General features: G+C 71.7%; 36 protein-coding genes and 1 pseudogene. 25 read left to right on the top strand and 12 right to left on the bottom strand.

Annotated features, from left to right (window positions below):
- Positions 1-615: 615 nt before the first annotated feature.
- Positions 616-918, bottom strand: coding sequence for a hypothetical protein (locus L942_RS45640; RefSeq protein WP_051166398.1), 303 nt, complete (start codon positions 916-918; stop codon positions 616-618).
- A gap of 599 nt (positions 919-1,517) precedes the next feature.
- On the opposite strand from L942_RS45640, the gene L942_RS45635 reads away from it, so the two are divergent.
- Positions 1,518-2,081, top strand: a complete 564-nt coding sequence (locus L942_RS45635) for a cytochrome c oxidase assembly protein (RefSeq protein WP_051166397.1) — start codon at positions 1,518-1,520, stop codon at positions 2,079-2,081.
- A gap of 168 nt (positions 2,082-2,249) precedes the next feature.
- On the opposite strand, the gene L942_RS32160 is transcribed toward L942_RS45635, so the two are convergent.
- The gene (locus L942_RS32160; protein WP_200862995.1) at positions 2,250-2,483 is read right to left on the bottom strand and encodes a hypothetical protein; all 234 of its coding nucleotides are present in this window, start codon (positions 2,481-2,483) and stop codon (positions 2,250-2,252) included.
- A 188-nt stretch (positions 2,484-2,671) separates the two neighbouring features.
- Between L942_RS32160 and L942_RS32155 the strand changes: the two genes are divergently transcribed.
- From L942_RS32155 to L942_RS32090, 15 genes and pseudogenes are all read left to right on the top strand, one after another.
- Positions 2,672-4,906, top strand: a complete 2,235-nt coding sequence (locus L942_RS32155) for a heavy metal translocating P-type ATPase (protein ID WP_037367578.1) — start codon at positions 2,672-2,674, stop codon at positions 4,904-4,906.
- A gap of 78 nt (positions 4,907-4,984) precedes the next feature.
- Positions 4,985-5,143, top strand: a pseudogene (locus L942_RS46045) (SDR family NAD(P)-dependent oxidoreductase); the annotation flags it as partial.
- Positions 5,144-5,632: 489 nt separating this feature from the next.
- Positions 5,633-6,418, top strand: coding sequence for a 2,3-dihydro-2,3-dihydroxybenzoate dehydrogenase (locus tag L942_RS44590; protein WP_200862997.1), 786 nt, complete (start codon positions 5,633-5,635; stop codon positions 6,416-6,418).
- Between the two features lie 153 nt (positions 6,419-6,571).
- Entirely contained in the window at positions 6,572-8,044 is a 1,473-nt protein-coding gene (locus tag L942_RS32145) for an isochorismate synthase (protein WP_037367576.1), read from the top strand.
- Complete coding sequence (locus tag L942_RS32140; RefSeq protein ID WP_037367575.1) at positions 8,041-9,642, top strand: (2,3-dihydroxybenzoyl)adenylate synthase; 1,602 nt, start codon at positions 8,041-8,043, stop codon at positions 9,640-9,642. Before L942_RS32145 ends, L942_RS32140 begins: the two co-directional genes overlap by 4 nt.
- Positions 9,643-9,645: 3 nt before the next feature.
- Positions 9,646-10,308 carry an isochorismatase family protein gene (locus L942_RS32135; protein WP_037367574.1) on the top strand — a complete coding sequence of 221 codons (663 nt, stop codon included), beginning with the start codon at positions 9,646-9,648 and terminating at the stop codon, positions 10,306-10,308.
- Complete coding sequence (locus L942_RS32130) at positions 10,305-10,547, top strand: phosphopantetheine-binding protein (RefSeq protein ID WP_037367573.1); 243 nt, start codon at positions 10,305-10,307, stop codon at positions 10,545-10,547. The genes L942_RS32135 and L942_RS32130 overlap by 4 nt, the downstream gene beginning before the upstream one ends.
- The gene (locus tag L942_RS32125; protein WP_037367572.1) at positions 10,544-11,398 is read left to right on the top strand and encodes a siderophore-interacting protein; all 855 of its coding nucleotides are present in this window, start codon (positions 10,544-10,546) and stop codon (positions 11,396-11,398) included. Before L942_RS32130 ends, L942_RS32125 begins: the two co-directional genes overlap by 4 nt.
- 28 nt (positions 11,399-11,426) lie before the next feature.
- Entirely contained in the window at positions 11,427-12,425 is a 999-nt protein-coding gene (locus tag L942_RS32120; protein ID WP_037367571.1) for an ABC transporter substrate-binding protein, read from the top strand.
- Complete coding sequence (locus tag L942_RS32115) at positions 12,422-13,405, top strand: FecCD family ABC transporter permease (protein WP_037367570.1); 984 nt, start codon at positions 12,422-12,424, stop codon at positions 13,403-13,405. Before L942_RS32120 ends, L942_RS32115 begins: the two co-directional genes overlap by 4 nt.
- Positions 13,402-14,424: a FecCD family ABC transporter permease gene (locus L942_RS32110; protein WP_051166396.1), complete on the top strand. Its 1,023-nt coding sequence runs from the start codon at positions 13,402-13,404 to the stop codon at positions 14,422-14,424. Before L942_RS32115 ends, L942_RS32110 begins: the two co-directional genes overlap by 4 nt.
- Positions 14,421-15,197: an ABC transporter ATP-binding protein gene (locus tag L942_RS32105; protein ID WP_037367569.1), complete on the top strand. Its 777-nt coding sequence runs from the start codon at positions 14,421-14,423 to the stop codon at positions 15,195-15,197. Before L942_RS32110 ends, L942_RS32105 begins: the two co-directional genes overlap by 4 nt.
- Positions 15,198-15,213: 16 nt before the next feature.
- On the top strand, positions 15,214-25,047 hold the full coding sequence (locus L942_RS32100; protein WP_037367568.1) for a non-ribosomal peptide synthetase: 9,834 nt from the start codon (positions 15,214-15,216) through the stop codon (positions 25,045-25,047).
- Positions 25,048-25,088: 41 nt separating this feature from the next.
- Entirely contained in the window at positions 25,089-26,399 is a 1,311-nt protein-coding gene (locus L942_RS32095; protein WP_081655319.1) for a DHA2 family efflux MFS transporter permease subunit, read from the top strand.
- Complete coding sequence (locus L942_RS32090; protein ID WP_037367566.1) at positions 26,400-27,413, top strand: 3-deoxy-7-phosphoheptulonate synthase; 1,014 nt, start codon at positions 26,400-26,402, stop codon at positions 27,411-27,413.
- A gap of 27 nt (positions 27,414-27,440) precedes the next feature.
- Here L942_RS32090 and L942_RS32085 read toward each other — a convergent pair whose 3' ends face one another.
- Complete coding sequence (locus L942_RS32085; RefSeq protein WP_037367565.1) at positions 27,441-28,277, bottom strand: helix-turn-helix transcriptional regulator; 837 nt, start codon at positions 28,275-28,277, stop codon at positions 27,441-27,443.
- Positions 28,278-28,483: 206 nt separating this feature from the next.
- On the opposite strand from L942_RS32085, the gene L942_RS32080 reads away from it, so the two are divergent.
- The 4 genes from L942_RS32080 (at position 28,484) to L942_RS32065 (ending at position 36,789) form a co-directional block, all read left to right on the top strand.
- Entirely contained in the window at positions 28,484-30,112 is a 1,629-nt protein-coding gene (locus tag L942_RS32080) for an AMP-binding protein (protein ID WP_037367563.1), read from the top strand.
- 31 nt (positions 30,113-30,143) lie between these two features.
- Positions 30,144-31,028, top strand: coding sequence for an SDR family oxidoreductase (locus L942_RS32075; RefSeq protein WP_037367562.1), 885 nt, complete (start codon positions 30,144-30,146; stop codon positions 31,026-31,028).
- 173 nt (positions 31,029-31,201) lie between these two features.
- Positions 31,202-32,635: an LCP family protein gene (locus tag L942_RS32070; RefSeq protein ID WP_037367560.1), complete on the top strand. Its 1,434-nt coding sequence runs from the start codon at positions 31,202-31,204 to the stop codon at positions 32,633-32,635.
- Positions 32,636-32,904: 269 nt separating this feature from the next.
- Positions 32,905-36,789 (top strand): Pls/PosA family non-ribosomal peptide synthetase, encoded by a 3,885-nt coding sequence (locus L942_RS32065; RefSeq protein WP_037367558.1) that lies wholly within the window; start codon positions 32,905-32,907, stop codon positions 36,787-36,789.
- A 53-nt stretch (positions 36,790-36,842) separates the two neighbouring features.
- Here L942_RS32065 and L942_RS32060 read toward each other — a convergent pair whose 3' ends face one another.
- Positions 36,843-38,027, bottom strand: a complete 1,185-nt coding sequence (locus L942_RS32060; RefSeq protein ID WP_037367557.1) for a CaiB/BaiF CoA transferase family protein — start codon at positions 38,025-38,027, stop codon at positions 36,843-36,845.
- Positions 38,027-39,208, bottom strand: coding sequence for an acyl-CoA dehydrogenase family protein (locus L942_RS32055; protein WP_235079533.1), 1,182 nt, complete (start codon positions 39,206-39,208; stop codon positions 38,027-38,029). Before L942_RS32055 ends, L942_RS32060 begins: the two co-directional genes overlap by 1 nt.
- Positions 39,209-39,334: 126 nt before the next feature.
- On the opposite strand from L942_RS32055, the gene L942_RS32050 reads away from it, so the two are divergent.
- Both L942_RS32050 and L942_RS32045 read left to right on the top strand, forming a co-directional pair.
- Positions 39,335-40,075, top strand: a complete 741-nt coding sequence (locus L942_RS32050) for an IclR family transcriptional regulator (RefSeq protein ID WP_037367556.1) — start codon at positions 39,335-39,337, stop codon at positions 40,073-40,075.
- Positions 40,076-40,345: 270 nt separating this feature from the next.
- Positions 40,346-41,662 carry an MFS transporter gene (locus L942_RS32045; RefSeq protein ID WP_051166395.1) on the top strand — a complete coding sequence of 439 codons (1,317 nt, stop codon included), beginning with the start codon at positions 40,346-40,348 and terminating at the stop codon, positions 41,660-41,662.
- Here L942_RS32045 and L942_RS32040 read toward each other — a convergent pair.
- Both L942_RS32040 and L942_RS32035 read right to left on the bottom strand, forming a co-directional pair.
- Complete coding sequence (locus L942_RS32040) at positions 41,655-42,827, bottom strand: polysaccharide pyruvyl transferase family protein (protein ID WP_037367555.1); 1,173 nt, start codon at positions 42,825-42,827, stop codon at positions 41,655-41,657. The genes L942_RS32045 and L942_RS32040 overlap by 8 nt on opposite strands.
- Positions 42,824-43,405 (bottom strand): OmpA family protein, encoded by a 582-nt coding sequence (locus L942_RS32035; protein WP_037367554.1) that lies wholly within the window; start codon positions 43,403-43,405, stop codon positions 42,824-42,826. The genes L942_RS32040 and L942_RS32035 overlap by 4 nt, the downstream gene beginning before the upstream one ends.
- A 406-nt stretch (positions 43,406-43,811) precedes the next feature.
- Between L942_RS32035 and L942_RS32030 the strand changes: the two genes are divergently transcribed.
- Together L942_RS32030 and L942_RS32025 are read left to right on the top strand one after the other, a co-directional pair.
- Positions 43,812-44,429, top strand: coding sequence for a DUF998 domain-containing protein (locus L942_RS32030; protein WP_235079530.1), 618 nt, complete (start codon positions 43,812-43,814; stop codon positions 44,427-44,429).
- The gene (locus L942_RS32025) at positions 44,426-46,441 is read left to right on the top strand and encodes a glycosyltransferase (protein WP_037367550.1); all 2,016 of its coding nucleotides are present in this window, start codon (positions 44,426-44,428) and stop codon (positions 46,439-46,441) included. Before L942_RS32030 ends, L942_RS32025 begins: the two co-directional genes overlap by 4 nt.
- A 70-nt stretch (positions 46,442-46,511) precedes the next feature.
- On the opposite strand, the gene L942_RS32020 is transcribed toward L942_RS32025, so the two are convergent.
- The 4 genes from L942_RS32020 to L942_RS42245 form a co-directional block, all read right to left on the bottom strand.
- Positions 46,512-49,787 carry a GH92 family glycosyl hydrolase gene (locus tag L942_RS32020; RefSeq protein WP_037367548.1) on the bottom strand — a complete coding sequence of 1,092 codons (3,276 nt, stop codon included), beginning with the start codon at positions 49,785-49,787 and terminating at the stop codon, positions 46,512-46,514.
- Positions 49,788-50,077: 290 nt separating this feature from the next.
- Complete coding sequence (locus L942_RS32015; protein ID WP_037367545.1) at positions 50,078-51,268, bottom strand: sensor histidine kinase; 1,191 nt, start codon at positions 51,266-51,268, stop codon at positions 50,078-50,080.
- Positions 51,265-51,936, bottom strand: a complete 672-nt coding sequence (gene cseB / locus L942_RS32010) for a two-component system response regulator CseB (protein WP_037367544.1) — start codon at positions 51,934-51,936, stop codon at positions 51,265-51,267. Before cseB ends, L942_RS32015 begins: the two co-directional genes overlap by 4 nt.
- Positions 51,937-51,944: 8 nt before the next feature.
- A complete protein-coding gene (locus L942_RS42245) occupies positions 51,945-52,478 on the bottom strand; it encodes a hypothetical protein (RefSeq protein WP_158684568.1) in 534 nt (177 codons plus the stop codon).
- 154 nt (positions 52,479-52,632) lie between these two features.
- Between L942_RS42245 and L942_RS32000 the strand changes: the two genes are divergently transcribed.
- Positions 52,633-53,790: a DUF418 domain-containing protein gene (locus L942_RS32000; protein WP_037367542.1), complete on the top strand. Its 1,158-nt coding sequence runs from the start codon at positions 52,633-52,635 to the stop codon at positions 53,788-53,790.
- A 143-nt stretch (positions 53,791-53,933) separates the two neighbouring features.
- Here the strand turns inward: L942_RS32000 and L942_RS31995 are convergent, their stop codons facing one another.
- Entirely contained in the window at positions 53,934-55,277 is a 1,344-nt protein-coding gene (locus L942_RS31995) for an MFS transporter (protein ID WP_037367540.1), read from the bottom strand.
- Between the last annotated feature and the right edge of the window lie 217 nt (positions 55,278-55,494).

Raw genomic sequence — 55,494 nt, 5'->3', positions numbered from 1 at the left:
GCCGAAGCCGAAGCCGAAGCCGAAGCCGAAGCCGAAGCCGAAGCCGAAGCCGAAGCCGAAGCCAAAGCCAAAGCCAAAGCCAAAGCCAACCGAGTTCGGCGGAGTTCAGCCGAGCCGAGCTGCGCTGTGCTTAGCCGAGCTGAGCCGGGCCGGGCTGTGCTTAGCCGGGCCGGGCCGCGCCGAGCTGGGTTCGGCCGATCCGGGCTCGCTCGAATCGAGCCGAGTCGTGCGCAGCTGGGCCGAGCCAAGTTCAGCCGAGCTGGTCTCGGGTCGCAGGCTGTTGATGCCGAACGCTGGAGCGGAATCGTGCTCTCGTCGCGGGAACTCGCCGCCGTCTCCGTCCGACCACTCTTGTGTGCGCACAATTCCCGCTCCGAACCGACGGGGTTTGCTTGCCGCGGCTGGTGTTGCCGCGGCGGTCGTCGTGGCGGTGGTCGCCGCGGCGGGTGATGTTTATGCGGCGCTCGGCAACCCTGCTCCAGGTCTGTTGACGTCCTTGGGCACCTCCTTGCTCCGGATGGTCGCCGACGCGGCCGGGGTGGTGTGCGTCGGCGGGTTGGCGTTCGCGGCGTTCCTGAGTCCGCCGGGCGAAGCGGGGCGGCTTTCCCCGGACGGCTACGCGGCGACCCGCACCGCGGCGGGGGCCGCGGTCGTCTGGGCGCTCGCGGCTGCGGTGCTGGTGCCGTTCGACGCCGCTGATGCGTCCGGGCGGCCGGTCTCCGAGGCGATGCATCTGGCGAAGCTCGCCGTCCTCGTCGACGCCATGGAGGAACCCAAGGCGTGGCTCTGCGTCCTGACCGTGGCCGCCGTGGTGGCGATCGGCGTGTGGCGCACGTTGACCTGGCGCACCACGGTGCTGTGGCTCGTCCTCGCCCTCGTCGGCTTGCTGCCGAGGGCGATCGCAGGGCACGTTTCCATCGGCGCATGGCATGACCTGGCCACGAATGCCTTGGTCTGGCACGTGATCGCGGCGGCGTTGTGGACCGGCGCGCTGGTTGCGCTGCTGGTCCATCGCGGTTCAGACGCAGCCCGAAAGGTCACGCTCCGCCGGTACCGACGGTTGGCGACGTGCTGTCTCGTCGTGCTCGCCGCGTCCGGGATGGTCGATGGTCTCGCGCTGGCCCGTCCGGCTGGATTGTTTACTGGCTATGGCTTTCTCCTCTGGGTGAAGGTCGGGATCACGGTCGTGTTGGCGGTGCTGATCACCGTCGCACGCCGTCGTTGCGGCAGCGGCGCAGCGGCTCACGTGACCGAGGTCGTGGTGCTGGCAGCGGCAATGGGAGCCTCGGCAGGGCTCGCGCATCTGGTGCCGCCGGCGTTCGTGGACGATCCGGCGACTGCCGGCGAGACCGTGCTCGGCTACGACCTGCCGGATCCTCCGACGTTCGCTCGCCTGTTCCTCGACTGGCGGCCGGATCTCCTCCTCGGTGTCGTCGCGGTGCTCGCCGTCGTGGCCTACGCGGTCGGGGCACGGCGCCTCCGGGGGCAAGGGACCCGACGGTCCGCGCGAGTGGCTGGTGGCGCTGCTGCACTCGCGGTTCACGCGCCTGGTCGCGCACCCGCTGCCGGCGTCGGTGGTGTTCGTCGGCTCCTACTACGCGCTCTACTTCTCGGGCCTGTTCGGCGAGGCGATGCGCTACCACTGGGCGCACCAGCTGATGAACCTCCATTTCCTGGTGTCCGGCTACGTTTTCTTCTGGCTGGTGATCGGCGTCGACCGCCCGCCGCGTTCACTGCCGCATCTCGCGCGGCTCGGCATGATGTTCGCGGTGATGCCGTTCCACGCGTTCTTCGGCGTGATCCTGATGAACAAGCAGACGGTGCTCGCCGAGACGTTCTACCGCTACCTCTCCCTGCCGTGGATGTCCGATCTCCTTTCCGATCAACGCCTCGGCGGCGGCATCGCCTGGGCTACCGGGGAAATCCCGATGATCGTGGTCGTCGTGGCGCTGCTCGTGCAGTGGGGCCGCCACGACGACCTCGAAGCCGCCCGGCTGGACCGCCGCTTCGACCGAGGCGAGGACGACGATTTCGCCGCCTACAACGCGATGCTCGCCAACCTGGCGGCCAGAAGGCACTAGCCGCGGTCCCGATCTGCCGTCTGCCTGCCATTGCGGATCGCGTTCGGGCAACCGCGCATTCCGCACGACCGGCGTCGGCGCAACCGGCCGTTGCCTTGGGCCACCGCAGATCGCGAGCCCGCGCGCCACTCGCGACGGCGATCTCGGTACGCCGAGCCGATTTCGTCGCTAGACCACGGCAGCCACCACCTTGTCCAAAGCTCCGCCCTTGACGTCGTCGACGATAACTTTCAGCTGTGCCAGGCTCATCTGCACTCGCTGCCCGAAGTCGTCGGTGAGCACGACGCGACGCTCCGGCGGGGCGGCGTCGTCGAGGAACAGCTCCGGGCAGCCGCAGTCGCAATTGCCGCAGAACGTGGTCACGTGCTGGAGGTTTCCTGCTGCGCCAATGGTTTCCGTCATTTTCGCTCCTGTCTGATCGGGTCGGGTCGGGCACTGCCACCATCCGGATAGTCGTCAGGGGAGGCCGAAAGGTTCCCAAGTCACCCGAAGGAGTGGCGGAGGAAAACAGGCGTACGATGGAAATCGGTCCGCCTTTCCGGCGTCGGCACTGCCACCGACTTCGTGCCCGTCCTGGAAACCGGAGAACCATGTCCACGCAGACCGCCGCCCCCGCGGCGACCCCGACCCGTCAACTCGATCTCGCCGTCGGCGGGATGACTTGTGCCGCTTGTGCGGCGCGCGTCGAGCGTTCCCTTGGCAAGCTCGACGGCGTCCGCGCCACGGTGAACTACGCGACCGAACGCGCGACTGTCCACTATTCACCTGACGTTGACCCCGCATCGCTCGTCGCGACGATCGAGCGCGCGGGGTACACCGCGACTGTCCGCGGCGAAACGAGCCCGGAGAACCGCGATGCCCGGGTGCGTGATTTGCGCCGCCGGTTGCTCGTGGCCGCGGTGCTGGCGGTTCCGCTCGGCAACCTGTCGATCACGCTCGCGCTGGTGCCGTCGCTGCGATTCCCGTTGTGGGAGCTGGTGTGCCTGCTGCTCGCGACTCCGGTCGTGTTCTGGTCGGCGGCACCGTTCCATCGGGCCGCGCTGCGCAATCTGCGGCACCGATCGTCCAGTATGGACACGCTCGTTTCCTTGGGCGTGCTGGCGTCCTACCTGTGGTCGGCGGCTTCGGTGCTGAGCGGATCGGGCGGCGAGGCGGGGTACTGGATCGGGTTCGGCGCGACCGCGCCGGGCGCGGATTCGGTGTACCTCGACGTCGCGGCTGGGGTGACCACGTTTCTGCTCGCCGGCCGGTACTTCGAGGCGCGGTCGCGGCGAGGGGCGGCGGATCTGCTCGGCGCGCTGGACGCGCTGGCGGCGAAGGACGTGCGGATTCTGCGCGCGGACGGCGAAGCACTGGTCGGAATCGGCGAACTGGCGGTCGGCGACCGGTTCGTGGTGCGGCCGGGCGAGAAGATCGCCGCGGACGGAACTGTCGACAGCGGTCTGTCCACAGTGGATGTCAGCGCTATCACGGGAGAACCCGTTCCGGCGGAGATCGGGCCGGGAAACCGGGTGATCGGCGGGAGCATAAACCTCAACGGCCGGCTGGTGGTGCGTGCGGAGGCCGTCGGGGCGCGTTCGCAGCTGGCGCAGATGAGCGCGCTGGCCGAGCGCGCGCAGGAGCGGAAGGCGGCGGTGCAGCGGCTGGCCGACCGGGTATGCGCGGTGTTCGTCCCGGTGGTTTCGGTGTTGGCGGTGCTCACTCTGGCGGGATGGTTGCTGACCGGAAGCCCGGTTCGGGACGCGTTCGGTGCGGCGGTGTCGGTGCTGATCATCGCGTGCCCGTGCGCGTTGGGGCTGGCGACGCCGACCGCGCTGATGGTGGGCGTCGGGCGGGGCGCGCAGCTCGGGATCCTCGTGAAGGGACCGGACGCACTCGAGGCGAGTCGCACAGTCGACACCGTCGTGCTGGACAAGACCGGCACGGTGACTCAAGGCAGGATGACTCTCGCCGAGACTCGGGCATTCGGGTCGTTCTCGCCGACGGAAGTGCTTCGTCTCGCAGCCGCGGTGGAAGCGTCTTCGGAACATCCGATTGCCGCAGCGATTGTCGCTGGCGGGCCGGAGGCGGGTCCAGCTGCTGAGTTCGAGGCATTGCCCGGACTGGGGGCGCGCGGCGTGGTCGAGGGAACGACTGTGGTGGTCGGGCGGCCGAGGTTGCTTGCCGACGAAGGGATTTCGATCGGTCCGGAGGTCGAGGCCGCGGTGGCGTCGGCGGAAGCCGGCGGGGCGACCGTGGTGCTCGTGTCGGCAGCTGGCGAGGTCGCGGGCCTGCTCGTGGTGCGGGACGAGGTGAAGCCTTCGGCGCGCGCGGCGGTCGAGCAGTTGCATCGGCTGGGGTTGAAAACCGTGCTGCTGACCGGCGACAACGAGGCGACTGCCCGGGCGGTCGCCGCGGAGGTCGAGATTCCCGAGGTGCTCGCCGGGGTTTTGCCGAGCGAGAAGGCGACAGCCGTGTCCGCGTTGCAGGGCAAGGGACATCGGGTGGCGATGGTCGGCGACGGAGTGAACGACGCTCCGGCGCTGGCAACCGCTGACCTCGGGCTGGCCGTTGCCGAGGGGACGGACCTCGCCCTGAGGTCGGCCGACATCATCCTGGTCCGCGACGACCTGTCGGTGCTGCCGGACGCGATCTGTCTCGCGCAGCGGACCTTGCGCACCATTCGGGGGAATCTCGTCTGGGCGTTTGGGTACAACGTGGCCGCGCTGCCGCTCGCCGCGTGCGGACTGCTGAACCCGCTGATCGCCGGGGCCGCGATGTCGTTGTCGTCGGTGCTGGTGGTGGCCAACAGCTTGCGGTTGCGGAACTTCGCGCCCGGCGGCTGAGCCCCGGGGTGGGCGGGATCACCCTGGCCGACGCTCACTCGATTAGGTTAGGTTTGCCTAATCAGTCGGCGACGAAGGGTGAGGTGCGCGGTGACGCGGGACGCGGGAGCCGGGATCGAGGGGCGGATCGCGCTGGTGACCGGCGGTGCGCGCGGAATCGGGGCGGCCGTCGTGGAGGCGCTCGCCCGGGCCGGTGCCGTGGTGGCCGCGGTGGACATCGACGAGGAGGGATTGCGGGAGGTCGCCGCGCGGGACTACGGCGCGGGGCCGGCCAGGGCGGTCGCGGATGCTCCGGATGGGGGAACGGCGGCCGGCGTCGCGCTGGGGTGCGCCGCGGCGGGGACGCCTGACGCCTTGCCTGGGTCTGCTGCGGCGGGAGTGCCCCGAGGCTCGTGGGAGTCGGCTGCGGCGGGGACGGCTGAGACCGCGTCGGAGTTTGATGTGGCGGGGAAGCATGATGCTTCGTGGGGGTCTGCTGGGGCGGGGGCCCCGGATGCCTTGCCGGGGTCTGCCGGGGCGGAAGTGCCCGGTGGCTCACTGGGGTCCGCCGCCGGGACGGCTGAGGCCTCGTCGGAGTTTGCTGTGACGGGGAAGCATGTTGCCTCGTTGGAGTCGGCTGTGGCGGGGAGGCACGGGGCGGCGATGGAGCCGACCGTGGCGGGAGATCCCGGTGCCGCGCTGGGATCTGCTTCGGCGAGGGCAACTGGGACATGTCATGGCGAGCGATTGCCAGAGGCCTTCGCTGGCGGTGATATTGCCGGGAGGTCTGCCTCGGAGAGTGGTGACGGCGCACGAGGTTCGGTGAAGGCGCCAGAAGGGGGTGCAGCCGAGGAGACCGACGGAGCTGCTGCGGCGCGGGCTCGTGATGACGCTCAGCTCCCGGTCGGCGAGTGGCGGCGAGTGGTGCCATTCGTGGCGGATGTCGGGGATCCGGAGGCGGTCGCGCGGGTCGTGGCGGACGTCGAGCGGGAGCTGGGGCCGATCGGGATCGGGGTGTCGGTCGCGGGGGTGTTGCGGCCCGGGACGGTTGGCGAGACCAGTGATGAGGACTGGGCGGCGACCTTCGCGGTCAACTCGACCGGGGTTTTCACTGTGCTGCGCGAGATCTCGCGGCGGATGCAGCCGCGAGGGAGCGGAGTGCTGGTCACCGTCGGCTCGAACGCGGCTGGTGTCCCGCGGACCGGGATGGCGGCTTACGCGGCTTCGAAGGCGGCGGCGACCATGCTCACCCGCTGTCTCGGGCTGGAGCTCGCCGGGTCGGGGATCCGGTGCAACATCGTCTCGCCGGGGTCGACCGACACCGACATGCAACGTCTACTGTGGACGGACAGCTCCGGCGAAGACCGGGTGATCGCTGGAAATCTGGAGCAGTTCCGTGTCGGGATTCCGCTCGGGCGGATCGCCGATCCGGCCGACATCGCGGACGCGGTGCTGTTCCTCGCGTCCGACCGGGCGCGGCACATCACCATGCAGAACCTCTACGTCGACGGCGGTGCCACGCTTCGCGCGTGACCCGGGTCGACCCGCCGGGCGGCTTTTCCTTTTCGTCCGGGTACGTTAGTGTCCATTAGGTTAGGCTAACCGAACAGTCAAGGTCTGGACCTCGCCAGAGGAGCAGACCGGGCGGCTCGGCCGCCTGCGCGTGTGCGAAAGGGAATTCACCTCGTGTCCTCACCTGCTCCGGCCCGTCCGCGGCCGGTCCACCGGGCGGCGGATCTCCTGGCCGCGTACCTGCCGGGGTCGTTCTACTACTCGTCGGCCCGCGGGGTGCTGCTCGCCGACGGGGTGCACGCGCACGTCCGCGGCACGCCGGGCAACCGGGCCGCGGCGGCTGCCGAGGCGTTGGAGGCCGCGGTGCTGGCCGGGGTCGCGAATCCGGTCGTGGTGGGGGCGATCGGGTTCCGGCCGGACTCCGGGAGCAGCTTGATCGTGCCCGCGGTGGTGCGCCGGGCCGGGGTGCCGGATGGCGACGACGGCGGCCGTGCGGGGCTGGCGGGCGGGATTACTGGCGGCGATCTGGCGGGGGCTGGCGGTTTTTCGGGCACGGATCAGGGTGATGTCGCAGGCGAGCAGGGCGGTGTCGGGAGTCTCGGGGCGCAGGCTGGCGGTTCCTCGGGCACGGATCAGGGTGATGTTGCGGGCGAGCAGGGCGGTGTCGGGAGTCGCGGGGCGCAGGCTGGCGCGCTTCCGGATCCCGTTGGAGGCGCTCGCGGGCCGTCCGGCGGAAGCCAACACGCAGCCCGTTCCGAGGACGCCACGGCGACACGTCGAGACAACCGCACCACTTGGACAGTCGTCCCCCGGCCAGCCGCCGAGGAGTACGCCGAGAGTGTCCGCCGGGCGGTCGATCTCATCGGCGACGGCGAACTTCGCAAGGTCGTCCTCGCCCGGGCGCTGGATCTCGTGGGCGAACACGGCGTTTCCGTGCGAAAGCTGCTTCGCAACCTCGTCGTCGCGGACCCGGCGGCGCATGCCTTCGCGGTCGACGTCAGCGCGCCCGGGGATCCGGCGCCGCGGACGCTCGTCGGGGCCAGTCCGGAGTTGCTGGTGTCTCGCAAGGGAAACGTCGTGACCGCGAATCCGCTCGCCGGGTCGCGGCGGCGGACCGGGGACCCGGAACGGGACGCGCGGGCGATCGCCGAGCTGCGAGTGTCCGAAAAGGACCTCGGCGAACACGCTCTGGTCGCCGCCCAGGTCGCGGAGGTGCTGGGGCGGTACTGCACCGAGCTGGAAGTCCCGGAAGGGCCGGACGTGATGGGCACGCCGACGATGTGGCACCTTTCGACCCGGATCACCGGGCGGGTCGGGCCGGGCGGGCCGTCGTCGCTGGAGCTGGCCGAGGCGTTGCATCCGACGCCCGCGGTGTGCGGGGTGCCGGTCGAGCTGGCGCGCGACACGATCGCGCGGCTCGAGCCGGTGGATCGCGGGTACTACGCGGGGCTGGTCGGCTGGACCGATCTCGCGGGGGACGGCGAATGGGTGGTCACGATCCGGTGTGCCGAGGTGTCGGACAAGACCGCGCGGCTGTTCGCGGGGGCGGGCGTCGTCGCCGGGTCCGACCCGGCCGCGGAATTGGCGGAGACCAGCGCGAAATTCGGGACGCTGCTGCGTGCGCTGGGCGCGGAGGAGGTCGCGTGAGCCGGTGGCCGGAAGAGACCGCGGCGAGGTATCGGGCCAGCGGGTATTGGCGGGGGCAGACCTTCGGCGCGCTGCTGACGTCGCTCAAGGAGGCATACGCGGACCGGACGGCGGTCGTCGGCGAGGAGCAGCGCTGGACGTTCGCCGAGCTGGACGAGCGGGCGCATCGGCTGGCGGCGGGGTTCGTCGCGAACGGGATCGGGCCGGGCGACCGGGTGGTCGTGCAGGTGCCGAACATTCCGGAGTTCGGGTCGGTCGTCTTCGGGCTGTGGCGGGCCGGGGCGGTGCCGGTGTTCGCGTTGCCCGCGCATCGCGGCAGCGAGTTGCGGCATTTCGTGGAACAGAGCGACGCGAAAGCGATCCTCACCGTCGGGGAGCACGCTGGGCATGATCACGCGAGGATGGCGCGTGAAGTCGCGCAGCAGCAACGGAAAGTCTTCGTCGTCGGGGAACCGGAGTTCGCGGAGCTGGCGGCGACTCCGAAACGGGAGTTGCCGGAGCCGGACCCGGAGAGCATGGCGTTTCTTCAGCTTTCCGGCGGCAGCACCGGGCTGCCGAAGCTGATTCCGCGCACGCACGACGATTACCTGTACAGCGTCCGGGAGAGCGCGCGGATCTGCGGGCTCCGGAAAGAAAGCGTGTACCTCGCGGCGTTGCCGGTCGCGCACAACTTTCCGCTCAGCTCGCCGGGGCTGCTCGGCGCGTTGCACGCGGGCGCGGCGACCGTGCTGGCGCCGCGGCCGGACGCCGACACCGCGTTCCGGCTGATCGAGGCCGAAGGCGTCACGATCAGCGGGGTGGTCCCGCCGTTGGCGGCGGCCTGGGTGCAGGCGGCGGCGCGGACCGGACGGGATCTGTCCTCTTTGGACGTGCTGCTCGTCGGCGGCGCGAAATGCGGGCGGGAACTCGCGGAACGCATCGGCCCGGCGCTGGGGTGCCGGCTGCAGCAGGTGTTCGGCATGGCCGAGGGGCTCGTCTGCTACACCCGGCTGGACGATCCGGAGGACCTCGTCCTGAGCACGCAGGGGCGGCCGATCTCGCCGGACGACGAGGTGCGCGTGGTGAATCCGGACGATCCGCTGGCGACGCCGGACGACCTCGTCGAGCCGGGCGAGATCGGCGCGCTGCTCACCCGCGGGCCGTACACCATCCGCGGGTACTACAACGCGGCCGAGCACAACAAGACCGCGTTCACCGAGGACGGCTTCTACCGCACCGGCGATTTGGTGCGGCAACGGGAATCCGGGCACCTCGAAGTCGTCGGGCGGGCGAAGGAGCAGATCAACCGCGGCGGAGAGAAGGTCGCGGCGGAAGAGGTCGAGAACCACCTGATGGCGCATCCGGGCGTGCTCGACGCGGCCGTCGTCGCGGTGCCCGACGAGTACCTCGGCGAGCGGACCTGCGCGTATGTCGTTCCGGTGGACGGAAACCAGCCGAGCGCGGCGGAACTGCGCCGGTTCGTGCGCGGGCGCGGGGTGGCCGCGTTCAAGGTGCCGGACCTGGTGGAGGTGGTCGGGGAGTTCCCGGTCACCGGGGTGGGCAAGACGAGCAAACGCGAACTGCGGGCGGCGCTGGCCGCCCTGGCGAAGGAGAGGTGAAGCGTGTCCCTGCCGAAGATCCGGGCGTACCCGCTGCCGACGGCGGCGGACCTGCCCGCGGGACGGGTGCGGTGGCGGCCCGACCCGGCGCGGGCGGCTCTGCTCGTGCACGACGTCCAGCGGTATTTCCTCGCCCCGTACGAGGGTTCGCCGATCCCCGAGATGATCGCGAACATCGCGGAACTCGCCGAGAAGGCGCGCAGCTACGGCATGCCGGTGTTCTACACCGCGCAGCCGGGCAAGCAGCCCGCCGCCGATCGCGGGCTGCTCACCGAATTCTGGGGCGACGGCATCGGCGCGGTGATCGACGACGACCCGCGCGCGGCGGACATCGTCGACGAGCTGGCCCCGCGGCCGGGCGACATCGTGCTGGACAAGTGGCGCTACAGCGCCTTCCAGCGCAGCACTTTCCGCGAGCAGCTCGGCGACCGCGACCAGCTGCTGATCACTGGCGTGTACGCGCACATCGGCTGCCAGACCACGGCGGTCGAGGCGTTCATGCGCGACGTCCGGCCGTTCCTGATCAGCGACGCGGTCGCGGACTTCGACCGCTCGCGGCACGACCAGGCGTGCGAGTACGTCGCGCAACGCTGCGGCGTCGTCACCACCACCGCCGACGCGCTCGCCGCGCTGTCGGCGCCGATTCCCGCAGGAGCACCTCGATGAGCACCCCCGGTCTGACTGCCGAGCAGGTCAACGCCGACGTCGCCGACCTGCTGGGCTGCGGTCTCGACGAGCTGACCCCGGACACCGATCTCGCCGACCTCGGCCTCGATTCGATGCGGATCATGAGCCTGGTCGAGAAGTGGCGCGCCGCGGGCGCGCCCCAGCTGGAGTTCGCCGACCTCGCCGAGGATCCGCGGCTCGGGCACTGGACGAAGCTCCTCGCCGGCGGCGCGCAGTGAGCCGGGACGCGCACCGGCACCGCCACACCGCCCGGATCGCCGAGGTCCGCGCGGGCCGCCAGGCCGAAAAAGTGCCGTACCCGATCCGGATCCGGCGCGCGGAGGTCGTGCGGACCAGCGCGGTCGGCGCCGGTCTGCTGCGCGTCACGCTCGGCGGGCCGGGCACGGCCGGGTTCGAGGCGCATTCGCCGGACGAGCACGTGAAGATCCTCTTCCCGGACGCCGACGGACAGGTGCGGCCGCCCGAACCGAACGGGGACCTCCTCCGCTGGCCGAAGCCAGCGCCGATTTCGCGCGAGTACACCGTCCGCCGCTACGACCCGAAGTCCGGCGAGCTGGACCTCGACGTCGCCTTGCACGACGGCGGCCTCGGCTCGGACTGGGCGCGCACGGTACGGCCGGGCGAGGCCGTGCACGTCGCCGGTCCGCCGGGTGGGCTGATCGTGCCGCACACCTACGACCGCTACCTGCTCGCCGGCGACATCACGGCGCTGCCGGCCCTCGCGCGCTGGCTGGAGGAGCTTCCGCGGACCGCCGTGGGCTGGGCGTTCGCCGAGGTCGCCGACGCGAGCGAGGAGATCGACCTCGACGCGCCGGACGGCGTCGAAGTCCGGTGGCTGCACCGTGGAGCGGCCGCACCGGGCAGCGTCGAGCTGCTCGCCGACGCCGTGCGGGAAGTCAAAGTGCCCGAGGGCGAACGGCTTTACGCGTGGATCGCCGGGGAAGCGGGCGCGATCAAGCCGCTGCGCCGCTGGCTGCGCGACGACCTCGGGCTCGCCCGCGAGGACTACGACGTCACCGGCTACTGGAAACGCGGCGTCGCGGACTTCGACGACGAGCACGACCACTGATCCATCAGCAACAGCAAGGACTTCTCGCATGACCGTCACCAGAACCACCCGTCTCGCCGCCGCTGCCCTCGCGGTCGCCCTCACCCTCCTCGCCGGCTGCGGTTCCGGCGACGCGCAAAGCGGCGGCAGCGACGGCCCGACCCGCGTGTTCGCCGCCGACAACGGCGAGGTCAAGATCCCGGTGAAGCCCAAGCGCGTGATCGCGACCGGGTACGCCGTTCCGGCGCTGCTCGAGGCGAAGGCTCCGCTCGTCGGGATTTCGACGTGGAAGCGCGGCCTGCCGATGATGACGGCCGAGGATCGGAAGAAGTACGACGAGCTGCCGAAGGTCGCCGGCGAGCAGGCCGCCGAGACGAACTACGAGGCGATCGCGCAGGCCGATCCGGATCTGATCGTGATCGGCGTGCCGAAGCCGGTGCTCGCGGACATCGACGTGAAGCGGCTGCAGGAGATCGCACCGGTCGTGGCGATCGGTCCGTCGGTGCCGTCGGCGTGGCGGGAGCTTTCGCGCAAGCAGTCCGACGCGGCGGGCGCGCTGGCCGGGTTCGACGCCGCGCGCCAGGAGTACGAGGCGAAGGCGAAGCAGCTCAAGGAGAAGTACCAAGCCGTGCTGCCGCAGCTGAAACTGGGCCACGTCGGCGCGTACGGCGAGGTCGCGAAGGGCAACTTCCAGCGCGAGTTCAACGATTCCTGGGGCACCAACGTCGCGCAGGACATCGGCGCGAACTACTTCGGCCAGGTGAAGGTCAAGGGCGGCGGCTCGAAGGACGTCAGCGAGTACCCGTCGATCGAGGAGCTGCCGACCGCGTTCGCGCAGGCGGACGCGATCACCTACTCGGTCAAGCCGGACGGCTCGGTGCCGCCCGCGGTGAAATACGTGCTCGATTCGCCGCTGTGGAAGGAACTTCCGGCGGTGAAGGCGGGCAAGACGTTCGCCTTCCGCTACACCGAAGCGGCCACTTACCGGGCGGCGATGAAGACGCTGGACGCGGTGGACCAGGCGTTCGCGCCGCTGCTGAAGAAGTGACCGCGCGCAGCCGGACCGCGCTGCTGGCCGTCGCTGTCGTCCTCTTGGCGGCGGTGGCCATGGTCAGCGTGGGCATCGGCGCGCATGGCATCGCGCCGGCCGAGGTGCTCCGGGCGATTTTCGGGCACGGCGATCCGGCCGATCAGGCGGTGGTGCGCGACGTCCGGGCGCCGCGGGCGCTGCTCGCGGTCGGCGTCGGCGCGGCGCTGGCCGTGGCCGGGGTGCTCGTCCAGGTGCTGTCGCGCAACCCGCTGGCCGAACCCGGCGTGCTCGGCGTGACCGCCGGGGCCGGGTTCGCCATCACGGTCGGTTCCGCGCTCGGCATCGCGGTTTCCGCGTCGGGGGAGCTGCTGTTCGCGGTGCTCGGCGCGGTGCTGGCGACGCTGCTGGTGTACGCGGTGGGCCGGCGGTCGCCGTTGCGGATGGTGCTGACCGGGACCGCGCTGACGTTCGTGCTCAGCGGCGTTTCGCTCGGGCTTCGGCTGTTGCTGCCGGACACCTTCGACCGGTACCGGTTCTGGGCGGTCGGCTCGCTGGCCGGCCGGGAACAGGCTCCGCTGGCGGTTCCGCTGATCGTGATCGCGGTGAGCGTGGTCGCCGCGTTTCTGTTGAGCCGTCAGCTGAACGCACTCGCACTGGGTGACACCGTCGCGCACACTCTCGGCGCGCGCGTGGCCCGGATCCGGGCGGTGACCTTGGTGCTGATCACCTTGCTGGCGGGAGCCGCGACCGCGGTGGCCGGGCCGATTCTGTTCGTCGGCTTGATCGTGCCGCATCTCGCGCGGCGCGCGGCGGGCGCATCGGTGCCGTGGCTGACCGCGTTCGCGGTGGTGCTCGGCCCGATTCTGCTGCTGGTGTCGGACATCGGCTCGCGCGTGCTGCTGCCGACCGGCGAGGTGCCGGTCGCGATCGTGACGGCGTTCGTCGGCGGCCCGGTGCTGATCTGGGCGGTCCGCAAGTACGGGACGGCCGCGCTGTGACCGCGTTCGTGCTCCGCCGCGGGCGGTTTTCGGTCAAGGTCGAGCGCCGGACTGTCGTCCTCGTCGCCGTGCTCGTCGTCATTCTCGCTGGCCTGGCGTTGCTGGGGCTGTGCTACGGCGCGGCTTGGGCGAGTCCGGCGCGGGTGTTCGCCGCGCTCGGCGGGTCGGGTGGCGGACCGGGCGTGGTGATCCGCGAATGGCGGCTGCCGCGGGTGGCCGCCGGGCTCGTGTTCGGCGCCGCGCTCGGGCTCGCCGGGGCGATTTTCCAGAATGTCACCCGGAATCCGCTCGGCAGCCCGGACGTGATCGGTCTCGATTCCGGGGCCTACACCGGCGCGCTGGTCGCGATGACGGTGCTGTCCGGGTCGCCCGCGCAGCTGACGTTCGCGTCGGTGCTCGGCGGCCTCGTCACCGCGGCCGCGGTCTACCTGCTTTCGATGGGCGGCAGCCGGTCCGGCTTGCGGCTGATCGTCATCGGGATCGCGATCAACGCGATGCTGACCGCACTGAACTCGTGGATCGTGCTGCGCGCCGACCTGGAGGTGGCGATCGCCGCGGTCGGCTGGAGCGCCGGTTCGCTCAACGGCATCGGCTGGAACGACGTGGCGGTGCCGTTCGGGGTGCTGGCCGTGCTGTTCGCGGTGCTGGCGACTCGGGCGCCCGCGCTGCACCAGTCGGCGCTCGGCACGGAACTCGCGGTGACGACCGGGGTCCGGCACGAATCGCTGCGGCTGCAGCTGGTCGTGCTCGGCGTCGGCTGCACGGCGACGGTCACCGCGGTGGCCGGGCCGATCGCGTTCGTCGCGCTCGCCGCGCCGCAGATCGGCCGACGGCTCGCCCGCGCGCCGGGCATTCCGCTGCTGCCCGCCGCGCTGGTGGGCGCGCTGCTGCTGGCCGGCGCCGACCTCGTCGCGCAGATGCTGCTCGCCCCGGTGTCGCTGCCGGTCGGCGTGGTCAGCACGGCGATCGGCGGCTGCTACCTGATCTGGTTGCTCACCAAGGAGGTGCGGCGGAAGTGACCGCCCGCTTGACCGCGCGGGACCTCACCCTGCGCTACGGCGACCGCGTCGTGTCCGCAGAGCTGCGGCTCGACGTGCCCGATCGCGCGTTCACCGCGGTGGTCGGCCCGAACGCGTGCGGCAAATCGACATTGCTGCGCGCGTTCGTCCGGCTGCTGCGGCCGACCGAGGGCGGCGTGACCTTCGACGGCCGCGAAGTCGGGACGTACCCGGCGAAGGCGCTGGCGCGGGAACTCGGCTTCCTGCCGCAGGATCCGTCCGCGCCGGAAGACGTACGCGTCCGGCAGCTGGTCGCGCGCGGCCGGTTCCCGCACCAGTCGCTGCTGTCGTCGTGGTCGGAAGAGGACGAGACCGCGGTGGCCGGCGCGATGACCGCCGCCGGGGTCGCCGGTCTGGCCGACCGTCCGGTGCAGGAACTGTCCGGCGGGCAGCGGCAGCGCGTGTGGATCGCGGTCGTGCTCGCGCAGCGCACGCCGTACCTGCTGCTTGACGAACCGACGTCGTTCCTCGACATCGCGCACCAGTACCAGGTACTGGAGCTGCTGAAACGGCTGCGTGACGAGGGCCGCACGGTGATCGCGGTGCTGCACGACATCAACCAGGCCTGCCGCTACGCCGACCACGTGGTCGCGATGCGCGACGGCCGGGTCGTCGCCGAAGGCGCGCCCGCCGACGTCGTGGACGCCGACCTGATCAAGGAAGTCTTCGACCTGCCGAGCGTCGTGGTGCCCGATCCGGTCACCGGGACGCCGATGGTCGTGCCGTCGCTCTGACCCCGGGAGTCACCAGTTGAGCACCGCACTCGCCGCCCTCGAGCTGACCAGCGCCCAGCTGGGCATCTGGAACGCACAGCGGCTGGAACCGGATTCGCCGTACTACCTGGTCGGCGATGTGGTTGAGATTTCCGGCGGCGTGCCGGTCGACCTCACGGCGCTGGCCGAGGCGATCCGGGCGACCGCCGAGGAGGCCGAAAGCCTGCGGCTGCGGGTGTTCGACACGCCGGACGGGCCGCGGCAGGTCGTGTCCGCCGATCCGGTGCCGTTGCCGGAAGTCGTTGACCTGCGAGGGGAACCGGATCCGGCCGCGGCCGCGCACGCCCGCGTCGCGGCGGAGCGGCGGCGAGCGGCCGCGGCGTGCCGGGGGATGCTGGACCGGGCGTTGTTCTCGCACCTGATCCTCCGGCTTTCCGACACCGAAGTGTGGTTCACCCAGCTCGGGCACCACCTGGTGTTCGACGGGTACACCGCGGCGATGCTCGCCCGCCGCACCGCTGCCCGATACACCGCGGCGGTGCGCGGCGAAGAAGCACCGCCGTCGACGTTCGGCCGGTTCGCAGATCTCGTCGAAGCCGACCGTGACTACCGGATGAGCGAACGGTTCGCGCAGGACCGCGCGTACTGGTGCGATCGGTTCACCCCGATGCCGGAGCTGGCTGAGGACGCGAGCGCGGCCGGGTTGCCGGAAACGACGTTCACCGCGCGGGCCGAACTCACCGCGGCCGAGGTGGCCGCGCTGAGCGAACTGGGGAAGCGCGCCGGAACGACCTGGGGCGACGCTCTGATCGCGGGTTACGCGGCGTTCCTGCACCGGGTGCTGGGGACGACGGATGTCGTGTTCGCGGTGCCGTTGATGTGCCGGGCGGGCGCGGCGTTGCGGACTCCGGCGATGGCGGTCAACGTGCTGCCGTTGCGGGTTCGCGTGGAGCCGGGCGATCGGCCGGAGGAGCTGACCGCGCGGGTCGCGCAGGCGCTGCGGGAAATGCGTGCGCATCAGCGGTATCGAGGGGAGAACCTGCCGCAGGATTTGGCGGTGCCCGGCGCGGGCGCGCTGCTGCACGGACGCGGCATCAACCTCAAGGCGTTCGATCTGGAGCTGGCGTTCGGCGAGTCGCGCGGGACGATGCGGAACGTCGCGGGCGGGCCGCCGGAGGACATGGGGCTCAGCGTGCTGCCGACGGCCGGCGGCGGGCTGTTGCTCGGGTTCGAGGTCGATGCCCGGTCACAGGACCAGGCTGGCGTCGACGCGCAGCTCGCGGCGTTGAAGGCGCTGCTGTCCGCGTTCACCCGGGCCGACCCGCCGGCGGTCGGCGGGGTGGACCTGGTACCGGATGTCGACGCCTTGCTCGCCGAGTGGGCGACTCCCGCGGTCGTCTCGCCGGAAGCAGGGCTTCTGGACGGGCTCGGCGAGCAGACCGCGCTGGTGTGCGGTGACGAGCGGCTGTCCGGCGACGAGCTGCGGGAGCGGGTGCACCGGCTGGCGCGGGCGTTGCGGGCGCGCGGCGTCGGCGCGGACGACGTGGTGGCGCTGGCGTTGCCGCGATCGGTCGAACTGGTGGTGGCGCTGCTGGCGGTGCTCGACGCCGGGGCGGCGTTCCTGCCGTTGGACCTGGCGCATCCGGCGGAACGGTTGCGCTCGCTGGTCGCCGAGGTGTCGCCGAAGCTCGTCGTGACGGACTCGGAGGTGTTGCCGGGGCTTCGGTTGGACGATCCGGCGGTGCGGGACGAAATCGCCGGGCATTCGACGGCAGAACTGTCCGAGGTGGACCGTCATCCGGAACACCTCGCGTACGTCATCTTCACCTCGGGGTCGACCGGCCGGCCCAAGGGAGTGCTGGTCCGGTCCGGCGGGCTCGAGACGTTGCTGCGGAACCACCGCGCGACCACCGTCGCCGAGACCGCGCAGGGACGGCGGCTCCGCGTGGCGCACACCTATTCGTTCGCCTTCGACTCGGCGATCGAGCAGCTGCTGTGGATGCTGTGCGGGCACGAATTGCACCTCTACGACACGGAAACCGCGCGCGACGTCGACGCGCTGCACGCCGCTTTCGTGCGCGACCGAATCGACGTGATCGACACGACGCCGTCGATGGCGGCTCCGTTGCTGGACGCGGGATCGCTCGACCCAGCGCTGCTGGTGCTCGGCGGCGAGGCGACGTCGCCCGCACTGTGGCGACGGGTCGCGTCGTCCGGCATTCGGGCACGCAACATCTACGGCCCGACTGAGACCACTGTGGACGGTGCCAGTGCCCCGATCACCGGAGACGAGCCGGTGATCGGGTTCGCCGTGCCGGGGACGCGAGCGTACGTGCTCGACGCCGCGCTGCGGCCGGTGTTGCCGGGCAGCAGGGGAGAGCTGTACCTCGCCGGGCCGCATTTGGCGCGTGGTTACCTCGGGCGTCCGGGCGCGACGGCGGAGCGGTTCGTCGCCGATCCGTTCGGGCCGCCGGGGGAGCGGATGTACCGCACCGGCGACGTCGTGCGCTGGCTGCCCGGGCGCGGACTGGAGTATCTGGGACGACGCGACGGGCAGGTCAAGATTCGCGGCCACCGCGTGGAACTGGGCGAGGTGGAGGGCGCGCTCGGCGCGGTGCCTGGCGTGCGGGCCGCTGCGGCGGCGGTGCGCGGGCCGAGGTTGATCGGGTATGTCGTCGGCGCCGGACTGGTGGCGGAGGAGGTTCGGGCGACGCTCGCGCGGCGGTTGCCGGAGGTGATGGTCCCGGCGGCGGTCGTGGTGCTGGACGAACTTCCGGTGACCAGCAACGGAAAACTCGACCGGGCCGCGCTGCCCGCACCCGCGGCGGCGGAGGGCGGACGGGAACCGCGGACCGAACGGGAACGGGTGCTGTGCGCCGCGATCGCCGAGGTGCTCGGCGTGGACCGGGTCGCGGCCGACGACGATTTCTTCGCTCTCGGCGGCGACAGCATCACCGCGATCGGCGTGAGCAGCCGGTTGCGGGCGCACGGGCTGGACCTGCGGCCGCGAGATCTGCTGGCGCGGCGCAGTTTCGCCGCGCTGGCGGCGGCCGGCCGGGCACTGGCCGAACCGGACAGCGAACCGGACGAGCCGATCGGCGAGGTGCCGGCGCCGCCGATCGTGCGGACGTTGTTCGACCTGAATCCCGACCTGGACGCGATCGTCGGCTATGCACAGTGGACAGTGCTCCGGATGGGCGGTCCGGTGCCGGGGCTTCTCGCCGGGGTCCAGAAGATTCTCGACCACCACGACGTATTGCGGCTTCGCGTCGAACCCGACGGCACGCTGGTGATCCGGCCGCGGGGAGCCGTCGAAGCGTCGGTCGTCGAGGCGACCGGCGATCCGGCCGAGGTGGCGGAGCGGCTGGCGTCCGAATTGGACCCGCGCGCCGGGGCGATGCTGCGGGTCGCGCAAGTCGGGGACCAGTTGGTGATCGTCGTGCACCACCTGGCGATCGACGGGGTTTCCTGGCGGATTCTGCTGCCTGATCTGCAGACGGCGTGCGAGGGCGGGGTGCTCGAACCCGTGCGCACTTCGTGGCGACGGCATGCCTTGGCGCTTGCCGAACAGGGGTCGAGCGGTGCTCGACGTGGAGAACTCAGCTACTGGCGTTCGGCCGGGAAGAGCAAGCTCGATCCGGCGCGCGACACCGTTGCCACCGCGCATCGTTCGGTCACCGTCGCCACCGAAGACGAGAGCACCGCTATCCTCGCGACGTTGCCCGCCGCGTATCGCGCGGGGGTCGACGAGGTGCTGCTCGCCGCGCTCGTCCTCACGCTGCGCAGGGAAGAAGACTCGATCACGGTCACGATGGAGGGCCACGGCCGCGAAGGCCTGGACCTCGCCCGCACGGTCGGCTGGTTCACCGCCGAGTACCCAGTCCACATTGAACTGTCCGGGGTGGACACTCTCGACCGATTGCTGCGGGCGGCGAAGGAAGCCCGGCGCGCGGTGCCGGACGGCGGGGTCGGCTTCGGCGTCCTGCGCTACCTGGACCCGGGTGCCGGGTTCGCGCCGGAAATGCCGGACGTCCTGCTGAACTACCTCGGCCGGTTCGCTCCGCTCTCCGGCGGCTGGCAGCTGCCGGACGAGGACCCGTTCGCCGTGCTCGAGCCGCCCGCGAAGGCGCTGGAGCAGGTTCTGGCGCTGAACTGCTTCGTCCGCGAGGAAGGCGTGCCGCGGCTCGCCGTCGAATGGACGGCAGCCAGCCGCGTTCTGCCCCCCAGCGAGGTCGAACGGCTCCAGGAAGCGTGGGCAGCGGCGCTGGCCGCGCTCGCCAAGCACGCACGGGAGGCCACCGGCGGGCTCACCCCGTCGGACCTTCCGCTGGTCACTCTCACCCAGGACGACATCGACGGCCTCGAACAGCAGGGGCCGGTCGCCGACGTCCTGCCCGCGACGCCGCTGCAGGCCGGGCTGTCGTTCCACACGCTGACCAGCGGCGGCCCGGACGTCTACACCGTGCAAGCGGTCACCCGGCTCGAAGGGCGGCTCGACCCGGACCGGATGCGCGCCGCCGCCGAGGAACTGCTGCGCCGGCACCCGGCGCTCCGCGTCCACCTGCTCACGACAGCGGCGGGCGAAGTCGTCCAGGTCGTGCCCGCCGACGTGCACCTGGATTGGCGGCACGTCGAGCACCCCGAGAACGCGGACGAAGAATGCGCCGCCGAGCTGGCCCGCCCGTTCGATCCGGCGGCGCCGCCGCTGATCCGGTTCCTGCTGCTCACCCTCGGCCCGGCCGAACACCGGCTGGTGCTGACGATCCATCACGCGCTGCTCGACGGCTGGTCGATGCCGCTCGTCGGCCGCGCCCTGCTGGCCACGTACGCCGAATTGGACGGCGGACCGGCCGCTCCGGTGGCGCCCGCTCTCGCCGAGTACCACCGGGTGCTGGCCGCCCGCGATCACGACGCGGCGGTCGAGGCCTGGCAGACCGCATTGGCTGGGCTGGAAGAGGGAACCCGGCTCGCCCCGACGACCGCGGAGTCCGCTTCGGACCGTCCACAGCGGATCTGGGTAGGACTCGGCGCGGAGTTCAGCGAACGGCTGCGCGCCTTCGCGCGGGCACAAGGCGTGACAGCGACGGCGGTTTTCCAGACCGCGTGGGGCGTTCTGCTGGCGCGGCTCACCGGACGCCAGGACGTGGTGTTCGGCTGTCCGGTGTCCGGCCGTCCGTCCGACGTGCCGGGCGTGGAAGCGATGATCGGCCAGCTCGGCACGACCATCCCGGTGCGGGTTTCGTTCGCCCCGTCCGACCCGGCGGCGTCGGTGCTGGCGCGCGTGCAGGAGGAGAACGCCCGGCTCACCGAGCACCATCACCTCGGCCTGCCGGACATCCAGCGCGCGGCGGGCGTCGGCGACCTGTTCGACACGATGCTGGTGATGGAGAACTTCCCGCTCTCCAGCCGGGAACGCGAGCCGCTCGCGCCCGGGCTCGACCTGGCCGGCGTCGACATCACCGACGCGACGCACTATCCGCTGACCGTGATCGTGCTGCCCGGCGACGAGATCTCGATCGGACTCGGTTACCAGCCACAGGCTTTCGACGAGCCGACCGTGCGGGCATACGGCCGCTGGCTGACGACGCTGCTGCACGAGATCGTGGCCGATCCGCAGCAGCCGGTCGCGCGGCTGCGCTCTCTCGGCGCGGAAGAGGAAAACGCGCTTCTGGAACAAGGCGTCGGACCTGCTCCGCGGCGGGAAGCCGGTAGCTGCCTGGAGGAATTCGCCCGCTGGGTGCGCGAAACTCCGGAGGCCGAAGCCGTCGTGTGCCGGGAGCGCCGGCTGACCTACGCGGAGCTGGACCGGAGGGCGAACCAGCTCGCGCATGCGCTGCGCGCGGCCGGGGTGCGGGAACAGGACCCGGTCGCGGTGCTGCTGGAGCGTGACATCGAGTTGGTCGTCGCGCTCTTCGGTGTGCTCAAGGCCGGGGCGGTGCACGTGCCGATGGACCCGGCCTATCCGGCGGAACGCCTGGCGCATCTGGGGAAAGACTGCGCGCCCGCGGCTGTGGTGTCCACTTCGGACCCCGGGTTCGGCATTCCGGTGCTCGACCCGCGAGTCCTGAATGGACCGTCCACGTGGGACGACGTGGTCCCGTCGCCGGACTCGCTGGCGTACGTGATCTACACGTCCGGCACCACCGGAACGCCGAAGGGGGTCGCGATTACCCATCGCGGCATTCCGAGCCTGGTCGCGCTGCAGGAGGACGTCGTCGGCATCCGGCACGGCGAGCGGTACCTGCACTTCGCGTCCACGAGTTTCGACGTGTCGTACTGGCAGTTCTTCCTGCCGCTGCTGTCCGGCGGCACCTCGGTGATCGCTCCGGAGGAGGTCCGCGGGTCCGGCGACGACCTGCTCGCCTACGCCGCCGAACACCGGGTCACCGGGCTCAACCTGCTGCCGTCGTTCCTGTCCGCGATGCCCGACGACGCGACGGTGGACCCGGACGTGTTCTTCGTGGTCGGCGCCGAGCGGCTCGACCCGGAACTGGCGCGCCGCTGGGGCGGCCGGCGGGCGCTGTTCAACGCCTACGGCCCGACCGAGGTCACGATCAACTCGGTGACCTGGGTCTACTCCGCCGACGACCCCGGTCCGCTGCCGATCGGCCGGCCGGACCCGCAGGTGCGGGCGTACGTGCTGGACGCGGGGCTGCGGCCGGTCGGGACCGGGGTCGCCGGCGAGCTGTACCTCGCCGGGCCGAAGCTCGCGCGCGGGTACGTGAACCGGCCGGGGCAGACCGCGGAGCGGTTCGTGGCCGACCCGTTCGGCGCGCCCGGCGAGCGGATGTACCGCACCGGCGACCTGGTGCGCTGGCGGCCGGACGGGCAGCTGGTGTTCCTGGGCCGCGCCGACCACCAGGTCAAGCTGCGCGGGTTCCGGATCGAGCCGGGCGAGATCGAGTCCGCCCTGGCGCGGCATCCGGACGTGCGGGCCGCGGTCGTGCTGGTGCGCGAGGACCGGCCGGGGGACCGGCGGCTCGTCGGCTACGTCGTGCCGGCCGACGGCGCGGACCCGGATCCCGCCGCGCTGCGCGAGTATCTGGCCGCGGAACTGCCCGCGCACCTGGTGCCGTCGGCGGTGCTCTCGCTGGAACGGCTGCCGCTCGGCCCCAGCGGGAAGCTCGACCGGGCCGCGTTGCCCGCGCCTGGCCCGCGCAACGTCGCTGCCGCCCGGCAACCGGCGACCGAGGCGGAAACCCTTCTGCTGAAAGTGGTTCGAGAGCTGCTCGGTCCGGACGTCACGATCGACGACGGATTCCTCGACGCGGGCGGCGACAGCATCGCGTCGCTCCGGCTGGTCGCTCGCGCTCGGCGGGAGGGGCTGCACCTGACCGCGCGGGACGTTTTCGAGGGCGGCACGATCGCCGGGATCGCGGCCCGCTGCGGTGCGCGGACTGGCGCCGGGTCGCCGGATCTCACTCCGGCCGTCGGCGACGCGCCGCTGACGCCGGTCATGCGGGAGCTGCTGGAACGCGGCGGCTCGGCAGCGGACGGGTTCTGCCAGTGGGTCGAGGTGTGCGTGCCGTCCGGCGGTGCCGTGCCGCAATGGCGGGCGGCGCTCGACGCAGTCCTCGAACGGCACGACGTGCTGCGGTCGCACCTGGCTGGCGACGTGCTGCGCATCCCGGAGCCGGGCGCGGTGACCGGCGCGGACGTGCTGACCGTCGTCCCGGCGGGCGAGGACGCGGATCTGCGGGCGCTGCTGGACGACCGGATCGGCGCGGTCCGGTCCGCCATGGACCCGCGGACGGGGCCGATGCTGCGTGCGGTGTGGGTAGACGCCGGGCCCGCGCGTCCGGGGCGGCTCGCGCTGGTCGCGCACCACCTCGTGGTGGACGCGGTGTCGTGGCGGATCCTCCTCGACGACCTGGAGCAGGCCTGTCTCGGCCGCGAGCTGCCGGAACGGGGGCCGTCGTTCCTCGGCTGGGCACGCGCGCTGGTCGCGGCCAAACCTGCCCGGGAAGTGGAAAGCGAGCACTGGCAACGGCTTTCGACGCCAGCACGGCGGGTGCGCGGGAGTGCGCGGCACCACGAGATCGAGGTGTCGGAGGAGATCACGCAGGCCGTGTTGACAACTTTGCCGGGCGCGTACCGGACCGGCCCGGACGCCGTGCTGCTCACCGCGTTCGCGCGGGCATACCGCAACTGGCGTGGCGCAGAGCTGCTGGTCGCGCTGGAGAGCCACGGCCGTCCGGACCACACGCCGGACTTCGCCGGAACCGTCGATCTGTCGCGGACGGTCGGCTGGTTCACCGCGATGTACCCGGCCCGGATCGCCCCGCCTTCCGACGAGACAGCCATTGCCGCGGTCCGCGATCAGCTCCGCGCCGCCGGCGACGGGCTCGGGTTCGGCATCCTCGGCGGGACGTCGACCGGAGCTGATGTCAGCTGGAACTACCTCGGCCGCTTCGAGGCGGCGCCGGCGGCGGAGACGCCGTGGCAGCGGCCGCCGGACGCCGATCCGCTCGGCTCCGCCGGCGGACCGCTCGCGCATCCGCTGATGGTGAACGCCATGGTCCGCGACGACCGGCTCGCGGCCCGGTTCACCTGGCCGTCCTCGGAGTTCAGCGCGGACGACATCGCGGCGCTGGGAGCGGCGTTCCAGGAGGAACTCGCCGCGCTGGCGGCTTCGGTACCGGCGGGGGAACTGCTGCCGTTGACCCCGCTGCAGGAGCTGATCCTGCGCGAATCGCGGGCGGCGGAGGAGGAGGACCCGTACCCGGTGCAGGCGGCGTTCTCGCTGGCCGGCGAGCTGGATCTGGCCGCGTTGGAGGCCGCGGCGAACGCGCTGGTGCGACGGCATCCGAACCTGGGCGCGGTTTTCCCGGCCGGGCACGAGGTGCAGGTGCTGCCGGAGGAGCCGCGGATCGGGTTCCGGGTGCGGTCCGGGGACGCCGAGCGGTTGCTCGCCGAAGACCTCGCCGAGCCGTTCGACCTCGCCGAGGGGCCGTTGCTCCGGATCACGGTGCTCCGGCGCGCGGTGGATCGGCACGAACTGGTGCTCACCAGCCACCACCTGCTGTCCGACGGCTGGTCGGCTCCCCGGATCCTGGCGGAGTTGTTCGCCGGGTACTCCGGCGAGCCGCTGCCGGAACCGGTGCCGGTTTCGCGGTACACGCGGTGGCTCGCGGCGCGGGACCACGCGGTCAGCGGGCACGCGTGGCGGACGGAACTGGCCGGCCTGCCGGCGCGGAAACTCCTGGCCGGGCCGCCCGCGGCGGCCGAGCCGGAACTGTTCGCGGTGGACGCTTCGCTGGTCGCTTCGCTGACCCGGGCCGGCGCCCGGCACGGGATCACGGCGGGCACGTTGCTGCAGGGCGCGTGGGCGGCGGTGCTCGCGGCTCGGTCCGGGGTCGCCGATGTCGCGTTCGGCGCGATGGTTTCCGGCCGGACGTCCGAAGTGGACGGTGTCGAGGAGATCCTCGGGCTGCTCGCCAACCCGGTTCCGGTGCGGGTGCGGTTCGCCGGGACGGTGGGGGAGACCCTGGCCCGAACCCAAGCCAGGCACCAGGAATTGCTCGCGCACCAGCACGTCGGTCTCGCCGAACTGGCTGCGCTGACCGGCCAGGACCGGTTGTTCGACAGTCTCGTCGTGTTCGAGAACTATCCGGTGGACCCGGCGAAGATGCGGGAACCGGCCCCGGGGCTGGCGATCACCGGGACCCGGTTCCGGGAACGCACGCACTACCCGATGACGGTGACGGTGGTCCCCGAACTCGGCGGCGGCTGGTCCGGGGTATTCGGTTACCAGGCCGGGATCCTGCCGGCGGCGGACGCCCGGTCCCTGGTCGCGGACCTGCTGCGGTTTCTCGGCGAGCTTCCGGCGCGGCTGGACGACGACGCGGGCGAGTTCGCGAGGCCGCGGTGAAGCTGTGGCGGACCGCGTTCGTGCTCGTGCTGGGCACCTTCATGGCGACGCTGGACAGCACGATCGTCTCGGTCGGCGTGGAAACGCTGGCGGAGCGGTTCGACGCGTCCGTCGCTGAGGTCCAGTGGGTCACCACGGCGTATCTGCTCGCCGTGGTGACCGCCGTGCCCGCGTCCGGCTGGCTGGCCGCGCGGTTCGGCGGGAGGCGGACGTGGCTGACCGCGGTGGTCGTCTTCGTGGCGGCGTCGGTGTGGTGCGGGCTGGCGGATTCGTTGCCGATGCTGGTCGGGTTCCGCGTGTTGCAGGGGCTGGCGGGCGGGGTGCTGCCGCCGACCGGACAGGCGCTGCTGGCGCGGGCGGCCGGTCCGGAGCGGATCGGGCGGCTGATCAGCGTCGTCGGCGTGGTGCCGTTGCTGTCGCCGGTGCTGGGTCCGTTGGCGAGCGGGGCGATCCTCAGCGTCGCGGACTGGCCGTGGCTGTTCTACGTCAACCTGCCGGTCGGACTGGTCGCGGTCGTGCTGGGACTGCGTTATGTCGCGGCGGACCGGCCGACCGGCCCGCGGGAGCCGTTCGATTTCCGCGGCGCGGCTTTGCTCTCCCCAGGCCTGGCTTTGGTGGTATTCGGGCTGACTGGGTTCTCCGACGGTTGTCCGCAGCTGGTTTCCTCTGCGGCGGTCGTGGTGGGTTTGCTGATGGTGGCTGCGTTTGTCCGCCACGGTTTGCGCGCGCCGGCACCCTTGCTCGATCCGCGATTGTTCACGCGACCGCCGTTCGGGGCTGCTGCGCTCGCGTTGGTGGTGCTGGGTGCTTCGGTATTCGGCACGATGTTCTTGCTGCCGTTTTATTTGCGGCGCGGTGCCGGATTGGGCGCGTGGGACACCGGATTGCTGTTGGTGCCACAGGGAATCGGCGCGGCCGCGGGCTCGGTGCTGGTGCATCGCCTGGTGGACCGGACTGCTCCGCGGACGTTGGTGCTGTCCGGAATCGTGCTGGTGGCGAGCGGAACCGCCGCGTTCACTCAGCTGGGGCCGGAACTTCCGGATGTCGTGCTGGTCATTTCCTTGCTGCTGCGGGGATTCGGAGCGGCGATGATCAGTGCGCCGGTGCTGGCGCTGGTGTACCGCAGCCTGGAGAAAACCCAGCTGCCGAAAGCGGCCGGCGCGCTGAATTTGCTGAACACCCTGGGCGGTTCGGTCGGGACCGCTGTGCTCGCGTTGCTCCTGCAGACCCGCTTGGCCGCACGGGGCACCGACGTCGCGGCGGCCTTCGCGGACACGTTCTGGTGGGTGCTCGGACTGGTCGTGGTGGCGGCTGCCGGGGCGGCGAAGTTGCCGAAGGAAAGGAGCCGGTAGATGCAGGACACGTTGCCCAGCCCGGCGGAGGTGGCCGCGGGAGCCGCGCCGGACGTCGCGCGGCACCGCGAGACGGTCTCGGCGGTGCTGGCCCGGCGAGATCCGCGGCTGCTGGTGATCGTGGGTCCGTGCTCGGTGCACGATCCCGCCGCGGCACTGGACTACGCGGCGCTGCTGGCCGATGCGGCGGCTCGGTACTCCGACGATCTCGTGGTGGTGTTGCGGGCCTACCTGGAGAAACCGCGGTCGGTGACCGGGTGGACCGGATTCCTGCCGGACCCGACGCTCGACGGCAAGGGCGATCTCGCCGCCGGGGTCCGGCTGGGCCGGCAGTTCCTGCTCGACGCGGCGGCGACCGGGTTGCCGCTGGCGTACGAGTTCGTGGACCCGGTGCTGGCGCCGTATGTCGCGGACACGGTGAGCTGGGGCGCGATCGGGGCGCGGACGGTGGCGAGCCAGCCGCACCGGCAGCTGGCGTCGTGGCTGCCGATGCCGGTCGGGATGAAGAATTGCGTGTCCGGACGGCTGGGACCCGCGGTGGACGCGATCCGCGCGGCCGGGGCGGCGCACGCGTTCCCCGGGCTCGGCGGGGACGGCCGGATGAAAACCTTGCGCAGCAGCGGAAATCCGGACGCGCACCTGGTGCTGCGCGGAGGCCCGGCGCCGAATTACGACGCCGCGTCGGTCGCGGAGGCGATGAAGGTGCTCGGCGAAGCGGGGCTCCCGCGAAGAGCGGTGGTCGACGCTTCGCACGGAAACAGCGGGAAGGACCACAATCGGCAGCCGGGGGTGATCGCGGACGTGGCGGAACAGGTTCGTGCCGGGGCGGCGCTGGCCGGGGTGATGATCGAGTCGTACTTGCGCGACGGGGCGCAGGACCCGGACCGGGTGCCAGCCGACCCGGCGGTGAGCCGGACGGATCCGTGTCTCGGGTGGGAGCGGACCCTGCCGTTGCTGGAGTCGCTGGCTCTGGCCAGCCGGGCGCGGGCCGCGCGGGTGTGCTCGGCGCCCTGACGGCAGCCCGCATGAACCGAGCGCGGGTCAGGGCAGCAGATTGGCCCGGCGAGCGGCGTTGACGGCCTGCAGGCGGGTCTTCGCGTCGAGCTTGCGCATCGCGTTGCGCAGGTAGCTTTTCACCGTCTCCGGTCCCAGCCCGAGGGCTTCGGCGATGTCCGCGTTGGTCTGCCCGGCCGCGGCTCCTTCGAGGACGTCCAGTTCGCGCGCCGACAAAGACGGCTGCGGCCCGCGGACCGGGTCGCCGGTCAACGTCTGGCACACCGCGTCGATCCGGGCGCGCAGCTGCGGGTCCTCGATGGCGGCGGCGATCCGGCGAAGCTCCGCGTGGCTTTCCCGGACCGCTTCCAGCTCGGCCGGCTTCCCGGACGGCACCGCCTCCGGGCGCGGGGCGAGCAGGTCCAGCCGCCGGTGCACCTCGGCGCGCACCGCCAGTTCCTGTTCCAGGTCCCGGGCCACTTCGACCATCGCGGTCACCGACCGGTCGCCGAAGCGGACGTGTTCGCGGACCGCGCCGTACAGCACCGCCCGGACGGTCCGCTGCACGATCACCGGCACCGCCATCACCGAGCGCACGCCCTCGGCCCGCACGGCCCGGTCGAAGTGGTGGCTGATCGCGTCGCTGGTGTAGTAGTCCGGCAGCACCACCGGTTTCCGCACGCCGATCGCGCGGCCGCCGAGGCCCTTGCCCTCCGCGACGACAAGGCCGAGCAGCGACGTGGTGGTGTTGCCGATCAGTTCGGTCATCCGCAGCCGCTTGCCGTCCGCGACCTCGCCGCCGAACGACAGCGGCACCCCCGCCGCGCTGCGGAGCCGGGCCAGGGCGCGGCGCACTTCGGCGGCGGTCTCGGCGGCACTCGTCACGGCAGGCACCCCACTTCGGCGGCACGGAGGCTCCGGCAGGAGGTGCGAGTCTACCCAGCCGCGTCGCCGTTGTCGCCGCTCGCCGGTCGAAACGCCTGGTCAGGGCACCGCACCCGGGACGGCTACCCCTGTTCGGGGGTGGCCGGCCCGCTGGCCTGCGGTGACGATGTGCCGACACCGGCCGACGATGACCGTGGAGCAGCCCCGTGAGCCCTGAACGCACCCTGTTCGACCTGTTGCAGACCTATGCCGCCCCGGACGCGGACGCGACTCATCTGCTGTGCGGCCGGCACCCGGCCGACGCCGTCGCGTTCACCCTCGTCGAGGCCGACCTCAGCAGCCGCGACCTCACCTACGGCCAGCTCGAGGCCGCTTCCGCCCGGTTCGCCGCCGCGCTGGCCGCGCACGGCGTGCGCCCCGGCGACCGGGTCGCGACGCTCATGGGGAAATCCGCCGAACTGGTCACCGCGCTGCTCGCGATCTGGCGGCTCGGCGCGGTCCACGTGCCGCTGTTCACCGCGTTCGCGCCGCCCGCGATCGCCCAGCGGATCATCGGCAACGGGACGCGCGTGGTCGTGGTCGACGCGGGTCAGCGCGCCAAGCTCGACCCCAGCGAGGACCTGCCCGCCGACCCGGCGCGGATCATCGTGACGACCGGCGAAGCGTCCGGCGCCGACCTGTCGTTCGAGGCGCTGCTGGACGAGCCGCACCCGCTGCCCGACCCGGTCGCGGTCGGCGGCGACGGCACGCTCGTCGAGATCTTCACCTCCGGCACGACCGGCACCCCGAAGGCCGTGCCGGTGCCGCTGCGCGGACTCGCCGGAATCCACTCCTACCAGGAGTTCGGCCTCGACCAGACGGACGAGGACGTCTTCTGGAACGCCGCCGACCCGGGCTGGGCGTACGGGCTGTACTTCGCGCTGCTCGGCCCGCTCGCGACCGGAAGGCGCAGCCTGCTGCTGCACGCCGGGTTCAGCCCAGAGCTGACCTGGCAGGTGCTCGAACGCTTCGGCGTCACCAACTTCACTGCCGGGCCCACGGTGTACCGCGCGCTGCGCAGCTCGGGCCTGCCGGTGCCGGCCGGGCTGCGGCTGCGGCACTGCTCGTCGGCCGGGGAGCCGCTGACGCCGGACGTCGTGACCTGGGCCGAGGAGGTCCTCGGCTGCCCGGTGCGCGACCACTACGGCCAGACCGAGACCGGCATGGTCGTCGGCAACGCCTGGCATCCGCACCTGATCGCGCCGGTCAAGACCGGTTCGATGGGACGGCCGCTGCCCGGGTTCGCCGTCGAGGTGCTGAAGGCGGGCAGCGACGAGATCGCCGAGGTCGGGGAGACCGGCCGCGTCGCGATCGACGTGCCCGCCAGCCCGCTGATGCCGTTCTCCGGGTACCGCGACGCCCCCGAGCGGACCGCGGAACGCTTCAGCGCCGACGGCCGCTGGTACTACACCGGCGACATCGCCGCCCGCGACCGCGACGGCTACCTGACCTTCGGCTCGCGCGACGACGACGTGATTCTGATGGCGGGCTACCGGATCGGCCCGTTCGAGGTGGAGAGCGCGCTGACGCAGCACGAAGCCGTCGCGGAAGCCGCGGTGATCGGCGCGCCGGACGAACTGCGCGGCGAGCTGGTGGTGGCCTACGTCGTGCTGAACCCCGGGGCCGAGGGCTCGGACGAGCTCGCCGACGAGCTGAAGCAGACGGTCAAGACCCGCCTGGCCGCGCACGTCTACCCGCGGCGGATCCACTTCGTGGCGGAACTGCCGAAGACGCCGAGCGGGAAGATCCAGCGTTTCGCCCTGCGCTCCCGGGAGCTGAGCACGGCTTCGAGCTGAGTTTTCCCGCGGCCGGTGCCACACTGGCCCGATGCCGCCCGACCTGCACGGCCGGGTCGCCCTCGTCGCGGGGGCGACCCGCGGTGCCGGGCGGGGAATCGCCGCTGCCCTCGGCGAGGCCGGAGCGACGGTGATCTGCACTGGCCGCAGCAGCCGGACCGGGCTTCGGCGCTCGGATTACGACCGGCCGGAGACTGTCGAGGAAACCGCTGCGCTGGTCTCCCAGCTGGGCGGCGCCGGCGTTCCGTTCGTCGCCGACCACCTGGACCACGACGACGTCCGCCGGCTGGCCGCTTTCGTCCGCGCGGAATACGGGCGGCTTCACGTGCTGGTCAACGACATCTGGGGCGCGGAGCGGCTCAAAGGCGGTCCGGCGGACTGGAACACGCCGGTGTGGGAGCACGACCTCGACGCCGGGTTGCGGATTCTCCGGCTGGGAGTGGAGACGCATCTCGTCACGTCGCATTTCCTGCTGCCCCTGGTGATCCGGGAGCCGGGCGGGCTGGTGGTCGAGGTCACCGACGGGACTTCGGCGCACAATGCTTCGCGCTACCGGATTTCGGTGTTTTACGACCTGGCCAAGGCTTCGGTGAATCGCTTGGCTTTCTCGCTGGGCCACGAGCTGGCGGCGGATGGCGGCACGGCCGTCGCGGTGACGCCGGGATGGCTGCGGTCGGAGATGATGCTCGACGCTTACGGGGTGACTGAGGAGAACTGGCAGTCGGCTTTGGCGGCGGGTGCTCCGGAGGGGTTCGCGGAGTCGGAGTCGCCGCGGTACGTGGGCCGCGGGGTGGCGGCGATGGCAGCTGATCCGTCGCGGCACCGGTGGAACCAGCGCTCGGTGAGTTCGGCGGAGCTGGCGCGCGAGTACGGGCTGACGGATCTGGACGGGCGGCAGCCGGACAGCTGGGGCTAGGCGTACTGCTGCCGGCTGACTTCGCGAAGCGCGGCGCTGACCCGCCAAAGTGTGACGCTGGTCCGGCCGTAGCCCGTTCGACCTCGGCGGGCTGCCCGGACGAGCGGCTTTCTCATCGCTCTCACAGGGTCCCCGGAGTACACCGGGTGCGCCGGAGGGAGGAGCGGTGAGCGATGGAGCGCGCGAACGGGCACTGGGCCGAGCGGATCGGCGTGGTCGCGCTGGTCGCGGTCCTGCTGGGCGGGGCCGCATACGGATGGGCGCAGCTGCGCGCGCTGCTGTCCGGGGTGACGACGTCCACCGCGCTCGACGGGCGGGCCCGGCCGGGCGGGGACACGAACATCCTCGTCATGGGGCTCGATTCGCGGCTCGACGAGCGGGGCGAACCGCTGCCCGCCGAGCTGTACGAGCAACTGCACGCGGGGGACGAGCACGTCGGCGGATACCACACCGACGTGCTGATGCTGCTGCACGTCCCGGCCGACGGCGGGCATCCGACGGTCATTTCGATCCCGCGAGACGATTACACCGACCTCGCCGGCTGTCCGGACGGGGTGTGCCAGGGCAGGATCAAGGAGGCTTACGGGTACGCGTTCGCCGCGGAGTCGAAACGTCTTGCCGCGCAAGGCGTCACCGAGAAAGCGGCTCGCGAACAGCGGTCCCGGGACGCCGGCCGCGCGGCGGAAGTCGCGACGGTGCGCCAGTTTCTCGGCGGGGTCGCGGTGGACCATTTCGTCGAAGTCACCCTGGTCGCGTTCTATCAGCTGGCTCAGGTCGTGCAGCCGATCACGGTGTGTTTGACCGAGGCCACGAGCGACAGTTTCTCCGGAGCGGATTTCCCGGGCGGGCAGCAGCGGATTTCCGCGGCGCAGGCGACGGCGTTCGTGCGGCAGCGGCGCGATCCGCGGCACGAGTTCACCGACCTGGACCGGGAACGGCGCCAGCAGGCGTTTCTCGTTTCGGTGGCGCATCAGCTGAAAGAAGGCCGGGTGTTCGGGGATCCGGGGAAACTCGGACAGCTGGTTTCGGTCGCGAAGCAGAATGTCGCGATCGATTCCGGGCTCGACCTGAACGCGCTGGCACGGCAGGCGGAATCGTTCGCCGGCGGGGATCTGACGCTGGCGTCGCTTCCGGTCGAAAGGGTCGAAAAAGACGCGCGGGGCGAGGACATCGCCATTGTGGATCCGGGGAAAATCCGCGCCGCGGCGGCGCGGCTGCTCGGCCGGACGGTCCCGCCGCCGCCCGCCGCGACGGCGGGGCCCGCGGTGGACGTCGTGAACGCGAGCGGCCGGGAGGGCGCGGCCGCTCGCGTGCTGAAGGCGCTCCCGTCGCGGGGATACCGCGCCGGGCACACGTCCAACGCGCGGCACACGCACCGCACTGTGGTCCGTTACGGGCGCGGGGATTCCGCGTCGGCGGCGAAGCTCGTGGCCGCGCTCGGCGGAGGATACGCGGTGAGCTACGACGGCGCGCTGGCCGCGGGGGAGCTGAAACTGGTGCTCGGCACTGATTTCCGGGAGACGGCCGACCAGGTTGCCCCGGTGCCGGTGGCCCCGGTTTCGCCGGCCGACGAATTGTCCGGAGGCGGGGTGCCCTGCGTGCGGTGAACGGGAGAAGCACAACGTTCCTGTGAACCTGTTGAGAACGAATTCCGAAATTAACTCTGCCGAGTGACCTCGGCGGCACTGCGTCCGCTAATGTCCGAACTCGCGTGACGAGCCGCACAATCGTGGCTGGGGGATTGCCCGATATCTGTTCTTGTTCCGATTTCAGCGCCGGAGAACGGCGCTGCTGCTTCAACCCGGCCTCACGCCGCCCATTGTTGAGTGGCTCCGGCCGGTTTCGTGACTCCTGTTCTCCTGGAAAGAGGTTTCCTGTGACGCTGGACGCGGATCGGGTGCGCACCGTCGCGCCCGAGAGGCTCGCCGAAGAGGCTGCGGCGGTTTACCGGGCGGGTCCGGCTCCCGCCGCGCGCACGCTTTACGACATTTTCGCCGAAACCGTGCGCAAACACCCGGACGCGCTCGCGCTGGACGACGGAACCGAGCGGGCGACGTACCGCGAGTTCGCCGCGCAGGTGGAAGAACTCGGCGGACGGCTTCGCACCGCCGGGGTCAAGCCGGGCGACCGGGTGGGCATCCGGATGACTTCCGGCACCGCGGCGCTGTACCGCGCCATTCTCGCCGTTCTGTCCACCGGAGCGGCCTACGTGCCGGTCGACGCCGACGATCCCGCCGACCGTGCCGAAACAGTCTGGGCCGAAGCCCAAGTGAGCCTGGTCCTCGGCGACGCCGGTCTGCCGCGATCGCGCGGACCGCAGTGGCCGAGGGTGCGCCCGCAGCCGCGGGACGACGCGTGGATCATCTTCACCTCCGGTTCCACCGGCAAGCCCAAAGGCGTCGCCGTCACGCATCGCGCGGCCGCGGCGTTCGTGGACGCCGAGGCCCGACTGTTCTGCACCGCGCGGCCGCTAGGCCCGGGCGATCGCGTGCTGGCCGGGCTGAGCGTCGCGTTCGACGCGTCCTGTGAGGAAATGTGGCTGGCGTGGCGGCACGGCGCGTGCCTGGTCCCGGCTCCGCGCTCGCTCGTCCGCGCGGGCGCGGACCTCGGGCCGTGGCTGGCCGAGCGCGGCGTCACGGTCGTGTCGACGGTGCCGACGCTCGCCGCGCTGTGGCCGGTGGACGCCCTGGCCGGCGTCCGGCTGCTCATCCTCGGCGGCGAAGCGTGCCCGCCGGAAGTCGTGTCGCGCTTCGACGACGGCAAACGGGAAATCTGGAACACTTACGGCCCAACGGAAACCACCGTCGTCGCGTGTGCGCAGCGGCTGCGCGCGGGGGAGCCGGTGCGGATCGGGCTGCCGCTCGACGGCTGGGAACTCGCGGTCGTCGACCCGGAGGACCCGGCCGGCATTCCGGTGCCGTGGGGCCGCAGCGGCGAGCTGGTGATCGGCGGGGCCGGCCTCGCGCGGTACCTCGACGCGGCGAAGGACGCGCAGAAGTTCGTCCCGCTGCCGGGACTCGGCTGGAGCCGCGCGTACCGCAGCGGCGACCTGGTGCGTGCGGTGCCGGAGGGCCTGGAGTTCGTCGGGCGCGCGGACGGCCAGGTCAAGATCGGCGGACGACGCGTCGAGCTGGGCGAGATCGACGCCGCGCTGCGTGCCTTGCCCGGGGTGGCCGCGGCCGCGACGGTGGTGCGGCGCACGGACAGCGGCGCGCAGGTGCTGGTCGGCTACGTGGTGCCGGAGGGCGAGACCCTCGACCGCGCCGCCGCGCGCAGCCGTCTGCGGGACCGGCTGCCCGCGGCATTGGTGCCCCGGCTGGCGTTGGTGCCGGAGCTTCCGGTGCGCGCGTCGGGCAAGCTCGACCGCGACGCGTTGCCGTGGCCGCTGGAGGAACCGGCCGCCGCGCCGGTGGCGCCGTCCGATCCGAAGCTGGCTTGGCTGTTGCGGGTGTGGTGCGAGCACCTCGGAACCGCGGCCGGGCCGGACGACGACTTCTTCGACCTCGGCGGCTCGAGCGTGACCGCGGCGCGGCTCGTTTCCGTGCTGCGCGAACGGTATCCGAACGCGGCAGTGTCCGATGTGTACTCCTGCCCGACGCCGCGCGAGCTGTACGAACGTCTCGCCGGTGCGCCGGTCGAAACGGTCGCGGCGGAAGAGCCGCGGACGGCTCCGGTGCGCGGCAGCGGATGGTGGCAGGCCGGGGTGCAGCTGGTCCTGCTGGCCCTGTCCGGAATGCGCTGGCTGCTCTCGGTGTCGTTGCTCGGCTCGCTCGTTTCGCTGGTGCTGCCGGTGCAGTGGCTGCCGCGGATGTCGTGGTGGATCCTCGTGCCCGCGTGGCTGGTGCTGCTGAGCCCGCCGGGCCGGATGCTGCTCGCCGCGGGCGGGGTGCGAGTACTGTGCGGACGGCTGGCGCCGGGGGAGTACCGCCGGGGCGGCCTGGTCCACTTGAGACTGTGGACCGCGGAACGGTTCGCTGCCGTCGTCGGCCCGCCCGGGGTCGCCGGTACGCCGCTCGCCGCGCCGTATGCCCGGCTGCTCGGCAATCGGGTGGGCCGGGGCGTGGACCTGCATTCGCCGCCGCCGATCAGCGGCCTCGCCGACTTCGGCGCCGGATGCGCGATCGAGCCCGAGGCCGACCTGGCCGGATGGTGGCTGGACGGTGCGGTGCTGCGGGTCGGCCGCGTCCGAGTCGGCGCCGGGGCGCGGGTCGGCGGACGCAGCACCCTGCTGCCGGGCACGGACCTCGGCGCCGCGTCGGTGCTGTTGCCCGGCTCGACGCTCGACACCCGGGTGCCGGACGGCGCGGTCTGGGGCGGTTCTCCGGCCGGGCCTTCGGGGGAGCGTCCGTCGCGGCCGGCCGAGACGGCCCCGCGGGCGAAGCGGTACGCGCTGGCTTTCGCCCTCGGCGGGACGCTGCGGTCGATGTTCCTGTTCGTGTCCGCGCTTCCGCTGATCGCGGTCGCGCTGCTGCTGGTTCCCGCGACGGACGACCCGCGCGGCGCCGCGCTGGCGATCCTGCCCTGGACACCGTTGCTCGTCCTTGCCGGAATAGTCTTGTACGCCTTGACGATCGTCCTGCTCGTGCGGCTGGCCAGCCTGGCCGTGCGACCGGGGGTTCATCCGGTGCGGAGCCGCGCGGGCTGGGCGGCCTGGTTCGTGCACGAACTGCTGGAAATCGCCCGGCGGCAGCTGTTCCCGCTCTACGCCGCGCTGGCGACTCCGGTCTGGATGCGCCTGCTGGGCGCCCGGATCGGCCGCAACGCGGAACTGTCCACTGTGCTCAGCCTGCCGTCGCTGCTGCGGGTGCGAGACGGTGCTTTCCTCGCCGACGACGTCCTCGCCGCCCCGTACGAACTCGACCGCGGCTGGGTGCGGCTCGGCGTTTCGGAGATCGGCGAACGCGCGTTCGTCGGCAACTCCGCGGTCGTCGGTCCGGATCGGACACTCGGCTCGGGCTCGCTGGTCGGCGTGCTGTCCGACACCCCGGCCGAAGTCCCCGACGGCACGTCCTGGCTCGGCCGGCCCGCGTTGGAGCTGCGCCGGACTGCCGACCCCGTCGACCCCGCGCGCACCTTCGCGCCGCCGCGCCGGTTGAAGCTGGCCCGCGCGCTGGTCGAGTCCTGCCGGATCGCGCCGCTGCTGATCGCGGGCCTGCTCGGGCTCGCAGTGAGCGCGGTGCTGGCCGGAGCGGATCTCGCGGACGGCTTCTGGGTCGCCGCTGCTCTCGCCCCCGCGGTGTTCGTGTCGGCCGGTCTCTTCGCCGCGCTGCTGACGACGCTGATGAAATGGACGCTGGTCGGCCGGTTCCGGCCAGGACGGCATCCGCTGTGGAGTGCGTTCGTGTGGCGGAACGAGCTGTACGACACGTTCGTCGAGACGCTCGCGGTCCCGTGGTTCGCCGGATCGTTCCTGGGCACGCCGGTGCTGAACTGGTGGCTGCGCACCCTCGGCGCCCGCATCGGCCGCGGCGTCTGGTGCGAGAGCTACTGGCTGCCGGAAACGGACCTCGTCCGGCTCGGCGACGGTGCGGTGGTGAACCGCGGCTGCGTGCTGCAGACGCACCTGTTCCACGACCGGGTCATGCGGCTGGACCCGGTCCGCCTCGGTGCCGGCGCGACTCTCGGGCCGAGGGCGTTCCAGCTGCCGGGCAGCGGGATTTCCGACGGGGCCACGGTGGGGTCCGGGTCGCTGGTGATGGCGGGGGAGACCCTGCCCGCGCGAACCAGGTGGAGGGGGACGCCGGTGCGGCCGTGGCGGTGATGCGTCGTGAGTGTTGATGCCGGTTAGAACCGGAAGCAACACTCACGAGCCACCTACGGAAGCCGCGTATGCGCCGCCCCCTTCGCCACCACCGCCGCCGCATCCTCGGGCGAAAGCCCCGCCGCGGCAAGCACCTCCCGGGTATCCGCCCCCGGCGGCCGCGGCGGTTCGGCGGCGCACCCCGGCGTCCGGCTGAGCTTCACCGGCACCCCGACCCCGCGGTACCCGTCCCGCTCCACGACCATTTCCCGGTGCCGGACCTGCGGAGCGGTCATCGCCTCCGCGATGTCGTGCACCGGGGACGCCGGGACTCCCTTGGCCAGCAACGACTCGGCCAGGGATTCCCGTTGGTGCGGTCCGATCAGAACACTCAGCTCCGCCCGCAGCGCGGCGACGTTGCGGACCCGGTCGGCATTGGACGCGAACCGCGGATCGGAAGCCAGCCCAGGCGCGCCGAGCACCTCGGCCAGCGCCGCGAACTGCCGGTCGTTGCCCGCGCCGACGAAGAACAGCCCGTCCGCCGTCGGGAAAGTCTCGTACGGCGCGATCGACGGATGCGCCGAACCGGTCCGCCGCGGCACCGCGCCGTCGGCGAGCCAGGCCGCGGAATGCGGGTGCAGCAAGCTGATCACGGTGTCCAGCAACGAGCAGTCGACCAGCTGCCCGAGCCCGGACCGCTCGCGTTCGTGCAGCGCCAGCAGAATCCCGGAAAACCCGAGCAGCCCGGTCACCATGTCGACGACCGGCACCCCGATCCGCAACGGCGGCCCGTCCGCCTCGCCGTTCACGCTCATCAGCCCGCCGTAGGCCTGCAGCACCGCGTCGTATCCGGGCAGCCCGCCGAGCGGCCCGCCGGCGCCGAACCCGGTGATCCGGCAGTGGATCAGCGCCGGATGCTCCGCCCGGATCGTCTCGTCCGGCCAGCCCCAGCGCGCGAGCGTGCCCGCCTTGAAGTTCTCCACCACCACGTCCGCGCCGGCGAGCAGCGTGCCGAGCAGGACGCGACCGTCCGGACCGGACAGATCCAGCACGATGTTCTTCTTGCCCCGGTTGAGGTTCGCGTAGTACGCGCTCGTCCCGTCCGCGAGGAAGGGCGGGCCCCAGCCCCGCGTCTCGTCGCCCGAGGGCGATTCGACCTTGATCACCTCGGCCCCGTGGTCGGCCAGCATCTGCGTGCAGTACGGCCCGGCCAGCACCCGCGACAGGTCCAGCACCCGCAGGCCGTCGAGCGCGCCCATCAGTACGACCTCGGCAGCCCGAGCACGTGCTGGGACACGTAGTTCAGCACCATTTCCTGGCTGATCGGCGCGAGCCGCAGCAGCCGCGCCTCCCGGAAATACCGCTCCACGTGGTACTCCCGCGCGTAGCCCATCCCGCCGTGGGTCTGGATCGCCTGGTCGGCGGCCTGGAACCCGGCGTCCGCGCACAGCCATTTCGCCATGTTCGCCTCCTTGCCGCAGGAAAGACCGCGGTCGTAGCGCCAGGCGGCGTTGCGCGCCATCAGCTCGGCGGCGTCGAGCCGGGTCGCGGCCTCGGCCAGCGGGAACGCCAGCCCCTGGTTCTTCCCGATCGGACGGCCGAACACCTGCCGTTCCCCGGCATAGCGCACCGCCCGGCGCAGGGCGGCCCGGCCGATGCCGAGCGCCTCGTGCGCGAGCAGGATGCGCTCCGGGTTGAGGCCGTCGAGCAGGTACCGGAAGCCCTTGCCCTCCTCGCCAACGCGCGCCGATTCCGGCACCCGCAGACCGTCGATCAGCACTTCGTACGACGACACCGCGTTGCGGCCCAGCTTGGGGATCGCGCGCAGCTGCACCGCGTCGGACTCGATGTCCACGACGAACAGCGACATGCCGTCGGTCGGCTTCTCCACCTCGGCGCGGGGCGTGGTGCGGGCGATCAGCACCATCTTCTGGGACTGGCCCGCCTTGGTGATCCAGACCTTCCGGCCGTGCACGACATAGGAATCGCCGTCGCGGCGGGCGAAGGTGGAGATGCGCGTCGTGTCGGTGCCCGCGTCCGGTTCGGTCACGCCGAAGCAGACGTGCAGCGAACCGTCGACCGCGCCGGGCAGGATTTCCCGGCGCAGCTCTTCGCTGCCGTGCTTGACGATCGTGTTCAGCCCGAAGATCGTCAGGTGCATCGTGCTGCACCCGTTCATCCCGGCCCCGGACGCGGCCACTTCCTCCAGCAGCAGCGCGGCTTCGAGGATGCCGAGCCCGCCGCCGCCGTACTGCTGCGGGATCGCCATGCCGAGCCAGCCCGCGGAGGCGAACGCGTCGTAGAACTCGCGCGGGAACTCGGCCCGTTCGTCGCGTTCGGCCCAGTACTCGTCGGGGAACCGGGCAGCCAGCTCGCGCACGGCGCGCCGGATGTCCTCCTGGTCTTGGCTCAGCTGGAAGTCCACGGTGCTGCTCTCCATTGTGCGTATATGAGAACGCGATGTTCGGATATGCGTCCAAAGTAAGGCGGCGCGCGGCTCGGGTCAAGCGCCGTCCCGGGGGTCGCCGCGATAGGGTTCGCATCTACGAACGCAGGGGAGGCCGCCGTGACCGAATCGACCGCCAAGGCGCACCGGACGGTCGGTCGCGTCACCAGCATCCTGGAGTGTGTGGCGCGGCAGCCCGGAATGCGGCTGCACGAGCTGGCAGTGGCCCTCGACGCGCCGAAATCCTCGGTGTTCGGCCTGGTCAAAGGACTGGTGTCGACCGGCTACCTGATCGAGGCGGACGGGGCCTATCGGCTCGGTCCCGCGCTGGGGAACCTGCTCACCGGCGGCCTGCCCGGCATCGCGACCGCGGCCCGGCCCGCCCTGGAGGAACTGCGCCGCCGGTTCGGCGAGACGGTGATGCTCGGCGCCGCGGTCGGGGATTCGCTGATCTACGTGGACGCGGTCGAATCCGAGCAGCCGATCCGCTACTCGGCGCCGCTGCGCACCCGGCGTCCGTTGTATCCGCCGAGCGCGGGCAAGATTTTCCTCGCGTACTGGTCGGCTCGCCGCCGCGAGGCGTACCTGAAGTCGGTGCTGCCGGACGACGATCGCGTGCGCGCCGCGATGGAGGAACTCGACACCGTCCGCGCCAAGGGCGTCGCGCTCAACCGCGGCGAAACGCTGCCCGACGTCAGCGCGGCGGCGCGGCCGATCCTGGTCGACGGAGAGGTCGTCGCGGCGATCGCGGTCGCGGGCCCGACGACGCGGATTTCCGAACGGTTGCCGGAGATCGGCGACGCCCTCGCCGGTGTCACGGCGGCGGTCGTGAAGCGCTGGGAAGCCACGCGCCAGGGCTGAGCGCGCATTCCCGAGGGCCGTGTTCTCGGCGGGTTCGGCGACGCGGGATTTCCGAACGCCTGCCGGAGATCGGCCGTCTCGCGGCGGTGCCGGCCGAGCGCGGCGCGGTCGCGCATCAGGGCTGAGCCCGAATTCCCCGAGCCTCTTGACCGGTGTGTTCGCGGTCTCCTAGCATCCGGATATACGCATCGATCGTTCCTAAATACGCACGCAACGGCGCGCGCAGGCTGGCTTCCGCTCGCCCGTGCCCCAGTTCCGGAGAGCAGGACCATGCCCAGTGTTGTGGACGACAACGTCGGAACCACCCGGAAAGCCCCGCGCGGAGTCGGGATCGCGGTGGTCGCCGGCTCCGCGCTCGAATGGTTCGACTTCTACCTCTACGCGTCGATGGCCGCGCTGGTGTTCGGCCACGTGTTCTTCCCGCCCGGCAACGACGCCGCCGCGACGATGGCCTCGGTCGCGACCTTCGCGGTCGGCTTCCTGGCCCGGCCGATCGGCGGCATCGTGTTCGGCGCGCTCGGCGACCGGATCGGCCGGAAAAAGGTGCTGTCGTGGACGTTCGTGCTGATGGGCGTCTCCTCGGCGGGGATCGGCTTGCTGCCCAGTTACGCCAGCGCCGGGCTGGCCGCGCCGGTGCTGCTCGTCGTGCTGCGGTTGCTGCAGGGACTCGGCGCGGGCGCGGAGTTCGGCGGGGCGATCGCGGTCGCCTACGAGCACGCCGACCCGCGCAAACGCGGCCGCCAGGGTTCGTGGCCCGCGCTCGGCGTGAACGTCGGGCTGCTCGTCTCCTCGCTCGCCGTCGCCGGACTGACCACTATGGACAAAGAGTTCCTGCACGGCTTCGGCTGGCGGAGCCCGTTCCTGGCCAGCTTCCTGCTCGTCGGCGTCGGGCTGTGGGTGCGCCGCCGGGTGCCGGAAACCCCGGAGTTCGAGAACCTGGTGCGCAGCAAGAAAAACCGGCCGCGCGGATGGGCTAACCGGCCGCTGGTGAAGCTGTTCCGCAGCGACTGGCGCGCGCTGGCCGTGGTCATGGTGATCACCATCGGCTACAACGGCGTCAGCTACGTGTTCAAGACGTTCTCGCTGGCCTACCTGACGAATTTCCGCGGAGTGCCGGCGAACATCGGCGCGCTGGGCATCAGCATCGCGAGCGGGACGGCGATCGTGACGGTGCCGGTCGCCGGGTGGATCAGCGACCGGATCGGCGCGAAGAAGGTCGCGGTCGCCGGCGCGGTCGCCACCGGGCTGCTGGCGTTCCCGTTCTTCTGGCTGCTCGACACCGGCGTCAGCTGGTACATCTGGCTCGGCCTGGTGTTCGCGACCGGGATCGTGGTCCCGGCGATGCTTTCGGCGCAAGGGGCGTTCCTGGCCAAGCAGTTCCCGGCCGAAGTCCGCTCCACCGGCCTCGGCACCGGGCGCGAGGTCGGGGGAGCGGTGTCCGGCGGGCTCGCGCCGCTGGCCGCGCTGGCGATCGTCGAAGCGTCCGCGACGCACGCGACCTGGGGCGTTTCGCTGCTGTTCCTCGCCGGTGCGTTGTGCATCGGGCTCGGCGCGCTCGCCGACCAGAGCCGCGACGCGCTCAACTGAGCCGCGGCCACCGGGTACGGGTCCTGGGCAGCTCCGGTCCGTACACGGCTTCGGCGACCGCACGCTTCAGGTTCGCGCAATGATGCAGGACGTGCGCGGGAAAACCGTTGCCGGAAGGGCGTTCCGGCGGTTTCTCGGTGCCGGCGGCCACGAGCGTCCATCCGGAACCGAGTTCGATCAGGCTCCGGTGCTTCGTGGTGTAGTACTCCGGCGAAACGTCGATCGCCACGCCCGTCGCGCCCGCCGCCGCGGCGACCAGGTGCAGGTGGAAGCGGCTGGAGATCCACGTCTGCCCGGGCGCGACCGGAAGGCCGCGGTGCCACACGTCGCGGAACGGATGGAATTCCGCGCCGGGGAGCTCGTGCTCCAGCAACGCGAAAACTTCGCGGTCGACGCGAGGAATTCCTTCCACCACAGCGAGTTCTCCCGGCGGCAGCCGCCACGCGCGCACCAGGTCGAGCACCTGCGCGGCGAGCACGGACGGCGGCTCGGCGCCGACGTCCGACTGGACACACAGGACGAACTCGCGCGACGTGGGCGTCGTCGGCGGGCGCGGGTCCAGGAAGACGTCGTCGCAGGACCGCTCGACGCCCGCGACGCCGTGCAGGAGTTCGGCGGACGGATCGTCGCGCACGTCGACGACGTCGAACCGCTCGGCGAGCGCGCGCAACAGCCCGGCCGCACCGGGCGGGAACGGGACGAAGCCCTGTCCGGTCATTGCCGAACGGGCTCCGGAACGCTGCGCGGCCGCCGCGGCCCCGGCCACCAGTCCCAGGTGCCGGGGCCACAGCGCGTTGACGTAGCCGCCGCCGATCACATGCACGACGTCGAGCCTGCCGAGCAGTTCGATCCCCGCGTCCCAGCGCGGTGCCCGGCCGGGATCGTGCACCGCGGATTGCACCCAGGACGCGACTTCCCACGGATCGTCCGACGGCGCTTCGCCGCACAACCGCCACAACGTGTCGGTGCAGCGCAAACGCGGATGGAGGTCGCCGAACAAATGCTGGGCCGGACCCGGCGAATGCGTGTCGAGCCAGACCTCGGCGTCCGGTTCGGTGCGGGCCAAGCGGCGAAGCCAAGCCGCGGCGATCAGTTCGTCGCCGAAGTTCGGGTAGCCGCTCGGCCCGACCAGGTAATGCCGGCGGGGGGACGGGGCTCGGGTCACGAAGCGACGCTGAGCTGCGTGTCCAACGCCTGGTCGCCCTGCGCCTTCTCGCTTCCGGTCGGCTCGCTCTGGATCCGGTCCTTCGCCACGCCGTCGGCCTCGAGCGCGCTCGCGATCGCCTGCGCCCGCTCCTCGGACAGCTTCTTCGCCTTCTCCGCGTCCGGGTAGCCGGCGTGGGTCTCGACCTTCAGCTTGACATCGTTGCCCTGCATGGCTTTCGCGATCGCGGCGAGGCCTTCCTTGGCCTGGCCGGTCAGTTCCGCCTTCTCCGGCTCGAACTTGATCGGCGACGACTGCGAGGCCTGCTGGATCGCGGCGGTGACCGCCTGCGCGGCCGGGCCGCCCTGCCCGGGGGCTCCGTTCTGGCCGGACGCGCCGTTCTGCCCCGACGCGCCGTTCTGCCCGGCGTCGCCGGACTGGTTCGCTCCGCTGGGCTGTGCGGCTCCGCTGGACTGGGCGGTGTTCTGCCCGGACGCTCCGGATCCGGACGAGTCGTTCGATCCGCCCGACCCGCACGCGCTGACCAGCGCGATGACGGCTGCGGCCCCGACGACCGCCTTGACGAGTGCCCTCTGCATGGAAATTGCGCTCCTTCGGCTGGGTTCGCGGGGATCTGAACACGGGGCCAAGACCGCGGCAACCGGGGCGCGCCGGGCGAACGCGCCGAGCCACTGTGCGGTTTCGCCCCGTCAGCAGGGCGAGGGCGGCGGCTCGCGGCCCGCTCCGCCCGGATTGACATCCACCCGGGTGAGGGACCCGCGAAGTCCACAAAGGACAGTAAGATCCGCCCGCGCCGCCCCGTGTATAACGTCCTATTCAGCTCGTCTTGCGGCATTCCGCCCGGCCTCGCCGACGGCGAACCGGAGGCGCGCGTCCGGTCCGCTCCGGCCGGGAAGAACCCCAGGTCCGGCCCCGGATTCCCGGGGTGCATCTCAGGGTGTTCCCCGATGCCGGCCCGGCGCCGCCGCCAGCATGCTGAGCGATGTGACCCTCATTACGCGGAAAGCCGGGGCGGCCTCGCCCGCGATCGCCGCTGGGGCGCTGGCGTTTTCGCTGGTGCCGATTCTCCTGCTGCACGTGGTGGCGGGTACGGTCGACCCGGTCCGCGACGTCATCAGCGATTACGTCTTCCCGCCCGGCGGGGCGGTGCTGCTCGCGGCGGCTTCGCTCGGGCTGGCGGGCGCGTCGCTGCTGGTCCGGCACGCCTTGCTCAAGCAGGGGCTGCCGAAACGCAGCCCGGAGTCGGTGCTGATCGCGTTGTGGGCGGCCGGATTGGTCGTCGCCACGTTCTTCCCGACCGATCCGACCGGCGCGGAGACGTCGGTTTCCGGTGCGGTGCACCGATATGCCGGCGCGGCGATGTTCGTGTGCCTGCCGCTGGCGGGATGGTTGCTGGCTCGCCGCCGGCCGGAAGCGATGGCGGTGCGCTGGCTTTCGCTGGCCTCCGGTGCCGCTTCGCTCGCCTTTTTGCTGGCCCACGCGCCCTTGCTGGAGCAGTCCGTGCCGGAGTTCCTGGGGTTGTTCGAGCGCGTGCTGTACGCCCTGCTTTACGCACAGCTTTTCGCGGTCGCCGCGATGGCCCGGTCCGAGGCGGTTGCATGACGATTCTCGCCATCGCGCTGGCCGGGCTCGGCGCGTTTTTCTTTTCCGCCGGCGCACTTCTGCAGCATGGCGTCGTCGCCGGGGCGTCCGGCCGGCCGCGGATCGGGGAACTGATCCGGGCGCGCCGCTGGCTCGGCGGCCTGGCTCTGCTCGGCGGCGGAGCAGCGGTGCACGCGGTCGCGCTGGGGATGGCGCCGCTGACCGTCGTGCAGCCGGTGGGGGTCGTCGCCGTGGCGATCACCGCGATCCTCGACCGGCGGCGGCGGGATCTGCCCGCGGTCGCGGTCACCATGCTCGGCGTCGGGACGTTCGTGACCGTCGCCGCGGGCAGCACCACGAGCACCGAGGTCGGCGCCGACGCGCAAACGCGGGCGGCCTTGCTGGTGCTGGGGGTCGTGGCGCTGCTGACGCTGACCGGCGCGCTCGCTTCGCGTCCGTCGGTACGCGGACTGTGTTTCGGCGCGGCCGGCGGCGCTGCCTACGGCTTCGTTTCGGTGTTGATGCGAGCGATTTCCCTCGAAGTCCGCGAGGGGACCGTCGACTTCGGCACCGCGGTGTCCGTCGCCGCGATGGGGGCGGCGCTGCTGGCCGGCGGCTGGCTCGTGCAGCTGTCCTATCGATGCGGTCCGCCGCATCTGGCGGTCGCTTGCCTGACCGTCGTGGATCCGCTGGTCGCAGTGGGTCTCGGCGCCGGGGTGCTGGGGGAGGCCACCCGCCTCGACGCCACGGCGACCGCGGTCGCGCTGACCGCGGCGGTGCTGGCGGTCGGCGGCGTCGCGGTGCTGAGCCGCGGCAGTTCTTCTTCTGTTTCTTCCACCAGATCGGAGCATCCTGTGAACGACGACCGGGCATTGCGCATAGTGGTCGCCGCCGAGACTTATCCGCCGGACGTCAACGGCGCGGCGCAGTTCGCGCACCGGCTGTCCGTCGGGCTCGCCGGCCGCGGCCACGAAGTCCACGTGATCAGCGTCGACCCGGAAGGCCCGGCGCGCACCGAAAGAGACGGCGGCGTCGTGGTGCACCGCGTCCGGTCGCACCGCACGCCGTTCCACCGCACCTTCCGGATCGGCCTGCCCTGGGAGGTGGGCAAGGACGTCGCTGCGCTGCTGGAGGAGCTGCGGCCGGACCTTGTGCACGTCCAGGCGCATTTCGTGGTCGGAAGGTACGTCCTCAAGCACGCCGCCGCGATGGGCGTCCCGGGCGTGGCTACGAATCACTTCATGCCGGAGAACCTGTTCGGGCACGTGCGAGTGCCGGGTTGGCTGCGCGGTGCGGCCTCGCGATGGGCCTGGCGCGACCTGACGCGGGTGTTCTCGACGGCCCGGGTGGTCACCGCGCCGACGCCGCGCGCGGTGGAACTGTTGCACGACAACGGTTTCCCGAAGCGTGCGGTCCCGGTGTCGTGCGGCATCGACATCGACCGGTATCGGCTGCGCGCGGTGTCGCGAACCTCGGCCGACCCGACGGTGTTGTTCGTCGGACGGCTCGACGAAGAAAAGCGCGTGGACGAGCTGTTGCGCGCGGTCGCGCTCGTGCCCGGGCTGCGCGCGGAGATCATCGGGGACGGTTCCTGCCGGGCCGCCTGGGAAAAGCTGGCCGACGAGCTGGGGATCGCCGGCCGGGTGCGGTTCCGCGGGTTCGTGTCCGAAGAGGACTTGCTGGACGCCTACGCGGCCGCGGATCTCTTCTGCATGCCAGGCGTCGCCGAGCTGCAGAGCCTCGCGACGATGGAGGCGATGGCGGCGGGGAAGCCGGTGGTGGCGGCGGACGCGATGGCGCTGCCGCACCTGTGCCGTCCGGGATACAACGGCTGGCTTTTCGAGCCGGGCAACGTGGGGGAGCTGGCGCAGCGGCTGCACGCGCTCGCCGCCGACCCGGCGACGAGAGCGCGGATGGGGGCGGCGAGCGGCAGGCTGATCGCCGGGCACGCGCTGGAGTCCACTTTGGATTCGTTCGAGGCCTGCTATGCCGAGGCGATGGGCCGGGTCGCGGCGCTGCCCGCGGCCGCGTGAGACATCTGGGGACAGGGGGAGGGCCGGGTTCGCCGGACGAAGGGGAGGGATCCGGCGAACCCGGCCGGGCTCAGCCGAGGGTGATCGCGTAGAGCTGGACGCGCGGGTCGTTCGGCAGGCTCACCGACTGCACGGTCTTCGCACCGTCCACTGCGGAGGCGAGGCCGAACAGCCGCACCGGCGGCCCGTCGATCCCGCTGCCCGCCTTGATCCGGTGCGGCATGTCGAGCACGACAGTCGAGCCGGACGGGGTCGAACCGGCCCAGTCGCCGAACGTCATCGGAAGATCCGCGCTGGATCCGTCGCTGTAGTGCACGGTCAGCGACGTGGAAACCGGACCGTTGTGCGACGAGCCGATCACCTGGACCGTCTGGTGCTTTCCGGCGGGCAGCAGCAGCGATTGCCCGCGGGCTTCCACGAAGTTCGCCGCGGTGCCGGTGGGGTCGGGCGCCGTGTAGGTGACTCCATTGTGGACAAAGGGGCCGGCTGGCGGCATCAGGTCAGCGTCATAGCTCCAGCCGCTGCCGTCGAAGTTGCCCTCGGTGGACGCCGCGACGGTCGCGGTCCCGTCGTGGTTTCGGTCGTGGCTGAGATCGACCGCGCACTGGTTCCCGGAGGTCGTGGCGCACACCGTTGGCTGCCGGACTTCGATGCTCGCGCTGCGGGTGACGCTATTCGCTCCGGCACCGGTTGCCGTGAGCTGTACCGAATAAGTCCCCACCGGCGTGTTCGCCGGCACGGTCACGGTGACTGGCGCGGTCTTCTGCGTCGGCAGCCGCGAGGACCACAACAGCTGCAGCGGTTCGGTCTGCACCCGCCATCCGGACGGCGCGGACGAGGTCACGAAGACCGGCTGCGCGCCGGGATTCTGCCCGAGCACGTCCAGGTTCAAGTGGACAGTCTGCGCGGCTGATTGCTGGGGCAGCACAACGGAACTCGGCCGCAGCGTCGCGTCGACATGCCGACGCGCATCGCCGGCCGCCTTGTTCACCGACGGCGGTTCGGTGCCCGGTTGCGTGCCCCAGCTGGACGGTGTCGCACCCACCCGGTGGGCGAGGTTGCCGCCGTGCGCGACCGCGGACCAGTCGAGCCAGGTCTGCCGGACGTCTCGGCCATTGAGCGAAACGCTTTGCACGTAACGGTTCGTGTCGCTCGCGCCGGGCGCGGTGACATTGAGCGCTCCGCCTTGCCGGTCGCCGTACTGTCCGATCCGGACGGTCGCCGATTCGAACTGCGGACTGGACAGGGCGAGGAAGTTCGCACCGCTCATCGTCGGATAGAGACCGAGCGAGGAGAAGACGTACCAGGCCGACATCGTGCCGAGGTCGTCGTTGCCGGTCATGCCGTCCGGGCCGGTAGTGAACAGTGTCATCGCCGTGCGGACGACAGTAGCGGTCTTCGCCGGCGCGCCGACCCAGTTGTACAGGTACGGGGAAAGCAGATCCGGTTCGTTGTTCGGGTTGTAGGTGGCCTTGGCGTAGTAGTCGTACGGGCTGGCGATCCAGTCCTTGCGCGCGGTGCCCGCCGGGTCCTTGAGCAGGTTGTCGTAGGCGAAGAAGGAGTCGAGCCGCTTTTCGGTCGCCTGCTTGCCGCCCATCAGCTCGGTGAGCCCGGCCGGGTCCTGGGGGACGAGCCACTGGTACTGGTAGGCGCCGCCTTCGTGGAACTGGTGGTCGGCGTCGACCGGATCGTACGGCGTGAGCCAGGTGCCGTCCGTGGTGCGCGGACGGAATTGCTTGTCCGCGGCGTTCCACACGTTGCGGTACCACTGGCCGCGGCCGGCGAACGTGCGCGCGTCGGCTTGGTGGCCCAAACCCTGGGCCATCAACGCGAGCGCGGCGTCCGCGGCGGAGTACTCCATGGTGGCCGACGTCGGGTGTTCGCAGTCGTTGTCGCCGCCCTTGGCCGCGCAGTCCTTGCCGAGGGTGAGGCCGCTCGGGATGTAGCCGCGGTCGTTGTAGTAATTCACGCCGGAGCGGCCGTTGTACGGCGAATCGGCGGGCGGGGTGCTGGTCGCGTTCTTCTTGAGCAGCGCGTACGCCTCTTCTTCGTGCCCGGCCAGCAAGCCCTTCGACCAGGCCTCGACGAGGAACGGCGTCACCGGGTCGCCGGTCATGATGTTGGTTTCGCTGCCCGCCAGTGCCCATCTCGGCAGCCAGCCGCCGTCGCGGCCGATCGCCACGACTGACAGCGCGACGTCCCGGGCCACCTGCGGTTCCAGCATTTCGAGCAACTGGTTCTGCGGGCGATAGGTGTCCCAGAGGGAGAAGTTCTGATACGGCGTGTAGCCGTCGGCGCGGTGGACCTTGCCGTCGAACCCGGCGTAGTCGCCGTTGAGGTCGCCGGCCAGGTTCGGATGCAGTTGTGCGTGATAGAGCGAGGTGTAGAAGGCAGTCTGCCGTTCGGTGGTGCCGCCGCTGATCTTGATCGCACCGAGCCGGTCCGCCCACTGCTTGCGCAGCGCGGCACGGGTGGCGTCGAAGTCGTAGCTGTCGCCCGTTTCCTTCGCGAGATTGTCCCGCGCGCCGGCGAGACCGGTGTAGGAAAGTCCCACTTTCAAGACGACATCATGGTCGGTAGCAGCGTCGAAGCTGACCCACGCGCCATTGCCGCCGGTTCCCGCGGCGTCGCGGCTGCCTGCGGTGCGGGTGCTGCCGCGCCAGGTGCCGAAGGAGGCGAACGGGCGGTCGAAGGCAGCGGTGAAGTAGACGGTGTGCTCGTCGTGCCCGGCGCAGAAGCCACCCGCGCGCACGCGACCCTCCAGCGTCCGGTCGCCGACGACGTGGATCTCGGAATCCTTGACGGACTGGTTCGCCTGGCCGGTGTTGAACAGCACGTTGGCCTGGCCGGTCGACGGGAAGGTGTAACGCTGCCAGCCGGTGCGCGGGGTCGCGGTCAGCTCGGCGTTGACGCCGTATTTCTTCAATCCGACGCGGTAGTAACCGGGTTCGGCCTTCTCGTCGGCGTGGCTGTACTCGGATTTGTACGAGTTCTTGTCCACCGAGTCGACGGCCCCGGTGGTCGGCATGACCGGCAACTCGCCCATCACGCCGCAGCCGACGCCGGACAGATGGGTCTGGCTGAAGCCGTAGATCGAATTCTGCTGGTAGTCGTAGCCGCCTTGGCCGCCGGTGTCGGGGCTGACCTGGACCATGCCGAACGGGGCGCTGGCCCCGGGGAAGGTGTTGCCGAAGTTCTGCGTGCCGACGAACGGGTTGACCAGCGACACCGGATCCGGCGCCGGACCCGCCGCCGGGGCCGCGCCCGCGGGCGTGCCGGACACCAGCCCGGCCACCACGAAGCCCGCCGCCGCGACCGCGGCCACCCGTCTCTTCTGCGACCACATGGACGCGCTACCTCCAGGGCTGACAACGTTGTCATCGTGCGAGCCGGTGCGGAGGCGACCGGCTGGTGAGCAGCTTGTCATCCCGCCGCGGGTTTGAGAAGGCCGACAACGGGACAGCTTCCGACCCGGACGCCCGGGTGCGGCGGTTTCGCTGCCGTGCTGCTGGCCAAGAGACGCGGTGCGCCGGGCCGAGACGGGGCGCTTGGTTTTCCCGTCCCCGCGACGTCCGTGCGGAGCACCTGGAAGAAATCAGCGGCCCGCAGGGACGTTTGCGCGCCGCCGAGCGGGTCTCAATCCCCGTCCGGGCAAGCCGGCTCCGGCAACCGCAGCACCGCCCGCGCCCCGCCGCCGGGAAGGTTCGCGAATTCCAGCTCCGCCCCCAGCACCCGGGCTTGCGCGACCGCGATCGTGAGCCCCAGCCCGTGCCCGCCGCCTCGCGAGTCCGTGCCGGTCCGGAACCGCGCGGGGCCTTCCCGCAGCAGCACCTCCGGATATCCCGGCCCCCGGTCGCTGACCGCCACGCACCGGCCGGCCACCTCCACCGTCACCGGCGGGGCCCCGTGCCTGGCCGCGTTCGACAGCAGGTTCGCCAGGATCCGTTCCAGCCGCCGGGGATCCGTCCGCACCCGGACCGCGGCCGGGGCCACCGCGTCCGGCACCCGCCGCCGGACGAACTCCGCCAGGTCGATCTCCGCCGGCTCCGCCCGCTCGGCGGCGGTGTCCAGCCGGGCCACCTCCAGCACGTCCTCCACCAGCGACCGAAGCGCCGCTACCCGGTCGCGGACCAGTTCCGCGGGACGGCCCGGCGGCAACAGTTCGGCCGCGGTCACCAAGCCGGTCACGGGAGTCCGCAGCTCGTGCGCGATGTCCGCGGTGACCCGTTGCTCCGCGGCCAGCCGAGCCTGCAGGGCGTCTGCCATCGCGTCCACTGCCTGCGCGAGGTCGGCCGCTTCGTCGCGCGGACGCGGCCCGATCGCGTCGCGCACCCGGGCCGGAGCGCCGTCGGCGACTTCGCGGGCAGCGTCCGCGGCCCGCCGGAGCCGGCGCGCCATCCCGGCACCGAGCACGACGCCCAGCAGCGCTCCGGCGACAGTCACCACCGCCGAGCCGACCAGCAGCTCCCGGTCCAAAGTGGCCAGTGCCTGCGTTTGCGCCGCGTAGCTGGCCCGCACCGAAACGATATGCCCTCCGGTTTCGGCCGCGGCCCACAGGACCGGTCCGTCCAAATAGGTCGCCCGGTTGCCGCCGCGGACGGCGTCGCGCAGGGGAACGGGCAGCGCCGGATCGTCGACCTGGCCGTCGACGCCGGGATTGCGCAGCAGCAGCTGGATCCATTCGTCCTGCGCGTGCCGGGCCTGGTCGGCTTGGGTGCGCGCGAATTGCTGATGCACCAGCAAACTCAACGTCAACGCGACGGCGGCCGACACGAGCGTCACCGCCGCGGTCAGCCGCCACCGCAGCGTGGCCGGGAAGAATTTCACGGCTCGGCGCGGAGCTTGTATCCGAAGCCGCGCACGGTTTGCAGCCGGTCCTGGCCGATCTTCGCGCGCAGCCGCTGCACGTGGACGTCGACCACCCGGGTGTCGCCGCCCCACGCGTAATCCCAGACGCTGGCCAGCAGGGTGTCCCGGCTGAGCACTGTGCCCGGCGACTCGGCGAAGCGCAGCAGCAGCCGGAGTTCGGTCGGCGTCAGGTCCACTGGTTGCCCGGCTCGGCGCACGTCCAGCCCGGCGCGGTCGAGTTCGAGATCGCCGAAGCGGACGAACGCGTCCTCCTCCGGCCCGGACCAGCCGCTCCGTCGCAGCACCGCCTGGATCCGCGCGATCAGGACCGCGGTGTCGAACGGTTTGGTGACGTAGTCGTCGGCCCCGGCTTCGAGCCCGAGCACGACGTCGACCGCGTCGTCGCGGGCCGAGACCATCAGGATCGGCGTCCGGCTTTCCTCGCGGATCCGGCGGCACAGGCTGACGCCGTTGAGCCCGGGCAGCATGACGTCGAGCAACGCCACGTCCGGCGGATCCGTGCGGAACCGGTCGAGCCCGGCGAGCCCGTCCGCGGCCGTCGACACCCCGAATCCGGCGCGTTCGAGGGCGAGCTGGGTCGCCTCCCGGATCACGTCGTCGTCCTCGACGAGCAGTACCTGCGTCATGTCCCCTCTCACTCCGGCGAAAACCCGCGGCCGGTCCAGCGGTAGCGGGTGACCCCGTTGTTCGGCCCGGTCGCCGACATCGTGGCCAGCTGCCCGTCGAGCACGGTCAGCAGCGCGCCGGAGTTCTCGAGCTTGAACAGCTGTTTCCCGTGGACGGTGTAGACGTAGCCGCCGAGATACGCGCTGACCGGCACCCCGGCCGCGCCGCTGCTGCCCGTGCCCGGAGCGCCGGCCGCAGCGCACGGGTACACGTTCACCACGACGTCGACCTCGCCGGTCAGCTCGTGATAGGCGGTGCGGACGGGATACGACCCGGCGATCGCGCCGTTCGGGCACGGGCGCAGCGCCTCCTTCGTCCGCGCGCTGACCGTCGGGTCCGCGCGCAGCAGAGCGACGGCGTCCACCGTCGGACCGCGGGGGTTGCTCGCCGGTGCCGGGACGGCCGATGCCGGCGGTGCCGGACCGGCGACGCGCACACCGTCCACATCGGAGCAAGCGGTGAGCGACAGCAGCGCGATCGCCGCGAGCACCGTCCTCCGCATGCCTTGCACAGTAGCCATTTTGCCGTCCGCGCGCTGCTCGGTGAGCGCTGTTACCAGACCGATGGGTTTCCTCCGGGCAGCCGCAACGCGGATCGAGGCCGGTGGTGATCCGCCGTTCCTACCTTGGCCGGGACCGACCAGGGAGAGGAGTCCGATGAGGACGGAAGCGGTGCGGGACCCGGCGGAAACGCGGGTGCCGAAGGGACGGCTGCTGGGCGTGGACGCGGTCCGCGCCCTGGCGATCGTCGGGGTGTTCGTCGAGCATTTCTTCGCCAGCGGCTGGCTGCACGGCGGCCCGCCCGACCAGGCGCCCGGCATCCTGACCTGGCTGGACACGCAGACGTCGTCCCGCGCGATGAGCCTGTTCGTGCTGCTCTTCGGGCTGTCCGCGGCGCTGATGACCGGAGGCGCGACCCCGTACGCCGGGAACGAACAGCGGCGCGCCCGCGGCAGGCTCGCGGTCCGGGCAGTGGTGTTGTTCCTGCTCAGCCTGGCGATCGACGAATACGGCAGCTCGGTGATCGAGTACTACGCGGTGCTGCTGCTCCTCCTGCTGCCGCTTACCCGGCTGCGCGCGCGGACGTTGTTCCTTCTGTCCGGCATCGCCGTTCCCGCGGTGACGCTCTACGCCTTCTGGGTGTTCAACTCCCATTCCGACTGGCTGCGTTCCGGTGCCGACACGGCGAGCGGCCTGGCGATCTTCGGGCATCCCGAGCAGTGGGGCGAGTTCTTCAAGGAGATGCTGCTGTTCGGCGGCGGCTTCCAGATCGCCTATGGCCTGCCGCTGGCCTTGGCGGGCATGGCGATCGGCCGCCTCGACCTTCGCGCGCGCGAGGTTCGGATCCGCTTGCTGTACACCGGTTTCGTGCTCGCTTCGGGCTCGGCCCTCGCTTCGTGGATCGCGACCTACCCGCTGGGCGGAGCCGACGCGATCGCGACGAGCCCGCCGCCCGGAATGCCGTGGCAGGTGCTCCTGGCGATGCCGCCGGACGGCTCGCTGTACGCCACCAGCCCGTTCGGCATCGCACTGATGATCGGCGTGGCGATGGTGCTGCTCGGCGGCTTGCTGATCGCCCTGGACCGGCCCCTCGGCCGCCGTGCCTTGTGGCCGCTCGCCGCGGCCGGCGGAATGGCGTTTACCTGGTACGCGGCGCATTTCGCGGTCTTGAAGCTGGTGCCGCAGCCGTATTCGTTCGTGTTCCTGGTGACGGTCGTCGCGGTGATGCTGGCCGCCTCGGTGGCGTGGCGGCACTGGCGGCGGCGCGGCCCGCTGGAATGGCTGCTGCACCGGGCGACGCTGCTCGTGCCGTGAGCCTCCGCGCGAGGTCCGGCGGTTCCGCGGATCCCGCGCAGCGCCGTCGCGCGGGTGCGCACGGCGGGCCAGCAAGATGGCTCCGCGGGAAGTCGCGGACGCGATTGAGTTCCCGGCTTCGGATCGGGCGTCGTGCTGCCGGGCTAGCGACCGGCCATGGACGGTTCCCTCCGGCGGGTGGCCAGCAGAGTGCAGCCGACCGCCGCCGCGTAGCCGAGGGCGACCACGGTCATCGGGATGCTCAGCGACATCGTCGACCCGGCGGTGAGCAGCGTGCCGAGCACCGCGGTGCCCAGCGCGCCGCCGGTCTGCCGGGCCGTGTTCAGCACTCCGCTGGCCAGCCCGGTGTGCTCCTCGGGAGGCGTCGACATCGCGACCGACGTCATCGCGGGCATCGCGATCGAGCAGCAGCACAGCACCACGCCGCCGGTCAGCACCAGCGGCAGGGAATCGGCCGCGGCCAGCAGGAGCGCGCCGAGTCCGGCGAGGCCGAAGCCGGTCAGCATCGGGACGCGCGGGCCGAAGCGGGCGGTGAGCCGTCCGCTGGCGGTGGCTCCGATGCCGATCGCGAGGGTGAGCGGGAGCGTCAGCATGCCGGTCGCGAACGCGCTCTGGCGCAGCGGGCCCTGAAGGAACAGCGACAGGCACAGCAGAGTGCCGTAGAAGCAGAAGTTGAAGAGCAGCCCGGCGGTGCTCGCCGCGGAGAACGGGCGGGACGAGAAGATCGCCAGCGGCAGCATCGGATCGCGGCGGCGCCGTTCCGCCAGGACGAACGCGAGGCCGGTCAACAGCCCGGCGGCGATCAGCGGGAGGGCCCAGCCGGACCGGCCGACCTGGATCAGCCCGCCGGCCAGCGCGGACAGCGCGACGGTGCCGAGGACGAGCCCGTACGGGTCGAGGCGACGCTCCCGCGGCGGCGACTCGACGACGTACCGGCAGGTCAGCACGATGGCGAGGGCGGCGAACGGGAGGTTGACCCAGAAAATCGCCCGCCAGTCGACCAGTGCGATCAGCACGCCGCCCGCCACCGGACCGGTCGCGAGGCCGATGGCTGCGATGCCGCCCCACAGGCCGAGCGCGTGCGCCCGAGCTCGCGGCTCCGGGAACTGCCGGACGATCAGCGCGAGCGAACACGGCAGCAGCGCGGCCGCGCCGACACCCTGCAGCGTCCGCGCGACGATCAGCACGGGAAGGGACGGGGCCAGCGAACACAGCGCGGACCCGACGCCGAACACGACAGTCCCCAGGACACAGACTCGTCGCGCACCGTAACGGTCGCCGAGCGAGCCCGCGGTGAGCATGCCCGCGGCCAGCGCGATGGTGTAGCTGGCGATCACCCATTGTTCGCCGCCCAGGCCGCCGCCGAGGTCGCGCCGGATCGCTTCGACGGCGACGTTCACCACGGTCGCGTCGAGCTGGACGACGAAAAACGGCAGGCAGAGCGCGATCAGTGCGAGTCGTTGCTTGCGTGCGGAGTTCGGTGCCATCACCTGTCCAGGGTGACGCGGAAACCGTTCGGTGCGGGCCGAAGCGTCAGAGGCGGTGCAGTCTCCACGGAAGCCGAGAGGGGTAGGCGTTCATTCTCCCGCTGACGCGCGGTCCGCCGGAGAACTGTCCACAGAGGACTAATGTACCCGGGTGAAGTCCGGCTTGCGGCGTTCGCGGTGCGAGGCGAGGCCTTCGTGCACCTCGGGGCCGCCGAAG

Origin of the sequence: Amycolatopsis orientalis DSM 43388, assembly GCF_000411975.1 — a bacterium.
Taxonomy (GTDB): domain Bacteria; phylum Actinomycetota; class Actinomycetes; order Mycobacteriales; family Pseudonocardiaceae; genus Amycolatopsis; species Amycolatopsis orientalis_D.
The sequence above is the reverse complement of the archived record's forward strand: the minus strand, read 5'-3'. Positions and strand labels throughout refer to the sequence as shown.

What these genes read in the sequence shown, in the direction of transcription:
- L942_RS32060 (WP_037367557.1), bottom strand. Translation starts at nt 38,027, where the DNA reads ATGGGCGCGCTCGACGGCCTGCGGGTGCTGGACCTGTCGCGGGTGCTG.
- cseB (WP_037367544.1), bottom strand. Translation starts at nt 51,936, where the DNA reads ATGACGCAGGTACTGCTCGTCGAGGACGACGACGTGATCCGGGAGGCG.
- L942_RS42245 (WP_158684568.1), bottom strand. Translation starts at nt 52,478, where the DNA reads ATGCGGAGGACGGTGCTCGCGGCGATCGCGCTGCTGTCGCTCACCGCT.
- L942_RS32095 (WP_081655319.1), top strand. Translation starts at nt 25,089, where the DNA reads ATGGCGACGCTGGACAGCACGATCGTCTCGGTCGGCGTGGAAACGCTG.
- L942_RS32035 (WP_037367554.1), bottom strand. Translation starts at nt 43,405, where the DNA reads ATGCAGAGGGCACTCGTCAAGGCGGTCGTCGGGGCCGCAGCCGTCATC.
- L942_RS32155 (WP_037367578.1), top strand. Translation starts at nt 2,672, where the DNA reads ATGTCCACGCAGACCGCCGCCCCCGCGGCGACCCCGACCCGTCAACTC.
- L942_RS32070 (WP_037367560.1), top strand. Translation starts at nt 31,202, where the DNA reads ATGGAGCGCGCGAACGGGCACTGGGCCGAGCGGATCGGCGTGGTCGCG.
- L942_RS32120 (WP_037367571.1), top strand. Translation starts at nt 11,427, where the DNA reads ATGACCGTCACCAGAACCACCCGTCTCGCCGCCGCTGCCCTCGCGGTC.
- L942_RS32000 (WP_037367542.1), top strand. Translation starts at nt 52,633, where the DNA reads ATGAGGACGGAAGCGGTGCGGGACCCGGCGGAAACGCGGGTGCCGAAG.
- L942_RS32130 (WP_037367573.1), top strand. Translation starts at nt 10,305, where the DNA reads ATGAGCACCCCCGGTCTGACTGCCGAGCAGGTCAACGCCGACGTCGCC.
- L942_RS32045 (WP_051166395.1), top strand. Translation starts at nt 40,346, where the DNA reads ATGCCCAGTGTTGTGGACGACAACGTCGGAACCACCCGGAAAGCCCCG.
- L942_RS32075 (WP_037367562.1), top strand. Translation starts at nt 30,144, where the DNA reads ATGCCGCCCGACCTGCACGGCCGGGTCGCCCTCGTCGCGGGGGCGACC.
- L942_RS32020 (WP_037367548.1), bottom strand. Translation starts at nt 49,787, where the DNA reads ATGTGGTCGCAGAAGAGACGGGTGGCCGCGGTCGCGGCGGCGGGCTTC.
- L942_RS32090 (WP_037367566.1), top strand. Translation starts at nt 26,400, where the DNA reads ATGCAGGACACGTTGCCCAGCCCGGCGGAGGTGGCCGCGGGAGCCGCG.
- L942_RS32160 (WP_200862995.1), bottom strand. Translation starts at nt 2,483, where the DNA reads ATGACGGAAACCATTGGCGCAGCAGGAAACCTCCAGCACGTGACCACG.
- L942_RS31995 (WP_037367540.1), bottom strand. Translation starts at nt 55,277, where the DNA reads ATGGCACCGAACTCCGCACGCAAGCAACGACTCGCACTGATCGCGCTC.
- L942_RS45640 (WP_051166398.1), bottom strand. Translation starts at nt 918, where the DNA reads ATGGAAACGTGCCCTGCGATCGCCCTCGGCAGCAAGCCGACGAGGGCG.
- L942_RS32025 (WP_037367550.1), top strand. Translation starts at nt 44,426, where the DNA reads ATGACGATTCTCGCCATCGCGCTGGCCGGGCTCGGCGCGTTTTTCTTT.
- L942_RS32055 (WP_235079533.1), bottom strand. Translation starts at nt 39,208, where the DNA reads ATGGAGAGCAGCACCGTGGACTTCCAGCTGAGCCAAGACCAGGAGGAC.